Origin of the sequence: Pelatocladus sp. BLCC-F211 (assembly GCF_041928655.1) — a bacterium.
Taxonomy (GTDB): domain Bacteria; phylum Cyanobacteriota; class Cyanobacteriia; order Cyanobacteriales; family Nostocaceae; genus Pelatocladus.
This window is the reverse complement of sequence record NZ_JBHFLM010000216.1, coordinates 1-43,882: the sequence shown is the minus strand read 5'-3', so window position 1 is coordinate 43,882 and position 43,882 is coordinate 1. Positions and strand designations below refer to the sequence as shown.

The 43,882-nt window shown below is 40.3% G+C and carries 38 protein-coding genes and 2 pseudogenes; 27 read left to right on the top strand and 13 right to left on the bottom strand.

Going from position 1 to position 43,882, the window contains the following annotated elements:
• Window positions 1-128: 128 nt before the first annotated feature.
• Window positions 129-1,397: an ATP-binding protein gene (locus tag ACE1AT_RS26020; protein WP_374873676.1), complete on the top strand. Its 1,269-nt coding sequence runs from the start codon at window positions 129-131 to the stop codon at window positions 1,395-1,397.
• A gap of 69 nt (window positions 1,398-1,466) precedes the next feature.
• Here ACE1AT_RS26020 and ACE1AT_RS26015 read toward each other — a convergent pair whose 3' ends face one another.
• Window positions 1,467-1,718 carry an HU family DNA-binding protein gene (locus ACE1AT_RS26015; RefSeq protein WP_374873674.1) on the bottom strand — a complete coding sequence of 84 codons (252 nt, stop codon included), beginning with the start codon at window positions 1,716-1,718 and terminating at the stop codon, window positions 1,467-1,469.
• Window positions 1,719-1,730: 12 nt separating this feature from the next.
• A complete protein-coding gene (locus ACE1AT_RS26010; RefSeq protein ID WP_045874764.1) occupies window positions 1,731-2,396 on the bottom strand; it encodes a hypothetical protein in 666 nt (221 codons plus the stop codon).
• A gap of 209 nt (window positions 2,397-2,605) precedes the next feature.
• Between ACE1AT_RS26010 and ACE1AT_RS26005 the strand changes: the two genes are divergently transcribed.
• Together ACE1AT_RS26005 and ACE1AT_RS26000 are read left to right on the top strand one after the other, a co-directional pair.
• Window positions 2,606-3,484 carry a hypothetical protein gene (locus ACE1AT_RS26005; RefSeq protein ID WP_374873672.1) on the top strand — a complete coding sequence of 293 codons (879 nt, stop codon included), beginning with the start codon at window positions 2,606-2,608 and terminating at the stop codon, window positions 3,482-3,484.
• A 111-nt stretch (window positions 3,485-3,595) separates the two neighbouring features.
• Window positions 3,596-3,847: pseudogene (locus ACE1AT_RS26000) on the top strand (hypothetical protein); the annotation flags it as partial.
• A 103-nt stretch (window positions 3,848-3,950) separates the two neighbouring features.
• Here the strand turns inward: ACE1AT_RS26000 and ACE1AT_RS25995 are convergent.
• Window positions 3,951-4,304 (bottom strand): annotated as a pseudogene (locus ACE1AT_RS25995) (Hsp20/alpha crystallin family protein); the annotation flags it as partial.
• A gap of 148 nt (window positions 4,305-4,452) precedes the next feature.
• On the opposite strand from ACE1AT_RS25995, the gene ACE1AT_RS25990 reads away from it, so the two are divergent.
• Both ACE1AT_RS25990 and ACE1AT_RS25985 read left to right on the top strand, forming a co-directional pair.
• Window positions 4,453-5,007 (top strand): hypothetical protein, encoded by a 555-nt coding sequence (locus tag ACE1AT_RS25990; RefSeq protein ID WP_374873670.1) that lies wholly within the window; start codon window positions 4,453-4,455, stop codon window positions 5,005-5,007.
• 115 nt (window positions 5,008-5,122) lie between these two features.
• Window positions 5,123-6,079 (top strand): tyrosine-type recombinase/integrase, encoded by a 957-nt coding sequence (locus tag ACE1AT_RS25985; protein WP_374873668.1) that lies wholly within the window; start codon window positions 5,123-5,125, stop codon window positions 6,077-6,079.
• 5 nt (window positions 6,080-6,084) lie between these two features.
• On the opposite strand, the gene ACE1AT_RS25980 is transcribed toward ACE1AT_RS25985, so the two are convergent.
• Window positions 6,085-7,503 carry a TIGR03985 family CRISPR-associated protein gene (locus tag ACE1AT_RS25980; RefSeq protein WP_374873666.1) on the bottom strand — a complete coding sequence of 473 codons (1,419 nt, stop codon included), beginning with the start codon at window positions 7,501-7,503 and terminating at the stop codon, window positions 6,085-6,087.
• Between the two features lie 83 nt (window positions 7,504-7,586).
• Here ACE1AT_RS25980 and ACE1AT_RS25975 point away from each other — a divergent pair, with 83 nt between their 5' ends.
• The 9 genes from ACE1AT_RS25975 to ACE1AT_RS25935 all read left to right on the top strand — a co-directional run bounded on the left by ACE1AT_RS25975 (window position 7,587) and on the right by ACE1AT_RS25935 (window position 19,741).
• Window positions 7,587-8,906, top strand: a complete 1,320-nt coding sequence (locus ACE1AT_RS25975) for a Card1-like endonuclease domain-containing protein (protein ID WP_374873664.1) — start codon at window positions 7,587-7,589, stop codon at window positions 8,904-8,906.
• An 8-nt stretch (window positions 8,907-8,914) separates the two neighbouring features.
• The gene (locus ACE1AT_RS25970; protein ID WP_374873662.1) at window positions 8,915-10,597 is read left to right on the top strand and encodes a hypothetical protein; all 1,683 of its coding nucleotides are present in this window, start codon (window positions 8,915-8,917) and stop codon (window positions 10,595-10,597) included.
• On the top strand, window positions 10,560-11,252 hold the full coding sequence (locus ACE1AT_RS25965; RefSeq protein ID WP_374873660.1) for an RAMP superfamily CRISPR-associated protein: 693 nt from the start codon (window positions 10,560-10,562) through the stop codon (window positions 11,250-11,252). The genes ACE1AT_RS25970 and ACE1AT_RS25965 overlap by 38 nt, the downstream gene beginning before the upstream one ends.
• Window positions 11,249-12,919, top strand: a complete 1,671-nt coding sequence (locus ACE1AT_RS25960) for an RAMP superfamily CRISPR-associated protein (protein WP_374873658.1) — start codon at window positions 11,249-11,251, stop codon at window positions 12,917-12,919. Before ACE1AT_RS25965 ends, ACE1AT_RS25960 begins: the two co-directional genes overlap by 4 nt.
• Window positions 12,912-14,462 carry an RAMP superfamily CRISPR-associated protein gene (locus ACE1AT_RS25955; RefSeq protein ID WP_374873656.1) on the top strand — a complete coding sequence of 517 codons (1,551 nt, stop codon included), beginning with the start codon at window positions 12,912-12,914 and terminating at the stop codon, window positions 14,460-14,462. The genes ACE1AT_RS25960 and ACE1AT_RS25955 overlap by 8 nt, the downstream gene beginning before the upstream one ends.
• On the top strand, window positions 14,459-15,067 hold the full coding sequence (csx19, locus tag ACE1AT_RS25950; RefSeq protein WP_374873654.1) for a CRISPR-associated protein Csx19: 609 nt from the start codon (window positions 14,459-14,461) through the stop codon (window positions 15,065-15,067). Before ACE1AT_RS25955 ends, csx19 begins: the two co-directional genes overlap by 4 nt.
• A complete protein-coding gene (locus ACE1AT_RS25945) occupies window positions 15,057-17,549 on the top strand; it encodes a TIGR03986 family CRISPR-associated RAMP protein (RefSeq protein ID WP_374873652.1) in 2,493 nt (830 codons plus the stop codon). The genes csx19 and ACE1AT_RS25945 overlap by 11 nt, the downstream gene beginning before the upstream one ends.
• Before the next feature lie 331 nt (window positions 17,550-17,880).
• Window positions 17,881-18,660 (top strand): ParA family protein, encoded by a 780-nt coding sequence (locus ACE1AT_RS25940; RefSeq protein WP_374873650.1) that lies wholly within the window; start codon window positions 17,881-17,883, stop codon window positions 18,658-18,660.
• A gap of 34 nt (window positions 18,661-18,694) precedes the next feature.
• A complete protein-coding gene (locus ACE1AT_RS25935; RefSeq protein WP_374873648.1) occupies window positions 18,695-19,741 on the top strand; it encodes a ParB/RepB/Spo0J family partition protein in 1,047 nt (348 codons plus the stop codon).
• Window positions 19,742-19,792: 51 nt separating this feature from the next.
• Here ACE1AT_RS25935 and ACE1AT_RS25930 read toward each other — a convergent pair whose 3' ends face one another.
• Complete coding sequence (locus ACE1AT_RS25930) at window positions 19,793-20,344, bottom strand: hypothetical protein (RefSeq protein WP_374873646.1); 552 nt, start codon at window positions 20,342-20,344, stop codon at window positions 19,793-19,795.
• Window positions 20,345-20,387: 43 nt separating this feature from the next.
• Window positions 20,388-20,645 carry a hypothetical protein gene (locus tag ACE1AT_RS25925; RefSeq protein WP_374873644.1) on the bottom strand — a complete coding sequence of 86 codons (258 nt, stop codon included), beginning with the start codon at window positions 20,643-20,645 and terminating at the stop codon, window positions 20,388-20,390.
• A 406-nt stretch (window positions 20,646-21,051) separates the two neighbouring features.
• Between ACE1AT_RS25925 and ACE1AT_RS25920 the strand changes: the two genes are divergently transcribed.
• Genes ACE1AT_RS25920 through ACE1AT_RS25910 form a run of 3 tightly spaced genes read left to right on the top strand, consistent with a single transcriptional unit; the run spans window position 21,052 to window position 28,239 of the window.
• The gene (locus tag ACE1AT_RS25920; RefSeq protein WP_374873642.1) at window positions 21,052-22,302 is read left to right on the top strand and encodes a hypothetical protein; all 1,251 of its coding nucleotides are present in this window, start codon (window positions 21,052-21,054) and stop codon (window positions 22,300-22,302) included.
• Window positions 22,299-25,511, top strand: a complete 3,213-nt coding sequence (locus ACE1AT_RS25915; protein WP_374873640.1) for a hypothetical protein — start codon at window positions 22,299-22,301, stop codon at window positions 25,509-25,511. The genes ACE1AT_RS25920 and ACE1AT_RS25915 overlap by 4 nt, the downstream gene beginning before the upstream one ends.
• A complete protein-coding gene (locus ACE1AT_RS25910) occupies window positions 25,501-28,239 on the top strand; it encodes a pPIWI_RE module domain-containing protein (RefSeq protein WP_374873638.1) in 2,739 nt (912 codons plus the stop codon). The genes ACE1AT_RS25915 and ACE1AT_RS25910 overlap by 11 nt, the downstream gene beginning before the upstream one ends.
• Before the next feature lie 307 nt (window positions 28,240-28,546).
• On the opposite strand, the gene ACE1AT_RS25905 is transcribed toward ACE1AT_RS25910, so the two are convergent.
• Complete coding sequence (locus ACE1AT_RS25905; RefSeq protein ID WP_185566056.1) at window positions 28,547-28,831, bottom strand: hypothetical protein; 285 nt, start codon at window positions 28,829-28,831, stop codon at window positions 28,547-28,549.
• A gap of 555 nt (window positions 28,832-29,386) precedes the next feature.
• On the opposite strand from ACE1AT_RS25905, the gene mobC reads away from it, so the two are divergent.
• The 4 genes from mobC to ACE1AT_RS25885 all read left to right on the top strand — a co-directional run bounded on the left by mobC (window position 29,387) and on the right by ACE1AT_RS25885 (window position 32,660).
• On the top strand, window positions 29,387-29,923 hold the full coding sequence (gene mobC, locus ACE1AT_RS25900; protein ID WP_374873636.1) for a plasmid mobilization relaxosome protein MobC: 537 nt from the start codon (window positions 29,387-29,389) through the stop codon (window positions 29,921-29,923).
• The gene (locus ACE1AT_RS25895) at window positions 29,920-31,437 is read left to right on the top strand and encodes a relaxase/mobilization nuclease domain-containing protein (RefSeq protein WP_374873634.1); all 1,518 of its coding nucleotides are present in this window, start codon (window positions 29,920-29,922) and stop codon (window positions 31,435-31,437) included. Before mobC ends, ACE1AT_RS25895 begins: the two co-directional genes overlap by 4 nt.
• A gap of 264 nt (window positions 31,438-31,701) precedes the next feature.
• Window positions 31,702-32,145, top strand: coding sequence for a hypothetical protein (locus tag ACE1AT_RS25890; RefSeq protein ID WP_374873632.1), 444 nt, complete (start codon window positions 31,702-31,704; stop codon window positions 32,143-32,145).
• The gene (locus ACE1AT_RS25885; RefSeq protein WP_374873630.1) at window positions 32,142-32,660 is read left to right on the top strand and encodes a hypothetical protein; all 519 of its coding nucleotides are present in this window, start codon (window positions 32,142-32,144) and stop codon (window positions 32,658-32,660) included. Before ACE1AT_RS25890 ends, ACE1AT_RS25885 begins: the two co-directional genes overlap by 4 nt.
• A 23-nt stretch (window positions 32,661-32,683) precedes the next feature.
• Here the strand turns inward: ACE1AT_RS25885 and ACE1AT_RS25880 are convergent, their stop codons facing one another.
• From ACE1AT_RS25880 to ACE1AT_RS25855, 6 genes are all read right to left on the bottom strand, one after another.
• Window positions 32,684-33,466, bottom strand: coding sequence for a DUF4058 family protein (locus ACE1AT_RS25880; protein WP_374873628.1), 783 nt, complete (start codon window positions 33,464-33,466; stop codon window positions 32,684-32,686).
• Between the two features lie 377 nt (window positions 33,467-33,843).
• Window positions 33,844-35,442 carry a hypothetical protein gene (locus ACE1AT_RS25875; RefSeq protein WP_374873626.1) on the bottom strand — a complete coding sequence of 533 codons (1,599 nt, stop codon included), beginning with the start codon at window positions 35,440-35,442 and terminating at the stop codon, window positions 33,844-33,846.
• A gap of 377 nt (window positions 35,443-35,819) precedes the next feature.
• Window positions 35,820-38,000, bottom strand: a complete 2,181-nt coding sequence (locus ACE1AT_RS25870) for a hypothetical protein (RefSeq protein ID WP_374873624.1) — start codon at window positions 37,998-38,000, stop codon at window positions 35,820-35,822.
• A gap of 907 nt (window positions 38,001-38,907) precedes the next feature.
• Window positions 38,908-39,816 (bottom strand): hypothetical protein, encoded by a 909-nt coding sequence (locus ACE1AT_RS25865; protein WP_374873622.1) that lies wholly within the window; start codon window positions 39,814-39,816, stop codon window positions 38,908-38,910.
• Window positions 39,813-40,010: a ribbon-helix-helix protein, CopG family gene (locus ACE1AT_RS25860; RefSeq protein ID WP_374873620.1), complete on the bottom strand. Its 198-nt coding sequence runs from the start codon at window positions 40,008-40,010 to the stop codon at window positions 39,813-39,815. Before ACE1AT_RS25860 ends, ACE1AT_RS25865 begins: the two co-directional genes overlap by 4 nt.
• Before the next feature lie 194 nt (window positions 40,011-40,204).
• Window positions 40,205-40,411: a hypothetical protein gene (locus ACE1AT_RS25855; protein ID WP_374873618.1), complete on the bottom strand. Its 207-nt coding sequence runs from the start codon at window positions 40,409-40,411 to the stop codon at window positions 40,205-40,207.
• Between the two features lie 543 nt (window positions 40,412-40,954).
• Between ACE1AT_RS25855 and ACE1AT_RS25850 the strand changes: the two genes are divergently transcribed.
• The 6 genes from ACE1AT_RS25850 to ACE1AT_RS25825 all read left to right on the top strand — a co-directional run bounded on the left by ACE1AT_RS25850 (window position 40,955) and on the right by ACE1AT_RS25825 (window position 43,806).
• Entirely contained in the window at window positions 40,955-41,407 is a 453-nt protein-coding gene (locus tag ACE1AT_RS25850; RefSeq protein ID WP_374873616.1) for a hypothetical protein, read from the top strand.
• 11 nt (window positions 41,408-41,418) lie between these two features.
• A complete protein-coding gene (locus ACE1AT_RS25845; RefSeq protein WP_374873614.1) occupies window positions 41,419-42,216 on the top strand; it encodes a hypothetical protein in 798 nt (265 codons plus the stop codon).
• A 203-nt stretch (window positions 42,217-42,419) separates the two neighbouring features.
• Window positions 42,420-42,650 carry a hypothetical protein gene (locus ACE1AT_RS25840; RefSeq protein WP_374873612.1) on the top strand — a complete coding sequence of 77 codons (231 nt, stop codon included), beginning with the start codon at window positions 42,420-42,422 and terminating at the stop codon, window positions 42,648-42,650.
• Complete coding sequence (locus ACE1AT_RS25835; RefSeq protein WP_374873610.1) at window positions 42,637-43,089, top strand: hypothetical protein; 453 nt, start codon at window positions 42,637-42,639, stop codon at window positions 43,087-43,089. The genes ACE1AT_RS25840 and ACE1AT_RS25835 overlap by 14 nt, the downstream gene beginning before the upstream one ends.
• A gap of 76 nt (window positions 43,090-43,165) precedes the next feature.
• Window positions 43,166-43,447 (top strand): hypothetical protein, encoded by a 282-nt coding sequence (locus tag ACE1AT_RS25830; RefSeq protein ID WP_374873608.1) that lies wholly within the window; start codon window positions 43,166-43,168, stop codon window positions 43,445-43,447.
• Window positions 43,447-43,806 (top strand): hypothetical protein, encoded by a 360-nt coding sequence (locus tag ACE1AT_RS25825; RefSeq protein ID WP_374873606.1) that lies wholly within the window; start codon window positions 43,447-43,449, stop codon window positions 43,804-43,806. The genes ACE1AT_RS25830 and ACE1AT_RS25825 overlap by 1 nt, the downstream gene beginning before the upstream one ends.
• The last annotated feature ends 76 nt before the right edge of the window (window positions 43,807-43,882 follow it).

Here is a 43,882-nt window from a genome sequence, read left to right as displayed (position 1 = left end):
GGCCTTGATCTTGGGATTGAACACAAATAATTCTCTCGAATTCTTGTGTTGATGTACAGCCCCCCATTTATTCGCGAGAGATAATCGCGAATAAATTGGTCTTTTCACTCTCTTTTTGCAAAATTGGGATGCTCCCGTTTGGCTTCGGTTTAGCAGTCCAACAAATACAAGCAGAATTAAAATTAGCAGATGTGGTTTCTAGTTTAGATAGTAATGCACAACTTAGATACTTAAACCACTTCCAACTGCACGGATTGTTAAACCCCAATTTACAAGAGTCACCCCAATATCTCACTCTGGAAGGAACACCACAGGTTGAAAAACTCGAACCACCCAAATTAACAAGTGATATCCAGTGGTTAATAGAATTAGTTTCCGAGCTAGTATTAAGACCACTTGATAAACGCAAGCATCACAATTTTATCATTCATGGTGGTTCACAATCTGGTAAATCTACATTAGTAAGCGCAATTATCCTGCTAGCAGCTCACCTCCTGGGACAAACAGGGTTGAAAGTAAAAATTAATCTCATTGATCCCAAATACCCAGAATCAAACTGGGCTTTTGAACCAAACTATAAAGATTACTCAGAAGTCCTACCAGGGTTACAAGCTAGCTTTCAAGAACTAGAGAAGATAAGAGGTGAAGCAAAAAAGCTAGGTAAAAGTGTTAGTAATAAGTATGGTTTTACCTTCACCATCATCGATGAGCAAGATAATATTTACGGTAATGGTGAGGGATATCCTGGTAAGATTTCCAAACCAGAAGTAGACCAAATATTAAATATAGAGTCAGCACTAATTAAAGAAGGTGCTGCCTACAATTTTTGTACTATAGTAATTGGTCAATCACCTCTAAACCAGGATACAGGCTTTAATCGGCAAATCTATAAAAATGCCACTCATATTGTGTTGGGAGATGCAGGGCTAAGTTGGATTAAAGATAATTCGTTTCCTTACAAAAAGTTTGCGGATGAATTAGAAACTTTATGCTACCGACACCTCAATAATGGGGAGAGATTTGCGTTGGTAATTCCCAAAGGAGGACTCCCTTATATTACTGGGTTATCTCAAGAGATTAAAAAGCTAGTAGTCCAGGGATTTAACCAGACAATTGAAGTAGAAACAACTACAGAAGAAACTCTTGAACAGGAAGACCAATCAATAGACCAGATAAGCAAGCAAGAACCACAGCAAGACAGACAGCAAAATCAACAACCTCAATTTAATCCAGTAGAAAAAGTTAGGGAATGGTGCTGGTTGTGTAAAAACAAGTTTGGCAGTTTTCCAAATAGACAAGAAATTACGGAAGCGTGGAAGAGATTAACTGGACAGCAACTAACACCAGAAGGTTTACAAGTTTTGATTGAAAAACTGAATTTAAATCTAGAAGATTAAGGAGGAAGTTAGTACAGATAAAGACCAATAATTATCTGCCATTGATCTGCTCAAAAAACCTCGCTACCATTACCTCTTGTAAGTAGACGACCAGCCAAACAACTTACGCAACCGTTGGGAGGGATTGAATTTAAAAACCCAACTTTCTCGTTCTACTCTTATGTAAAAAGTTCCAAAGTTCCGTAAGGAAACACTGTCTCCCTGTTTGAGCGATTCATAAATTTCTTCAAGCGTTGCATCAATGACTTCTTCCACAATGCCAGTTTCTTTGCACACTCGTTGGGACACACGGCGTACCAGTTCTTTCTTGTCGATAGACATTTTTACGTCAATTCACTCTTTAATTAAATTTGAGTCTTGATTCATTATCATTAATTTGGGAAACTTCTCTGCCAAATTTTGTCCAAAATAATAATGACACCAAAACTCAGCAATTTCCAGCAGCTTTGGAGCAGATTCAGGAATTAAACCCGAACCATATCGAGGCTCATAAGATTCTGTATATTCTCTAGCTAATTTATAGGCATAGTAGGGAAAATCCCGTTCAACAAAACAGCGAATAGCATAATCTAGTTTGAGCAGATAACCACTCTTGACAAAATGTACAGTAGTCCAATGAACGTTGCGGAAATCATCTCCCTGCAACTCATCAATTTGCCTCAATAACTTCTGTAGAGATTGCTTTCCTTCATAAGTGGGAGTTTCTAGGTAGCGTTCCATCTCTGCAATGGCATCGGCAATTATGGTTTTGTGAATTTCCCATTCAGAGGGACTGAGATTACTGGGACAGGAATCATCTTCTGTTTGCCTTCGTACCACTTTTGCGAGGTAGAGAGCAAATTGTTCGGCTGCAACTTCATCCTGACAAAGGCTTTTGATGCTGGTTAATCGGGTGATAGGTAGCGCAAATATAATATTCTCGGTGCGGAGTTGTTTAGCCGCTTCAACCCACTTTTTAATTTTGGTGGCGATCGCTGCCTGGGTATTTTTCTGTTTCATGGGAATATATAAAACAATATAATTTATTCTCAAAAATCCTCAAAATTCTATTCTAGATAATTCTTGAGTAAGATTATCACATCTCAAGACAATTACTAAGAACGCTGATTAGATATTACAGCATAATAAAAAAAATTAATTATTATGGTTATAAAAACAGATAAAATATTATTAATTATTTCCAATAACTTCCCAAGAAATCAAATTGAATGACTCGATTTATTCATGACCAATTCGCCAAGGATTATCTGGAAGAATTACTAAAACCTTATGGACAGGTACAAGCCCCCAGTCGTGTAGCAGGAGAAGTGCGAGAAATTGATGTTTTCTTTACTCCAGCAGCACAACAAACTACCAATTTAGCAACATTAGGTTTATTAGGAAAGTTTGCGACCAATCCTGCTATCTTTGAACCCTTCCGCAATGCTGCATCTAAAGAAGAAATTTGTGATTGTCTGTTGAAATTCTTAGAAGTGAGGGGTGTATTACAACGAGAAGCTAATAAAAATCAAACCCCAATTCCTGAATTAGAAACTCCTAAATTATGGATTCTCACCCCAACAGCATCCACGACGCTGCTGTCAGGATTTCGTGCAGTTCAAGGTGAAGATTGGTTGCCTGGAGTACATTTTATGGCAGACTATTTACGTGCAGCCATTGTAGCCATCCATCAGTTACCAAAAATTCCAGAAACACTGTGGCTGAGAATCCTGGGTAGAGGAAGGGTACAAGAGCAGGCAATTAATGAGTTAAAAGCACTACCATCAAATCATCCATTCCAGAAAGCGACGCTAGAATTAGTTTACAACCTGCGCCAGAATTTGAGAGTAAATCAAAATTTAGAAGAAGATGATAGGGAGTTAATCATGCGGCTAGAACCACTTTACCAGCAAGACCGGGAACAAGCCAAACTGGAAGGAGAACGCCTTGTAGTGGAAAACTTATTACAAGTTCGTTTTGGTTCATTAGATAACAATCTTCAAGCAATTATTGAACCATTATTAGCCTTACCACCACAAGAGTTTACTCCATTACTCATGCAGTTGTCACGGGAGGAATTAATTGCTAGGTTTGGTAGGCAATCTTGATATTTTATTTATCAGTTATATCCCATTGTCAATTCATAATAAACCATATCGGGGATAATATCTCCGGCTTTTTATGCTAGAAATTAAAGGTTAATTCAACTCCAGCTACATGATGATAGGGAGTTAATTATGCGGCTAGAACCACTGTATCAACAAGACCGAGAACAAGCCAAACAAGAAGGGATTCAACAAGGTGAACGTCTTGTAGTGGAAAACTTATTACAAGTTCGCTTTGGTTCATTAGATAAAGAATTAAGCGCAATTATTGAATTATTATTAGCCTTACCACCACAAGAATTTACCCCATTACTCATGCAATTGTCACGGGAGGAATTGATTGCTAGATTTGGTAGGCAATCTTGATACTTTCTTTGTCAGTTACATCCCATTATCAATTAATAAAAAACCTGGTTGAAATTTATCAACCAGGTTTAACATCATTTCACACTATTAGTTGAATACCTGCTCACTGAGATAGACTTGATGCCGCAGCCTCCCCAAGGTTAATTTTGACGACTTTATTTTTTTCTGGCTCGGTTTTAGGTAGAGTCAAATTCAAAATACCGTCTTTATATTCTGCCTTGACGTTGGTATTTTGAATGCGAGCATTCAGGGGAATTACTCGTTGGAATTTGCCGTAGTAAAATTCGCTTTTTGTTTTACCATTATTGTTGGTTTTAGTTTCTTCTTTACGTTCGGCAACCACCTTAACTGCATTCTCGGTGACTTCGATATCTACATCCTTAGCCTCGATTCCAGGCAGTTCCAGCTTCAGGTGTACGGCTTCTTCAGTTTCGTGCAGTTCGGCTGCTATAGCTCTAGCAACAGCCAGAACCTCAGTTTCATTAACAAATTCATTTTGTCGATATATAACAATCCTGTAAAAATTAGATATAATTGATACTCAGTATATTTCTCACCCACCAAATCTTCTACAATCAGCTTGTCGATATCGAAATGGATATCAAATGGCTGAACAAAAGTCCCCACCCAGCGAGATGATCCGCGTGCCTGTCCCACTAATTGGGATAGTTCGGCAACTATCCAAGCTACATCGGCAAGGGCATACAATTGCCTTGCTGCAAGCATTAGAGGAGTTAGTAGCAACATTTGATAGCAATATTGATATCGATTTAGCTGGCAGCAAACAAGTTTTACAATTGCAGGAGAAGTTGGAGGAATTGGAGTCCCATCTTGCTGATAGAGATAAATCGGTGGAAACCAAACTCGAAGCAATGACCAACAAACTGGAATTAATTGAACGAGCGATCGCATCAAATAGATACAATGCTCAACCTAAACAAAGAAGACAAGCATACCCATACCAACAAATACAAGTTGAACTACAGCCCAGGACAAACGAAAGTCTTGCTGCAAGACTTGGTGTTAGCCCCGAAAGCCTAATTGCAGAAAGAGAAAACAAGAGCGCCAAAGAATTTATCAGTTGGTCTCGTAACCGCGATCCGATGAGTACGGCTTGGGAATGGAACGCTTCGGACGGACTATACCACCCCCAACGGTAGAGAATACATCTACTCAATAATTATAAAGAAATGCAAACAAACACTTGACTTTAAGTAGAAGCGATGGATATTGCGTGGGATGATTGTTTACTAGAAGTTTAGTTCTGATAAATTAATGCGTCCAGGGGTAGTCAAGACACTGGTTTTAACGGAGCCATTACCGCTGACTGCTCATCCAGCAGCGGTGTACTTGGATAGTCTTGCACCTGGGTCAAGACCAACTATGGAACAAGCCCTCAATGCGATCGCGGCTTTGTTGACTAACGACAAATGTGATTACATAACTCTCAACTGGGCATCGCTGCGTTATCAACATACTGCTGCTGTCAGGTCTGCTTTGATGAAAAAATACGCTCCAGCAACTGCAAATAAGATGTTGTGTGCTTTAAGGAGGGTACTCACTGAAGCGTTTAAGTTAGATTTGATGGCTGCAACTGACTACCAGAAGGCAGTAGATTTACCGTCTATTAAGGCAAAAAAAAGACTTAGAGGTAGGGCACTTAAACAAGATGAAATTACGACGCTAATGGGTATTTGTCAAGCTGACAAGTCACCTGTGGGGGTAAGGGATGCGGCGTTAATTGCGATCCTGCGGTGTGGGTTGCGACGGGCTGAGGTAGTTGCCCTGCATTTGAAAGATGTAAATTTAGCTACCGGAGCGTTGGAGATTATTGGTAGTAAGAATGAAACCGACCGTACGGTGTATATGCCGGCCCGTGCTATTGCAGCGGTGGAAAAGTGGTTGAAACTCCGCACACGCAAACCGGGACCGCTACTATTACCCATCCGCAAGGGGGGAGAGTTGCAATGGCGAAGGATGACTCCCCAGGCAATATTGATGATTGTGCGAAAACGGGCGGAGTCGGCTGGGGTTGAGAGGTTTAGCCCCCATGATTTTAGAAGGACGTTTTGTTCTGACTTGTTGGATGCGGGTGTTGATATCGTTACTGTGCAGAAATTAGCCGGACACGCTTCGCCTGTAACCACGGGGAAGTATGACCGACGGGGTGAGGAGACTAAGCGTAAGGCGATGGAGAAATTGGATATTGGTTACACCAAGCATCATGAATGATATTGTTATTTATACAAGTTCCAAGTATTTTGGATTTCCAGAGCCATTTCTTGCCGCAAGTTCCAAGGTAGTAGGACTTCCACATTGGAACCTAAAGCTCGCAACCATCTAAGGACGTAGTAGTCTGTAACTCGGTAATCTACTTGGTAGTAAGCATCGGTGCTTGGGCGAGATTGGAGAATTTCTAAAATAGCCTCTCGACGTTCAGGGTTAAGTGTGTATTGTTGAATTAATTTGACTGTTTGCTCAGAGCTAATTCTAGTAAATGTATCATGAATACTGATGCCATCAATATAAAACTGATGAAAATCTTGCTCAAACCGCAATACCATCCGTGCTTTGTCTTTATAAAAGTCACAGCCCCAAGCTTCTTTTAACTTAGCGTTGACAATTTTTGGGGTTGGCAGGTCATTATCTTCATATTTTTCTCTTAATAATTGAGGAACACGAGGGTTATGCCAATCTAAAGTTTCTAGGCGTTTAGAAATAATCCGGTCTAGGCGATATTTATACCAGTTAATATCACCTTTGGGAGTGTTGCCATAGGCACACAAGTATTTAGCACGTTCCATAAAATAAATGCAAACTGGATAAACAACGCACTCTTTTATTTGATTTTGATGAGCGCTGTGATAGGTCAAAAGTACAGGTGGAATTTCTCCTGAATCCCACAGAGACTGCAATTCACTCTGGATTTCATCCACTGCATCTTGTGTAGGACTAGATTCTGGTACTACATAGTCAACATATAAGAAGACGCGATGAATATCTTCATCAACTTCATCTTCTGAGATTTCTTGAGCCAGCAAAGGTAAACTAGGGTCAAGAAAACTAAACATACCTAAAGTTGTAGTTAAATAAGCTTGTTTTTTAAAATTTAAAGTTGTTTCATAACCAAGATTTTCTGATTTACTGGAAATTGGCAATATTTCTACTCGGCGGTAATATTTGCTTCTACCAGTGACATTGTTTACTCGCTGCAAGCAGTTTCGCTTAACTAATAAATCTAAATCGCTTTGAAGTGATTTGCGAACTTGAGCAAATAACCGTTCTTCCAAGAGATTTTCTAGGTCAGAATTCGATAAAGGTATTTGTTTTTGCAGAGAATTTCGCCATTCATCTATAGGCACTTCCAATTCTAATAACCATTGTCCAGTTGTTTTAATACAAGCACAATCGGGGTCTTGATGGTTGAGGATGTCTGCTTGCTTTTCATCCTTGTGAGTCTCAGTAAAGAAAGCCTGTCGCCAATCAGTGTAGGTGAAACTGTTGGCGAGAGCAGTGTGTCCTTTATCACTATAGAGCCAACATAACAATGCCCAAAGCCGCATGGCGCGAGTGAGATTATGACTTTGGTCTAGAGAGCCATTGGCTAGCTGTTGTAAAAGTTTGGGGTGCGGAGGGTTGGTGAAGAGTGCATTCACGGTCAGTTAAGATGTCTCAGGTGTACTTTCCAAGGTAGCAGTTATTCGGAAGGGGGTATTTCCGATGCTGTGTAATACTGGGTATGGCAATTTTGAAAAACGGATACATCTTCCCTGTGAGTACGTCTGAGTTTGATAAGTATAAAGTAGACCATCTGTTTTTGCTGATTGGTGAAAATCCTCTGCCTAACTATGTTGCAGCCCAAATACTGCTGAAAGAGGATGGTACTGTTTACTTGGTACACAGCACAGATACAACTAGTAAAGCTGCTTGTTTGGAAAGAATGTTAAAGGCTGTAAATGTCAAACCAATTTCATTGGGCAGACATGAGGCTAACTCCTGTGTTATTAAAGACAAAATCCAAACCGAAGTAAAAAATATTTTAAAAAAGTATCCAAAGCATACTTTTGGTTTGAATTATACAGGTGGAACAAAGGCAATGTCTGTTCACGGTTATCGTGCCTTATTCGAGGCTTCAGGAGTTCAGAATCCTGTATTTAGTTATCTGGATGCTCGAAGTTTACAAATGCTAATAGAGCGAGAAAACGATACTCCAAAAGGTGAAATAGTAAAAATTCAAGTCAAATTAGAAGAACTTTTTAATTTGCACGAGTTGCCTTGGAAAAAAAACAAACAGCCTAATCGTCAACCAGTCCTACCTGATGCCGCACAGGAGTTCCTTAACGCATATTTATCAGCTACTCCAAAAAATACAGATAATACAGCAGAACAATGGTGGAAATGGTGTAAAGCTCAACTACATTCTCAAACTAAAGATAAATACGGTTTCTGGTATCCTGAAACAGAACTTATGAAGATATCTGGAATTAGTTTAGATGGAACACCAGAGAATATCAAAAAAATTTTGCATAAGTATCAAATGTTGAATTCAAAAGGCGAACTAGATCTGCAAGCATCTAAAAACCAAGGATTTGGTGAATTAAGCGATGTTTGTGCTTGGTTAAGTGGCGTTTGGCTTGAACATTATGTTCTGCATCAGATAAAAAATCTGTCTATACAATTTCCTGATATTCACGAAAGTGCAATGTCATTTCATATTGACGATCCCAACAACAAAGATGATAGATGGGATAGATTTGAATTTGATGTAGCTTTCATGCGAGACTATCAGCTATTTGCCTTATCCTGTACCACTGCTGGTGATAAATTCACTTGTAAACAAAAGTTATTTGAAGCTCATTTAAGAGCCAGACAACTAGGTGGAGATGAAGCGCGAGTAGGATTAGTTTGTTTTCATAATAATCCTGAGAGAGTAAAGCGTGATTTAGAAGCTACTATAAGAGATAAAAAAATTGTAGTTTTTGGCTCTCCAGACTTGAAACCTGATAAATTTGTCAAAAAAATGCAGCAGTGGATTCATGAGAATAGCCCAATACTTTAAGATATGCCATGAGTAAATACATAGCAACTGTAATTGATACAACAGGAATACAACCATATATTTTTGGCAGTAATCGTTTACGAGAAAATATAGGTGCATCGTATTTAGTAGAACAAGCAACAAATGGTTGGGTTAAGTGCGCTTTACGCCAAATATTTGGAGAAAATGTGTATATTCCTGAACCGGAACAAGAAGAAAAATGTATTGAACACGATAATCTTGATGCTGAATTAGTCTATACCGGAGGTGGTAATGCAGTTATTCTTTTCAAAGACAGAGAAGATAAAGAAAGTGCTATTAAATTTACTAAAAGATTGAGCAAAAGAGTATTGCAAGAAGCACCAGGCTTAAAAATTGTAGTAGCTCACAGTGAACCCTTTGAGTGGGGAAACAAACTATCAGGAATTGTTGATAGTTTGATGAAAGAATTAGAGCGAAAAAAACGCGAATACAATCCTTCTGTCCCTTTGCTAGGTCTGGGAGTTACAGCTAACTGTCTTTCTACTGGATTATCTGCTGTAGATACTAGCGATCTCTACAGTGTACCCACTAGCTATCCAGTCTCCAGAGAAATCGTTGAAAAGCTCCGAGCCGTTGACCCTAAAAATAAAGCTCCAGCCAATCAAGAACTAAAAGATACTATATTTAAAAATTTGCCGCTAGGCAATTATATAGTCCCTTATGATGTTGATGATTTAGGTCGCACTGAGGGTAAAAGTAGTTACATGGCTATAGTTCACGCTGATGGTAACGGGATGGGCGATCGCTTTAAAGAACATGGTAGGAAATGTAAAACAGACCGTGAGTATATTACTGCCATGCGTGAACTATCTAAAACTGTGAATCAGGCTGGTGTTAATGCTTTAAAAAAAGTTGCTGAGAGAGTTATCCAATTAGCAGATGGTAAATTACAGGAGCAGTTTGCAATTACAGAAAGAGATGGGGAAAAGTATCTGCCTTTTCGTCCAATAGTTTATGGCGGTGATGACGTTACATTTGTATGTGATGGACGCTTGGGACTATCGTTAGCAGCACTTTACCTGAAGGAATTTGCAGATCAACAAGTAGCAGATGGAAAAAATTTAACAGCCTGTGCAGGAATAGCAATTGTCAAAACACATTATCCATTTGCCAGAGCATATCAATTAAGTGAATCGCTGTGCATAAAAGCTAAAAACTTTGTGCGTTCTGAAAAAGAACGACTGGGAATATCAGATTTTTCTGCACTTGATTGGCACATTGCTCCTAGCGGTTTGTTAGGTTCAATCAGCGATATCCGTCAACGAGAATATCAAGTTACTGAAGGAAATCTCACCATGCGACCTTTGTACTTGCAATCTGATAGTGATTGGCGCAATTGGGATAATTTTTCTGAGGTAGTGAATCAATTCAACACGCACCCTGACTGGATAGGTCGCCGTAATAAAGTGATAGCTTTGCGAGAACAGTTACGGCAAGGTTCAGATAAAACAAAGCAGTTTTTACAGGTTTACGGTTTGAATGAGAAATATTTACCCCGATTTAGCAAATCAAAATATGACGACTTGTATCAATCTGGTTGGACTGAAGACCCCAGAACAAATACGAGAGTCTGCGGTTATTTTGATGCCATTGAAGCAATGGAATTTCACATTCCTTTAAAGGAGAAAACCGATGGAGATTTATTACCTGAAAATGCTACTTTTGAGTGATACAACTTTTGGGCGTGGTGATGGAGTAGCAGGTTTAATCGACCAAGAAGTAGAGCATGATGCTAACGGATTTCCCTACTTACGTGGACGTACTTTAAAAGGCTTGTTGAGTGAAGAATGCGACAATTTGATTGCTGTGCTTTCTGAACCACCACCTTCCCGTTGGGAACAAGCCGCCGAACATTTATTTGGCATACCTGGTAGTACCCTGGAAACTATCTCCAAGATGCACGTTGGCGATGCTTGTTTACCCCAAGACTTGCGAAAGGCTGTAAAACTTCAACTTGACCAAGAACAGGAAAGAGAACGCAGAGGTCAGGAAAGAAGACTCACAGAAGTAGACGTTCTTGCTTCTCTTACCACTATTCGCCGTCAAACTGCTATTGACCCTGAAGATGGCGCACCCGTGGAACATAGCTTACGCTCTAGTCGGGTTATCTTGCGAGATTTATGCTTCACCGCACCATTGTTATTTGAAAAAAAACCAACACCAGATATGCTAGCACTCTTAGCAGTCAGCACATTAGCACTGCAAAGGGTTGGTAGCGGACGTAACCGTGGTCGGGGTCATGTTCGTTGTACGCTACATGACTCAATTGGTGAAGAAATTACCCAAGAGCATTTTCGTTATTTTGAGCAGGAAACCAGGGGATGAAAGCAATTACTTTTTTACTGCACACTACACAACCATTGTTAGCAACTTCGCTTCAGGGAGACCCGAACAGTGATGTATCTTTTCCTTATATTCCAGGTAGCATGATTCGCGGAGTGTTGATTGGTCGCTATCTCCAACGTCACAATTTAAAAAGTACAGATGATATTTTAGATGAATCAAAATATCCAGATATAAAACGTTTATTTTTTAATGGTAATACCCGATATTTAAATGCTTATTTGTACGATAAACAAAAACAAAAGCGCACTCTACCTGTACCCCGCTCTTGGTTAAAGAAAAAGGGTGATGACATTTCCAATTTAGACGAGATAACTGTTTATGATTTCAGTTACGAAACACCGGAAGAAGATATTTCATACAAATCACTAGATGAGAGCTTTTGCACTGTAGATGATAAAGATATAGTGCTTTACAAAGAAAAGCGACGCATCAACATTCATAATATGCGAAATCGCAAAAAAGGCAGAGGTGATGAAGATAATGGTGCAATATTTCGCTATGAGGCTTTAGATGCCGAACAATATTTCCAGGCTGTAATTCTCTGTGATGATCCTGACGATATAGAAAAAATTAAGCCGTTACTAGAACCACAAGAAATGTGGTTAGGCGGTTCTCAAAGTGCGGGATATGGACATACTCAGATTATTCCTATAGAAGAGGATGAAGAGCATGATTATTGGGACGAAGTGGGAATTGAGCCTGAAGACCGTAACGACAGAGAACTAATCCGTATTACTCTTCTCAGTGATCTAATTTTACGGGATAAATGGGGTCATTATGTTGCCACGCCACCAAACTCAACAGGAGATGAAATTAATCAAAAAGTTGAGTCATTAACTCAGATATTAGAAGAATTACTAGATATAAAGTTAGAACCACAATCTAGTTATACCAGTAGTCTTATTGTTGGGGGATTTAACCGTAAATGGGGATTACCTTTACCGCAAGTACCAGCTTTAGCAGCAGGTAGTGTTTTTGTATTTAAGTGTAATAAAGAAGATGGAGAACTAGATTCAGAAAAAATTCGTTTAGTAGAAAATCAAGGTATTGGTGAAAGGCGGGTTGATGGTTTTGGAAGAATTGCTATCAATTGGCTAGAGGAAGAAGCAATATTTAATGCTTGTTTACCAGAAAGAAAAACTGACTGGTATCAACCACAGCTAGTCCCAAATTCAGAAGATAGCCAACTAGCTCAAAAGATGGCAAAGAGATTATTGGAACAAAACCTAGATAAGCGACTTTTAGAGAAGCTTGATAATTGTAAACTCAGACCAAACAAACTCAGCAATAGCCAACTTTCCCGGTTAATGATTGTAGCAACACAAGCTCTGAGACAAGAAATTAAAAAATCAGGTGTTGAAGAATTAGAAGAAAGAAAAAAAATAGTTATTGATTTTTTGAAAAATCTAACCAAAAATGCCAATAGTCAATTTGAAGACACAAAAGTTTATCGTAAATCTTTCAAAGGTCAGATTTGTGACTGGTTAAAAGACTCAAGTACATGGTTAGATTCAGATAATTTAAAATTTTCTATTGCTGGTGAGTCAGTTCCACCAGACTTAGTTGAAAAACTGAAGCTAGAATACACGCTACGGCTAATTATTGCGGTTGCCAAACAAGCGACAAAGGATAAACAAGATGAATAGAACACGCGAAGGACGACATATTATTAAGCGCATCATTGTACGCGGTGTTTTGGTTCTGGATACGCCAACTTGTTTGGGAAATGGTGATGCTGAAGGTGCTACAGATATGATGCTGTTACTTGACAGTATTAGTCATAACCCTTTACTAACAGGTTCATCAATTGCTGGTGCTTTACGCAATTATTTACATGAATATCAGTGTGATTACACGAAAAGTGAAAGCCGTGATAATATAGCTGCAAAATTGTTTGGTGATTTATTTGCTTACAAGGATGAAAGGAATAAAAATGAAGCAGAAAAAATTGCATTAAGAGAAAAAGATAGTCAAAGTCCTTTAATTATTCATGATGCAATAGGTAGCACTATTCACAATGTTGAAATACGAGATGGAGTCAAAATAGATGGTGCAACTGGTACTGCGTCTGACAAGGCAAAATACGACTTGGAACTCTTGCCAGCAGGGACTAAGTTTCCTTTGAACTTTGAGTTGTTAATTGAAAAAGATAAAGATAAAGATGAGAATGAATTAAAACAAGCACTTGCTTTAGCTTTAGAAGGGTTAAAGAATGGTGAAATTGCTATTGGAATGAAAAAGCGACGGGGTTTTGGTCGCTGTCATGTAGATGAGTGGCAAGTTTGGGAATTTGATTTAACTAAACATAGCGATCTCATTGCTTGGTTAACATTTGAAAGACCTTGGGGTAAACCTTATGCTACTAAATTACCAAGCGACAAGCTATTGAGTAATACACACCTCCAGAAGCTAAAGGTAGATAAGCCAGATAAGCGCGATCGCCTCTTCATCACTGCCAAATTCCAACTAGCCAGCCCCTTACTCATTCGCTCTGGTCAAGATTTAATTCAAAACAAATGTTCTCCCGATGTGGTACATTTGCACTCCTATAGAAAAGACAAACCTGAGCCAGTTGTTTCTGGTACAAGTTTAGCAGGAGTGCTGTGGCATAGAGCCGAGAGAATAGTGAATACTTTAGATAAGAATTTACAAATTGTGTATGACCTATTTGGCTTTGTTAAAGAAGAAAGTAAACAAGCAAAGGCTAGTCGTTTAGTTATTCATGAAAGCTTGATAGAAAATACAGTTGACATTGTACAAAGCCGAATTGCTATTGACCGTTTTACAGGCGGAGCATATAACGGAGCATTGTTTCAGGAACAACCTGTTTTTAGTATCTCTAAAAAAGAGGATAGTCAAAAAATTAATAAAGTTAAAGGTAAATTAAAAAAAAGTAGCAATACAAGTAGTAACACAGCGCATATAAAACTAGAACTGGAACTACGTCAACCAAAGGGATATGAAATTGGGTTACTTCTGCTGCTACTTAAAGATTTATGGACGGGTGATTTACCAATAGGTGGTACTAGCAGTATTGGGAGAGGACGTTTGCAGGGAGTTGAAGCAACTATAGTTTGGCAACAACACAAGTGGGTAATCTCTGAGGAGAATCGGAAACTACTAATCAGCAAACAAGATAAAGATGAAATGGAAGAGTTTGTTAAAAAGTTTTTGGAGCAAGCACCATGAATCAAGATTTGTGTCAGGAAGTTTCAACAGAAACAATTGAACTATCACTAGAGGATTGGTTAAAGCAACAAGCAATTACTAAAGATTATCAGTTACGGTACGTGTTAGCTCATGCAGAGGATGGAGTTGTCTGGGGACATTTTGAAGTAGAAAGCGGCATTTTAGAAACTTCTAAGCAAGCTTTTACTGAGTATGATTTTCCTACATTACGTCTGTCAACATTACAACAATGCCGGATATTTGGAGAAGCTGGTGAGGTCTTACTATGGAATAGTAATGGAAAATGGCGATCGCGGCTAATTTTACAAAGCCAAGTATCAGAATTACTTGAACAAGAAAAAATAGGTTTAATACCAGAATCACAAATTCTCTGGGGTACTCAAGGAAAAGCAAACGGTAACTTTACCTTACTTTCAGATGGTTCTCAGGGGTTTAAATATGCTGCTCCCATCACAGGGATTACTTTTAGCCAGGATAAACAGAAACAGTATCGTCCACTTCGACTAGAAGTACATCACTATTTTTATTATGACCAAGATGGAGTAGCTCGGATTTTTCTCAGTCGTCTTGTATCTCTCACAAAAGAAAAAATTTATGAATCCTAAACATCTAGAAAAAGTGCCTGATGACCGTAAAGCAGTTGCTCCTTATAACTTTGTAGAGATACCAGAAAGAGTAGTTGAAGCAAAATTTGAATGTAATGGTAAATTACGCGATAACAACCGCTACTATTCTGACCGTCACACTGGCAAAATTGTATGTAACTTAAAAACTGAATCACCTTTATATATTCGTTGTGGTTTAACACCTGCTGATTTTGCAGAGTTTGGAGATAAACCGAACGAAGAACTAACACCAGAACAACGCAAAAAAAAGGCTGAATTCTTTCAGTATCCTTCAAAACAGTATCCCGTTTTGCCTGGTAGCAGTTTGCGTGGAATGGTGAGAACTCTAGTTGAAATTGTTAGCTTTGGCAAGATTGAAAGAGTCTCAGATGCTTCAAAATTTTTCTTCCGTGCAGTTGCTGCTGATAAGCAAGATCCTTTGGACGAACTATATAAAGATTTGCTGAAAAGTGTAAAAGCTGGTTATCTAGTCGAAACTCAAGAAGGTTGGTTTATTCGTCCAGTTTCCCAAACAGTTGCGGGAAATAATAATACATCATTTGTCTGGGTTAAAGAGGATAGAAGAGCAAAAAGAGCAGCTGGTGAACAAGATATCCGAACAATTGCTAATCAGTTCACTCCTAGATTTATTACTTTAAATCAAGCAGGTTATCTACCACAATATCAAGAGGTAAGCTTTGAAACTACCTATTCAAAGAATGGACGCACTTTTGCCAAGAATATTAGTGCCAATCCAAACACTTATCAATATAGAGGATGGCTTGTAACTAGCGGAAATATGAAGCAAGAGGGTGACAGCAGTAAATCTCCTCGGCAAAATCACTGCATTGTGCTAGCTGAAGACAAAACCGGAACTCAACTTTTAAAAATTGATGATGCTGCTATCAAGCATTACCGTGACGCACTTACAGATTTTCAAAAGCAGCAACCATTTGATAAAAATATGGGAGTTTTGGAAGCTGGCAGACCTATTTTTTACAGTGAAATGTTCTCATACTGTGAAATCAAGTCCAAACAGGTAGTTAGGTTATTTGGTCAAAGTCCTAACTTTCGTATTCCTTATTCTCCTCAAAATGATGGTAAAGCCGCATCAGCAGTTGATTTTATCCCTGAAGAAGTAGGTGAATCTGACAAAATTGACTTAGCTGATGCTATTTTTGGCTTTGTTAGGCGTAAAAACGAGAACAAAGTACAAGGTTCTGATAAAAATAAAAAAGAAAAACAGGAAAAATCTCGTGCTGGACGTATATTTTTCAGTGATGCTCAATATAAAAGTGAAGAAAATGGTATCTGGCTGACTGATGACACCATTACACCACAAATTCTGGCTACTCCTAAACCAACAACATTTCAGCACTACTTAGTCCAAAAAAGCCACGAAAAGAAAAGCCTGAAGCACTATGCTAGTCAACCCAATCAAGACACAGTAATTCGGGGACATAAACTATATTGGCATAAGGGAAATGTAGGCATAGACAGAATTAAAACCAAAGCAACTGAAGCTGAAATTAAAGATAAACAATCCCAGTACACGGAAATTAAGCCAATTCAATCAGGAGTTTCTTTTGAGTTCACCATTTATTTTGAGAATCTCAGTGATGTAGAACTGGGTGCGCTTTTATGGGTGTTAACCCTATCAGTCGAAGATGTAGAGAAAGTCAAATTACTTGGCCTTGATAGCAAAGAAAAATATCGGCTTTCCCTTGGTATGGGAAAGCCATTAGGTATGGGTGCAGTAATGATTGAAAAATATGAACTTTCCCTTAATGAACGATATCGTAATGAACCTAAGCAGCGATACACACAGCTATTTGATGATAATAACTGGTTAAGTGGCGATCGCCCTGCTACTTATGATGAGCATAAAGAATTTATTCAGAAGTTTGAGGAATATGTAACTACGCACATTAGTGAAGCTGACTTTCCCCAAGATTATCCAGACAAACAAGATTATGAAAAATTGAAGCTAAAGGATGTACCACGTATCAAAATGTTACTAACTATGCTGAGATGGGATATTTTTCCACCTGTAAGTAGAACACGATACATGGAAATAGAACGAGACATAACAACAAATGACTACATCTGTCAGCCTGTTAAGGAAGATGATAAAACAGTTAATGAGTATAAATGCCGTCTGATACTGCCAACTCCATTTCAAGTAATGGATATGTCAGACAATCGAAGACATCAAACCCTAAATTTAGATAATTTAAAGTCATACCGCCAAAATGAAATTACTAAATCTAAACCATCTCAAGAATTTCAAATTGGTCAAATTTTAGATGCTGAGGTTATCAAAATCATTGGGATTAAAGTTACTTATAAAATGTTAGTTGATATTAGGCGAACTACAGATGAACACAAAAAAGCTAAGTATTTACAGGAAGGACAAATGGTTAAAGTCAAAATCACTGCTTTAAGAGATAATGGTGAGATTAAAAATGTCAAATTATGTTGATTAATCTCACATTAATGAGGATTTTTGTTATCTAAGTGATTTTTCCTCACGCAAATTTCAACGAGAAACGATCACTCGCATCCTTTACTGCCAAACATTCTCCTCCGCGCAGCTACAGGATCAGCTAAAACCGAAACTGCGATTTAGTTGTGATGCTGGATTTGATGCCTCACCAATTCCAAGTTAAGATGCAAGAAAATTTTGTATTGATCCCCCCTCGTCGCTACAATCACCTGTATATGGGATTTCATTACATTTTCTCAAGAGCGGATAACGTTATCCGCCTTCTCTAACTCATCCCCAAATAACAAAAAATTCTCAACCAACTATCGTGACTAAAACTCGCATCATTACGTTATTCAACCAGTCAGGGGGCGTTGCCAAAACAACTTTGACCCACAATCTGGGCTACCATCTTGCAGCCAACAAGCACCGCGTCCTACTCGTGGACATGGACCCACAGGCATCTTTAACCAACTTCTTGGGTGTAGACCCTGAAGAACTAGAAAAAACTGTCTATAACGCGATAATTGATGAAGAACCATTATTTGTCTACCCTGAAAAAATCCAGGGTATGGCATTGGCACCCACCAATATCAATTTAAGTGCCGCCGAACTCCTCCTACCAGCTGCCACCGCACGCGAATATCGCCTCCATGAAGCCCTTGCCCCCATCCGCGATGATTACGATTTTATCCTCATTGATTGTCCCCCGTCCCTTGGCATTTTAAGTATCCTCAGCCTAACTGCTGCTACTCATATTCTCATACCTATTCAGTGTCAATTTAAATCTTTCCTGGGTACAGACCTACTACTTGATACTGTCGCCAGGGTTAAAAAAAAGCTCAACAAAGGACTACAAATTGCTGGGTTTATTCCTACAATGCTTGATAGCCGCACCGCACAAGAAACCCGCACTCTCCAAGCTGTGGAAGAACAACTTTCCCAAATTGGTACGATATATCCTCCTATCCCCAAATCTATCGCCTTTGCGGATGCCTCCGAGCGTAGAATGCCGTTGGGAATGTATGATAAGAAACACCCCGCAGTCAAAATCCTAAATAAGATTGCCAAAGAGTTAGATAAATTAAAAGTGGAGTCGTCGGGCTAAACCCACAGGTCTGCCACACTTACTAGGAGGTTCTGTGAGTAAAAAAGACGCAGCGTACACCGCAAAACTCAAACACGCTAACCCAATAGATTTAATGTTTGGCGGTAGCGAAGATGAACCCGCAACGCCATCTAACAAATCAACCAACACGATTCTCATCCAGGAAATTAAATTACCGCCCACCCAACCCAGGCGTTATTTTGACCCCAAAAAGTTGGAAGAACTTTCGCTATCTATTAAAGAGCTAGGCATCCTCGAACCATTAATCGTGCGCTCTCAACCAGATGGAAGTTACGAACTCATTGCGGGCGAGCGTCGTTTCAAAGCAGCTATTATGGCCGGGTTGGAGGAAGTGCCTGTCGTCATCAAGGAAATGGACGACGACACGGTTAAGCAGGTGCAATTAATTGAAAACCTCCAGCGTGAAGATTTGAATGCGTATGAGGAAACAATCGGAATTTTGGAGTTACTGGCACTGCGCCTCAATTCAACCCAGGATGAGGTAATTAGCCTGCTCAACCGCATGGAAAAAGCCAACCGAAAACAAGCGGATAACGTTATCCGCCAAAAAGAAAAGAAGGAAAGCAAAACCCTTGATGATGTTATCCATCCTTCAGATGATAAAAAAGCGGATAACGTTATCCGCCATGAAGAAAATGTTGTAGTAGAAGGTATATTTGCCTCTCTTGGTAGGCTTTCTGCTGAATCCTTCCGTACTAATCGCCTGCCATTACTCAATCTCCCTGAAGATATTAAAGAGGCACTGCAAAAGGGGTCAATTGAGTACACCAAAGCGCGTGCGATCGCTAAAGTGAAGGAGGATGTAAAACGCGCTCCTTTACTGCAAGCAGCAATCAAAGAGAATTTATCACTTACAGAAATCCAACAGAGGATACGAGATATCTTCGCTCAGGAGAAAGCAGACACTACCCCATCACTTAAAACCCAGTACAAGGAATTAAGCAAACAACTTGGTTCATCCAAAGTCTGGGATAACCCGAAGAAAAAGAAAGCGTTGGAGAAATTGCTCAATCAAATTAAAGTACTCTTGGATGAAGAACAAGCCATTACAAAAACTTAAATTTCCGACTCCCATAACTTGTAGTCTTGTCATCTGTATGACAAAGTTCGATTAAGTACCTAACCGTTGCTGCATGATTTGTTGTGCCAGTTCATAGTCACGCCCAACGAGGTAGGAAAAATGATAGTAGGAGGCAACATAGAAGTCACAGTCATGATTCTGATAGCGGTCAGCAACGGCAAGAAACCCGTAGCGGGCATCACTTATATCAGAGAACCAAGTACTGTGGTAGGTATCAAATAAAAATAACGTCAGCGAGTTTTTATCTAAGCTTGCATTCAACCGCAGTAGATGGAGATGGGGATGGTGGGCACGTCCTATTGGCAGGAGTAAGTCATACCCATCAAAGTTAATAAATTCTGCAAGTTCGCCTTCGGTATAATCATCTGTACGCGGATTAGGCAGTAAGTACTCCCAACGGATAAAAAACTCGTGTTTGGCATCAAATCCGGGGTCGATATCGATTCGCCAATATTCGCTTTGGCAAAGTTCCTCAAGCACTGATGCAGGTAAATCTGTAATTTTCATGGCATCACAACCATAACCAAACAAAGTTTCGTAGCTATTGCATGGTAATTTATTCCAATAGCAATCGAGCAACATCCAGCAGCCGTAATATTCCATAATAAATAACAGTTAGCTGGGTTTAATCTCCCCTTTCTAACGATCGCGCCATCAAATAAGCTTTTTCTGCCGTATACCGCTTACCTATACCTCCCACAACATTCACAAAATATTTCTGCTTGCTTGTTCTGCCTAGCAGATCCAGGTCTACAGGCGATTCAGTGTGCCCAAACACCATATAATTTGTCCGAGTTTCTTCAACCATCCATACAGTAATCCCCTGAAACTCATAACTGGCGAACATTTCAGCCGCGTACTTAGCTTTGTCTAAGTCGGTCATCGCCTACTACCTCAATCTCACCTTAATTAATTTACCATCTCTTTTAATACGTATGTACCAATAAACAGCGGTATAGACGGCGTAACAGTCCTTTACAAGTTCAGTTCGCGTGTACTTTGGGTTGCGTCCTAAGAATCACAGCGCATCTAAGAAAGAATATTTTTGACTTGGAAAAAAGCGTGAAACCTTCTCGCGAATGCTCTTAAGAGCTTCAAGAGTTTCCCCACAGTCTCAACATGCATTCTTCATTTTTCACAGCTTATTAATGGTTACAGTCTTGCCGCCTCAAGTAACAGTCTGAACTAAATAGACTGGATAATATTTAAAAAATTTTATATTTTCATATACCCAACCCGTAATTTTAAAGTTACTATTATAAAAATTCTATTTTTTAGGACAGTAACTGGTGGTCAGACTCGATATACCCACACTTGAGCAAATTTCTGCTGGTCTAATCAAGGTTCAAGCGCGTCAGGGCAGGCTTTATCCTTACCCTCAAGACTTGCAACTGGGTTACGACAGGGTAGTTTTGGCATTTCTAGTGGGTGGTAAAGCTCTTGATGTACCAGATAGTATTCCGAAGTTTTACGAACTTTGCGAACAGCCTTTTGAAGAATGGGGAGTGGAAATTGACGACGAAATAGACTCAAGCGACTCTTTGCTTTTTTTGGGAGAACCTACGGAATTAACAATTGAATTAGCAGAAGCATTTGGTGGGAGTGTACTGAGCCAAGAACAAACGAAAATTGCAACAGAATTACTGCAACACTGTCAGTCACACCCACAAGGGGTACAAATTTACACCAAATTCCGGAGGTTTATTATTGAACATCCTGTTTTGTCAAACCAGGAGTTCGTAAAAGCAAAAGGGGATTTTGGACTGGGTATTGGGCTGTCCGATCTGTTAGATGAGTGCTACGAACCTGTTCCAAGCTGCTACGAGTTAGAGGGAAACTTTTATGCCTGCCCTTACTGTCATGCGCTGGCCGGAGTAAATCCGCAAAGGCAAGTGATTGCAAACTCTAGCTGTAACCGTTGTCCACCCGGACGCAGACTCAAGCGCAAAGTAAAACTACCAAGTGACTGCTTAAAACTCAAGCGTGGGATTGAACGCTTTTGGTTTTACCCCGGACGTGCAGAAATTCAACTCTTTAAGAAGTTAGTCGATTTTGGGCTGGAGGTTGAACTTTATCCAGAGTGCGATCGCTATGACTTGAGAATTAAGTTTGCTGATGGTGAAGTATGGGCGCTCGATTTGAAAGATTACTCTAATCCCTATCTATTAGTCAGGAATTTAGGTGATGAACCAATACCTAGTGAACCACCTTGGGATGTTGCATATATTGTCATCCCTGCGGAGCGAAAGAAAGACCGTCCTGCTTATCTTAAAGAATTGAAATCACGATGGCGGTGGGAGAATGTTAAACCCATCTTCGATGATGCAGTTTTTGCCCTAGCCAAGAAAAAAGCGGGTGTGCGCGAAGTAGAGGTGCAAGCGAGCGAAGCTGGGGTGGAGAGCGATACACCTCCTACTAATAGTAAGCAAAGCGACACCAATACAGAAAGCGACACACGTTCTACCAATAGTAAACGGGGTGAGGAGAAAAGTACAAAGCGCGATAAAAGTCCCACTAAAAACAAGGGGAGAAAGACATGAGAGAAACGAGGTCTTGGCGCTACAAAGTTACACAATCCCTACAAAAACAAACAAGCTTACATAAAGACCAGATTGAAGCGTTGCTCGATTTGGAACTATGCCTGTTTGCTATCGAAAAGTTAGGTGTTCAATCAGAACTTGAAACAGCAATTTCTGTATGGCTACTAATATCCAATCGATTTTATCTGTTTCCGCGCTTGGCTTTGTTGGTGGAAACAGTAGAGGCAAAGAGAACACTATTTAATCTCAGGCAGTTAGTTCCGTATTTAACAAACCAAGATGTCACAGAACAGTTGTTAAAGGTATACAGTCAAATTCCCTCGAAATATCGAGCCTACGATGTTGATGATAAGACTTATCGGTTCACTCGGAAATCTATGCCTTCTATCTGGGGCAACCGTTTTGAGCGTTTTGAGGAATTGCTTGGTAACAAATTGAAGTATCGCCAGCGTACTGTTAAATATGCAGAACCCGGTAAAGAATATCGCTTTCGCTCTGGCGAAAACACTTATAGCGTCAGAATTCCAAAGGATTTGCCCTTATGCCAAGGCAGGGTTCTATCAGTACACCGCGAGAATAATAAAGCAATCTCTGTTACACGAGAAGAAATGGAGTCGGCAGCAAATCTTCTAGATGAACACTGCGGTCAAAACCATAAAGGGCGTTTATCAGATATCATCCTTGAGCATTTTCAAGGAATGGGGTTTGTTGAACTCGACACTATAGTGTTCGACGGGGTAAAAAACTTAGTTGGGCTGCTAAATGCAGGTAAATCGACACTAATTGAAATTCTGACTGTAGCAGTAGCAAAAAAAGGACACCGAGTTGGCATTGTCTTTAATGAAGTTGTGACGTGCCTAAGAATGGCCAGTCTACTGAAAAAAGTCGGTTTACGAGTATCAGTAGTAATTGGTCAAAGGAATCGAAAAGTTCATCTTGAGAACTGGCATAGTGTAGATGGTGGGATAGACGGCTTCACACACTTATCTACAGCTTGTCCCTTAAGCCAATACTTTCAACCCTCCAATCCTCCTTCTCCTCCTTGCTTTGATTTAAGAGAAGTAAAAGACTCGGACGACAATAATACTAGTAACGGTAACAGTAATAGTAATAATAATAGCAACGGGGATGGTGTAAGAATTTGTCCCCTGATTGGGCAGTGTCCAAGACACCGAGATGCCAATGAACTGAGTAGCGCAGATGTCATTTTGACAACAGTAGCTGCTGCAATATTCACTCGTCCCCTACCACACGTAAGCCCACAGTCAATTACTTACTATGAATTGATGTATCGGACTTGCAGTGTTGTGTTTTTCGATGAGTGTGACAAGGTGCAATCGAACCTCGACTCAACATTTTTACCTGCTATCAAATTAATTGAGAGGGGAAGTAATGGATTTCTCGATCAAGTAGTAACATGGACGCGAGCTACTAAACTACGTAATTCTAGAAACGATTTACGGCAGCTTACTTTTGGACAATTCAATCATGCTTTGCAAAATGCCGATACGCTTGTTGATAATATTTGCACACAATTGCAACTATCCCCTGATGAAAGCGAGTGGCTGGCAGAGAAATTCTTTACCTGTTCGTCCCTAGCTAGAGATTTTGTATTAGAAATTGCCGAATCTGAAGGTATAGATACTGAGTCATCTACTTTTATTCTTGATAAAAACCCGGTTTATCAGGAGTTAGCTGATTTCCTGCTAGGCGATTGGAAAAACTCCTGGCTTGCTGAGTATGCAATGAGACTTCAGAGTGAAAACTACCAAGAACAGCAGGAAACAATTGCCAAAATACAAACAAAACTCACTGAAAAAGGCTGGTTGAAGGCAATTAAAGATAAGTGGGGATTTTGTAGCAAGTTTGCATTATTCCTCAAATTAGTCCTTTTTGTGTCCTTTTTTCAACAGTCAATCAAAACTGCATACGGGCTTGAGCAGCAAGTAGATGGAGCCGAAGAAATAGTTTTCTTTAATCGCATTCCACGGGACTTTTACGGGTTGATACCCGGACTAGCATCTGGTTTGGTTTGTGGGTTCAAGCTGGAACGGCAAGAGAATCAATTAACACTTTGGTACTTCCAAGCACTGGGACAAGGGCGCTGGCTGTTGGAGAATTTTTCCCATGTCTTTGCTGATGAAGGTACTCAAGGAGCGCACGCTTTGTTACTAAGTGGTACAAGTTGGGCTGGGCAAAGTCCGATTTATCATCTGGAACGCCAAGTCGATTACTTGTTACGTCCAAGGGTTAGGAAAGCTATCGAAGCAATTTCTGAAAGTAGTTTTCACTTTTCTCCTTGTTACTATCCAGATGGCAGCCCTGTCCGGGTTTCAGGGGCAACAAATAAGGAAGAAGCTCTGTTGCAGGTAGTGCGCTCTTTACTTCGTCAAACTGACATCTTGCAACGTGATTTTGATGCACTACCTGAAAGTAGAAAGCGTTTAATTTGGTATGTCAATAGTTACGAGCAAGTGGATTTTGTTTACGATGCCATCAAGAGCATTGATACTAGCTCCTATTGGAAAGAACAGGTGGCGGCTTTGACTTCGCGATCGCCACTGGAGGAAATTGACGAATCTTTGATTTCTCGCAGTAACGTTGAAAATTTTGCTGATACTAATCGAGCAATTTTAATTGCACCAATAGCAGCAATTGGGCGGGGTAAGAATATTTTAAACGAGGAAGGATTAAGTGCATTTGGTGGAGCATACTTTTTAGTTCGTCCGCATCCCGCACCTGATGACCTAGATTATAAATTCCGACTGGCATTGTGGAAAGAAAGAAAAGCGATAGCCCAAGAGAGAGAGGGAAACTTTATTGATGTTTGTGACTCTTGGCGTAGCGAAGGCTATGGTATTTTTCTCAAAAGTCTTGACACCATCTTGCAATATTCCCACAAGGGACTGTCCAAAGAAGTACGCGAAGGACTGATTTGGAGTTTGATGGTGCTTACCTGGCAGGCGATCGCCCGAACAATTCGTGGTAATCAGCCAACTTTAGTTCGTTTTATTGATGCAGCATGGGCCCCTAACCTTGCCCAGAAAAAAGCTGAAACTGAAAAAGATTCCTTACTTAAAGGATTTAAGTACGTTCTGCAACCGTACTTTGCTAAAACCAGAACAGGCTATGACGCTCATGACATCGCACTAGTGCGCTCGCTTTACGAACCTTTTTACCGTGCATTGGAGAAAATAGATGGCATCTAAATCTAATTCAATACAATTGTTCGCTTTACAAGTTCCAACACAGATATCACTGCCGTTTAAATTATATTCATTAACCGTTCCACAAGATTGGAAAAAACTATTTAATAGATTGCAGGAGCGGAAGAATGGTAAAGGTTACATTTCGCTACCAATAGAGAGCCTTAATCATGCACTTCAACTTTTGTTAGATGATGAAATTTTATTCCCTTCAAAAAATGCGTTTAAGCTGAAATCATACGCCAAGTGGTTGTATAGCAAAACTGACAATGTGTCCACTGACTACATTGCAACTGTTGTCAAAACATGGTTACGAATTTGTCTTGAAAATACAAAGTCTCTGACAGAAGCTGATATTGCAGAAATTAATTCTCTATCTGGTGATGATTTGCACTTTGAGGAAGTACAACTTCCGGAAAAAGTGTGGACTATTGAGGATGCTCAGTTAAAAATCAACCCGTTATATTACAATCTCATCCCGTATCTCTTAGCTAGTGCAATAGCATCTGAACCCCTCGAACTCATTGACCCCACGACTGGCAAGGTATTCAAAGAAGTAGTTTTTCGCCCTTGTGCTGTTGATAATGGTGATGTTGCAGAACTTATTAGCTGGACACCAGAATTAGAAATTAAAGAGGTGACAAATAAAGAGACGAATAAAAAGAGCAAGACAACTCATAATTACTCCTACCTGATAAGCTTTGCGCTTCACTATGCCGCAGATGGTAAACCATACATAAGTTGTAATTACGGTATACGGCGTTGGGTAAATTGGGAATTAGGCTTTTTATCTTCGCGTGTAACAGTTTATGTCAGTCCAACAAATTCTACAAGATTTGCACCCTGTCAATTAAAATTCGTGAAAAAGAAAAAGGATACTGATAATAAGAAAAATGGTGACGATAAAAAAAATGATGACAAGAAAAAAAATATTGATTTTGAAGGGCATCTCGCGCGTTTAATCAGCGAACTTAACTTCCGAGATAAGTTTACAGCTTTAGAAGTAATAAATAATCCCTGCAAACAAGATGACCTCGCCTGGGGGATAGTATATAACAATACCATGTCTCATTCGCACAATGCTGGTGCTGGATTATTTCCTCAAGACATTGAAATATTTTATAACTGTTGCAGAGAGAAAATACAAGAAGTTTTTGGTGATGCATTTCCCACTATAGAAACTTACGCACGTTGCGATAACAAGCAAGCAGTCAAAAAAACTAGCTCTGAATATAAAGCATTAGGAAAGTTCATCAAATCACATTTTGCTGTTGAAAGCGAAGATATTCCATTCTATATCCCGCAGGATTTGAGACTCATTTTATTATCACAGACTACTGCTTCCAATAAATTAATTCACGCACTCGCATCAAAATACGGCATCAACGATGTTTTTGTATATGAACTGGGAGCCAATGGAGCAGAATTAATAGGAGAAAATTGGGATTCAAAATGTAAAGAGAGAATCAAAAAAATCCTAAACACATTGGAAACTAATTACGCATCATCCAATCAACAAACAATAACCTTAATTGAAATACTACCCAAAGAACACTTTTGGAGAGATGCTAGCGAAGACCCAAAACCTTGTCTTCGTCCTGCACTAGCAATGCTTGGCAGTGTCACCGACCATTTTGTGGCTAAAGATGATTCAGAAGATGACCGTCAAGATGCTTTAACCGAAGAAGAACTCAACAACGCAATTCATGAAAGAGAAGAAACAATAGAAGCGAATAAACAAGAGGGGAAATTTGAAAAAATTTCTCTCAAAAGTAATTTAGCATATCGTATGGAATCATCGCTTAAAAGTTTGCTATCGATGGCAGGTGCCTATACCATTCCAACAATAGAGGCAGAAAATTTTCCCGCCGATGTCGCAAGCTGTAGTGTTTATCTCATTCCTTACTATATAGGTGACAGCACTAAATATCTTCCTGTTGCAGTGCAGATGGACAAAACAGGTATTACTGCTAAAGCTTTTGGTTGTGATAAGTGGTTTGACTTTCACACCTTCCAAGTAAAAATGGCATCAGGCTTGAAAGAAATTCCTCCCATTGACCTAAATCCCAGCAAAATTCAGTCTTGGGTATTTAATAATTTATTCCAAGAATGTCAACAACCAACACTTTTTTGCTTTGATACAACTAATCTTCGTAAACGCGGTTTAGTCTTTCTGCAAAAACAGTTTTGGCAAAAGCATTGTCTTGCTTTTAGTCCTGATAAAGATAAACCTATTTCTTTTATATCCACATCAGATTATCCACACATTCGGGTAGCCAGTATCATTGCACCTAACAATGAACATGAAGTGCCTCTTTATCGCGTTTGTGATGAAGATGGCGAACTAAAAGGGCATACTGCGGGGGTATTTTACCCTTCATCTCTTGATTCTGAGTGTGGAAACTATTACTTGAGTAACCAGCGTCCTGAAAGCCGTAGTGGAGGTATTTTAAATGAGAGCAAATTAGTTTACTTACCCAAAACTAGAGGTGACAATAAAGGAGAACTAAAAAAACCAAGTCCTCGTGCCCAAGGGTACAACCCCCGTGGCATATTTCTTAACCTTACCTTACAGTCTTCAGACTGCTTTAGCGACTGGGCAAACTATGCTCAATGCCTGCGGCTCTATGGATTAATTCAATATCTTGACGCTACAATTTTTCCTGCTCCGCTCCACCTTGCTGCTGGACTTGATGCGTATCGACCAATCCAAGCTATTCGCGAGCCATAGTCGTGAAATATCTTTGTTAAGCCCACAGCATCATCATAAATTTAGCAACACTGAAACAGGTGGCATACTGTTCTTTGTTGCTAAACATTACCAAAATTGACCAATACGGCGATTGCAGTCGTCTGCCCTTGCCGTTTCACATATCGCGTCTACGATTCTCTTAGCTTCCACCTTCCACCTGAAGCCGACTCCGCCACGGCGCTGTGCTAATCACACAGATTATTGAAGGGCAGTACCTCTAGAAGTGGATTCCCCAACTGCGATCGCCCTTTGAGAGCATCACCTACAGTGGGCGGAACACCATCGCCTACTTATCCAACTCAAAATGTCGTACCATCCGCCAGATATGATTCTGCAATTGTTGGATACACCAAATCGCACATTCCCTTGCCCCAGAGCGATCGCCAAGAGCCTCCAAAACATAGGGCATAAAAAACAGCCGCAGCGTTTTCAGTGCAAGCTTAGTCGCATTATCCCCAGCAGGATTAACCGCTTGGTTCGCTTCATAATCCATTAAAAATTTAATTAACTTGCCAGCATCTGAATTCTGATTTCTACGTATGCGAAGTTCTACAACATCAGTGGATTTCATCTAAAAACTTTTTTCAGTATAAATAAGTGACTATTATTACTATTTTACTCGGAGGGACAAAAAAGGGGAGTAAGTAGGGAGTAAATGGGGGAGAATTACCATTTATTCCCCTTAAAAGTGGACAATTATGTCTACAAATAAAAATTATTATTTTCTCCAGCAAAAGAATTGTCCATATTTTTGGTGAGAACTGGGTGAGAACTGGGGGAAAGTAGGGGAAGAATGGGAGGAAGCGAACACCTGCCTCTAATTCCAGCCCTCGCGCTCAAACCCCCACTGTACAAGACTTACCCTGTTTGCTATACTTTTCGTATACCGTAGTCGCATTTTGGGTAGCGAGCAATGGCGGCGTATTACATTTCTTCATATAAATCCTAGTTTTTCGCGCCGCCAAGCTCGCCAAAGTGGGTCTCACCCCCTTTGGAAACCCCCAAAACTCGATAAAAAACAGTGGATTTATGCCATCAATATTAAGGGTGATGATTATTAATTGCTGATAAGTTTATCAATTTACCGTAGATTCAAAGACTTCTTTGAAAAACCTCATTTATATAGATGAATAGTAAGACCACTACAGCCAAAAAAGTTTTTCAAGCTGGACGCAAGTCAAAACCCAAACCAAAACGCACAACACTAGTCAGCCTCAGACTAACTGAATCAGAAAAAGAAGATTGGGAAGCCAAAGCCGAAGCTGCTGGTATGGGGAAGAATCTCTCCAAATTTATCCGCTACTGTGTTGAGCGCGATAAGCCGAAGGCTTTAAGCTCCGCTTATCGCATCTACATTGCTCCCCCAGTACCCGCCATCAACGAAGCGACATACGTAGAACTGGGTCGAATTGGCAATAACATCAACCAAATTGCCTATGCCATCAACCGAGCTGTAAAAATGGGAGAGGCAATCGCAGTTGACCCTCGCCCTGAAATTGAAGCCCTCAAACCATTACTGCTAGAAATAAAGCAGATATTACTGGGAATGCCGGAAAACCCTGAACTACCATCCTCCTCAGAACAATCTGCACCTGTGGCTAACCAACCCGAACAACCGGAACAACCCGACCAAGTAGTTGCTTTCCCCCTGGAGAACAAGTGATTGGCAACATCACCAAGGGAAATGGCTTTTACGGTTGTGTGGCCTACGTCCTCGGCAAAACTTCGGCGCGGCTGATCAATACTAATATGGCAGGAGAAACACCCGCCCAACTTGCTTGGGAGTTTCGCTCCTTTGCCAATAAAAACCCCAGAGTCCAAAAACCTGTACTGCACCTATCGTTTAGTCCGGCCCCCGGTGATAGAAGCCTGGATGATTGGGAATTATGCCAAATAGCGGAAGATTTACGGGAGGGGTTGAAACTGTCGAACAACCAATTTATTTTGGTGCAGCATAATGATGCGGAATATGACGGGCAAGTTCGACCCCACGCACATATGGTAATTAACCGGGTATCCTACGATGGCGAGTGCAATGACGATTATTTAGATTATTACCGTACAGAAAAAATCTTGCGTCAAATAGAAAAAAATTACGATTTAATTATTCAACCGTCCAGTTGGGAAGTCGATAAGAAAAAGGCTTACCCTAAACACGTACAACAAGCTGAAGAATCTGGAACCCAAAATATAGTTGAACGGTTGCAAAAGCAGATTGAACAAGCCGCAGTAGATAATCCTGCAATGCCAGTATTTGTGGCCCGATTGTTAAAAGAAAATATCCAAGTTGTTTGCAAGTTTACCCGTACTGGTAAGCTCAAGGGGATAAGCTACTGCTTGGATGGACAGCCGTTTAAAGGTGGAGATTTGGGGAAATTATATACTCATGTTGGCATCCGGGAACATTTAAAAGTTAGCTATCAAGAAGAATATCGATATCCAACTGAGTCACTAATTGAGAGTTTTAAGCGAGGGCGAACAATTGACGATAAGCGGATTAATTATCTGGAAAGTTGGATTGAGTGGAATTTTAAACAAGATTCTTCATCCGATGGAGCATTAGAAAAAACAGCAACTATCGAAGTATTAAGTACACAATATCATTCAACAGCAAACTTGGAGCCAGCACTGGAAGAAGTTCCAACAATAGCAAATGAACCGTTCGCTAAAAAACAAACTGTGGTATTGTCGCCACCCTCATCCCCTACAACAGTTGAAACGATGCAAAACCAAGAATTTAATGAATTACCAGCACTTATAACTGTTACGGACGGTAACAAAATTCTTCTTGGCGTTGCAGCAGAACCATCCGCACTATCACAGGATAAACCAACTGTAGTATCACAGGATAAACCAACTGAGCAACAGCCCGATATCGCAGAACAAATTGCTCGGATGCGAGAAATTGCCCCCATCGTTGCGGAATATCTCTTAGTACTTAATAGTACAGCATTTAAAGGTAATAGATACTCGGCGACAATTGAAAATAACCAACTAACCCTGATACGTAACAGTGATGGTATTCAGGTGATGAAAACTTTCTATAACTCAGAGGAATGGCAACCCATAGAACCACCACAACTGGGTGATGAAGATATAACACAGTTACAAAAACTAATACCTGTAATTCAACAATTGAAAAATAAACATCAGGAAGTCTCTTTACCAGAGATATAGGAATCCCACTTGAATCTTGCTAAGTATTCTGAGAAAGAAACCTTTGTATGGCAAGCTTACAGTCACCTTGGTTTTTCCCAAATCAAATAGGAGTTTTCTAGAACTGGAATATATATTGAAACAATCCTAAATGCTAATTTTTTAATTTAACCAATAGAGCCAAAAATCACAATATAAATCCGCTATAATCTGTGAGTTGTGTATTATCTATTTACTTCAGTGGTATGATTTTAAAATCAGTAAGATTGGTGCTATTTATTAAGAATGATTCCTGAGTTTTATGAAAACGGTAATCTACCACCAGGGGTACATTTTGGCGAGTGGCAGGAGTTTAAAGAGAGGTTTGGGTACACACCTAAAAGAGCCAAAATGATTTCAGGTTTAGAAGAGTTAATGAAACAACTAAAAGCAGCAGAATGCCGTACAATTTACATCAATGGCAGTTTTGTCACAAATAAAATAGACCCAGGAGATTTTGATTGTTGCTGGGACAGAGACGATGTAAATATAGATTACCTCAGACAAAATGCACCACTAATATTAAAATATTATGACAGTGCAGCACAGAAAGCTAAGTATAAAGGGGAAATTTATCCATCCGACCAACCCGTGGATGAGTCTACAATATCAATAGAGTTTTTTCAGCGCGATAGAAAACAAAATCGTAAGGGTATTGTAGCTATTAATTTATTGGAGTGGGAGCCATGATTAAAGATGATAAACAACTGGCATATTCCCAGGAATGGGCAGAAAAGTTTGCTGAAGCCAACCGGAAATTAAGGGCGAATGAAGAAAAGCGATTAAAAGACCCGGATGGCTGGCAGTTAATTCAAGATTCTAACGATGCGTTGCGGCAGAAACTTGTGGATGAAATTGTTGAGTATGAAATGTTAGCTGCCCATAATCCCAACGAACCTATCACTCTACAAGTGGAGTGCATGAATAAAATATCCGATTTATTAATTAAAGCCAGAATTGCTTTTAAAATCACGCCAAAAGAACTGGCAGCGTTATGCGGACACACGGAAGAACAAATTAAATTATTTGAAGATAAAGACTATCAAAATGCAACATTCTTGGATTTTTTAGCAGTTTCTGATGCCTTGGGTGTTGAAATTATTGATGGTAAATTTATTGCCAAAATGGATGAATTTTACCTCAAACGTTTAGAGGCAATACGGCAAGCAGCAAGTATTAATGCTAAATTACAAACTGCATCTTAAATATTGAAGCAACTCCACACCTGCTACAAAGAAGATTTACCCAGCCGTTTGTACATCCACTCAATATCCGCATCACTCAATACTGGTGGGGGTGGAGGTTGGGTGTAGTCTATCGATAAATCATACCCAGCTTCGTCATAGATAGCATTCAGCACGGCTTGCAACTCCAGTACTGCATCGGGGTCGCCTTCGCGCAGGGGAACGGGTATCGTCGGGAGAGTATCTTGCAACGTCACAGGCCACACGTCAATTACTCCAGACCCAGCCCGCGTTAAGGTTATTAAGTAGGGAACATCTGGAAGGCGGGGGTGGTTAAATGGTCGATTTCCCCGACGCAGCAAGTCTATTTCAATTAGATGGACGTTGGCATTATATAAACGCTGGCGTTTCTTACGGTAGTCAGTAATACCTGGTTCGCGTTTGTTTACGGGGGAAAGGATTTCGATACAGCTTACCAGTACGTTATTGGCAGTATCCCGAATTTCGACTGTGGGGATGCGGACTTCGACTGGTTGGATAACTGGAAGCGTTAGTGGTACAGGGGTTGTGGCAATATTCGATGTGGGGGTAGTCGGAGTTACGTCGCGGCGTTGTCTTATCTGCAATACCTCGACATCTGGGTACAAAATACCAATTTCACTTGCAGGGGAAATATCTTCCACAACATATACTTCCAGTCGTGCGGCATATTTGGGTCGCAGTTGTGGAGCGAGGAAGGCACGAATTTTGCTGGCAAGGGCGTTGTGTACGTCACTCCATAGGTAGCCTTCAAGATATGGGTCCATACTGGGGAACGGGGAAGGCATTTTACAAGCTCGCTTGACTGCACTTTTATTCTAGAACTTGGTGTTGGACATTTCCCAGGGGGTAAATGAGCAATCGAACAGAAACTTACGCTAAGGAATTGATGAGCCGCTTTTAATACTGCGATCGCCACGGATAAAACTGTACCAATTGAAGTCTCTGAAATTTAGGAGCTTCAAACCCTTGCTGTACCGTATTAAATTGTTGCACCAAATAATCTATAGGTTATTTGGTACATTGAGAATTGCGAAAAATATCGAATTGCAGAATGCTTATCCAGCAAGGGTTACAGTCTTAGCGTAAGTTTCTGCACGGATGCTCATTTGACCCCTTCCCCGCTTCTTCAGGAGTTTCAATACTGTCTCGGCTCAACCTCTACTTAATTTGTAACAGGTTCAACGACGCGAGGAGTGTCCAACAATTTTTGATACCAACTAATGTAAGCAGATTCATATCCTAGTTCTGCTGCTTTTTTTGCATCTTGAATAGCTTGATGGAGCAACTCTGGTTCATTAACAAAGTCTAATAAATGCCATTGCGCTTTAGATTTTTCGTATATTGCCCTTGCTTGGTAAGCAACATCTCGATGTTGTGCAGCTTTTTCAAGTAAATCAACAGCACGTTTCATTTCTGAAATTTGTTTTTCTTTATCATTTCCAAGTTCTAGTTGTCGAGTTGCAGTACGCCACAGTGCTGCACCATGTTTAGACATTGCAACATCATTGTAGGATTGTGGAAATTCACTAAGTTTATCAAAATATTTTACTGCCAAGGGGTAGTTATACTGTTTAAATGCTTTTTCCGCTTCACTTCGTAATTGATATGGTGTTAGAGGTTGCAATTGTTCTGGGTCAGATTGTAATGCTTCTAGTTGTTGATTTTCGGCAGTAGTAGCATTTTCACTTATCTGATAACTGTCTACTAAACCAGATTCTTCAAAACTTGAAGATGTATTTACTCTAAGCCAAGGAGAAATAGTTTCTTGAGAAATCATGCGGACTTGAACTGGCTCTACCTCAGCTGCAAAACGATAATATTCTCCTGGAAGGTCTTTTTCATCATCCAAGCGCTGTAGCCTAAAAAGTAAAGATACTTTTAGTTCATCATCAAAGTGTATAAAAGGAGATGCCGACCATTGAATAGGCTCTGCATTATTTGATTGACACCATTTAAAATACACAAAAATATCACTGTTATTATTACATTCCGTAGGTTGTCCAAAATCGCTACCTGTAACGCAAGCATATTGGTTACCAATCTCACCACAAAGAGGAGAATGCCAGCCAGAAGTGAATCTTAAATCAGATGTTGCATGATTTCTTTGCCAATTTGTATTTGCATTGAGTAATGAAATTACTTCTTGGCGTAATCCAGTGTGTAATTCTTCAAGAATTCTCCCTGAAATTGGCACATGCGCCAGCTTATTACGAAGTGTATTAATGGCATTAAAACGTCCAATCCGGGAGACATTTCTGTCTAAGAATGTATTGGGTACAGGAGCAATACGCCGCCATGCAGGTAGAAAAGCTAGTGGTTCTCCCGATTGACTGATACCATTATTCGAGGTATTGTCAGGTACTTCTTCTAGGTAAGTTTTGACAGCAGTAATAAATGGACATGGAGGTTGTATTTCAGAACGTCCAAAACGGTTTAGTAAATCTATCCATGTACCAATATTTCCTCCAAGGCAACCTCTATTAGCCGACTCGTTAGAGCTATCATTGTCATCTTGTTTTCTCCCTGTAACTAGTTCTTGCAGAGACTTCAATTCATGACTTGCATCATTTTGCTCTTTCCAAATAGATAGAAGCCGTGTAGCCAATGCTGTACCAAGAGTCACTATAAGAGACTCATGAATATGAACTAATCGCCATGTATGCTCGTAAAAAGCTTTAGGTTCTGTAATTAATCGGCGACGATAAGCTTCAAATGCATTGGCAATAGGTGTCCAAAGTCGATACTGGTTTACTCGGCTCATTAATCTACCTCATTTGCTATCACTGCTAAATCTTCCATTGCCCTGTTAAACCGACTCAGTATAGCTTCTCTGGGGGAGAAAGTACGAAAATTTCCCCCACCCTGCTTTAGCCTTGCTTGCAGTATTACTGGAGTTGCTATGGGCAAGGTGAAGTTGGAAATAAATATCAGCTAGTTCTTGCCTAAGAAGCTTCAATTTAAATCCCAACAACTGATGTTCTTCTAATAACAAACCAATATTCTTTTTGGCATACAATACGCCATTAATTAAAAGAAGTAGTCCGAGCAACTCAAAAGCTTAGTTTAACCTCGGCAGACCCCAACTTCGGAGGCCTGCCGAGATACCCAAGTTAAACGGGAGTTCGTAGAACGCAACTATCACTCATTGGCAGGTTCCGTAAAAGCTGACTCTAAGCTAAACGGCAGACAACCTGGATTCACGGCTGCCCACGCTTCGGCTTCTGCTACCAGCACAGAGCATCCCGAATCGAGGTAAAATTGCATTTTGGCAATCATCTCCAGGCTCGCGCGTTCTTGAGCGCTGAGAATATGTCCCGTGATTACGCAGTATTGGCGCACCTTAGCCCTAGCTTGGGTTAAAGCCATTAGCCGTAGTTTTGTCACTCGCTTGAGTTCCTCAATGCGGTAGGAAACATCAGCAGTCTCTTCACCAACAGATGCACCCTGCAAGCCGTTGTTGGCGTTTTGGAGTGGTTGTTCTAGTGGAACCGTAGCAGGTATCGAAACTACACCCAGCCCGTTATCCTCCCTGTTAGATAAGTTTTGATTATCAACTTTTGACAACGTGCCGGAGCTACAGAAGTATATAAAATCCTGATGAGAACTGAATTCATTTGGTTGTAAAATATTTGTATGAACCGAATTCTCTAATTGATTGCTGGTTTTATTTGAATTAATTTCAGCAGTATTAGAAGAATTTATGAATGCAACATTTTCCGCAGGCTGGATTACAGCTGGTTCAACTACCTCTGCTGACTCCAGCCCTTGGGGGGCTGTAGCAGCAGGAGGTAAACAAAAAACCTTCATATAGGGAAAATGCCCGTTGATCTCCGTCTGGTAAGGGTTTTGGGCTGTTTGATTTTTTTCAGGGGTATGCGGTTTGTCAAAATGACCGTCTTTGCTTATCTGGCAAGGGTTTGAGCTATTTTCTGCCCAAGGGTCAGTTATGTACCATTTGGGATGCCACAGATGTAGATGTTTCCGCAGTGTCTCTTGAGAGAGGGTTTTGTGAAAACGTTGCTTATATTCGTTGCTTATGGCTTTTGTACGGTCGGTTATGCCCTCTGGTAAGCCTGTACCCCATTCCAAGGCATTTACTGCCCACCGAATCCTTCTTTGGGCTTCTAGGCTGCGTTGCTGGTTTAAAGCTTGGCGACGATCAAAGGGGATGATGTTGTCTTTGGGTTTGATTATGCCCCTTATACCTGAGATCGCTTCGGCAAAGGTGTTGGCAAAGGTCCCCAACAGGCGTTCTGGATAGCTGGCATAGGGGGTATACCACTGATGTCGAATTGTACATTCTATCCAATGCCGCACTCTGGCTTCGATTTCATGCTGGTGGCGACAATATTGGATATAGCCAGGGGCGTTTGTAGCGGTCTTGAGGGCATAGTTAACTAAGTTTTCACCCTTTAAGTCAAGAAATACGATGCCGTAGCCTACGAAGATTTGTAATAAATTATTAGTCTGTCCTGGCCCTGTCCATCCTGTGGCGATGATTTCTTCCCAGTCGGCACGCCATGCTTCAACGTCGGAGGACATTTGCTTGCGATATCTTTCGCGGTTGTGGCGCTTTCTAGCTTTTTTGATGGCGCGTTTGAGTCGGGTTAAATCTTGACGTACTGCGGCGCGAGCGCAATAATCCAGAAAGACACAAACTGAGTCGCTGATTGGTTGCAGGTCATCATCTAACAATAACGCACCGCTTCCTGGTTGCATGGGGCAACGGATGGCATTGTAGTTGATTATGCAGTTTTCACCCCAAGGTTTGGCATTGGGGAAGATTTCTAAATGCCCTTTGCGGGGGATAAATCCTGCGTCTCTTAGGGTGTATTCTAGGGCGCAGGCTAGGTTGAAGGTGGGCTGGAGGGTGGTAAAGGTTATTATCAGGTGGTAGCCACCGCTAAAGCTGGACTGGATAGGGATGATATCGACTATGCCGATGTCTTCGAGGGCGGACTTGATGCGGTTGATAGATTCTAGGTTATGGTAGTCGCCGCCTGCATCGAGGTCGATTATGGCGTAACGGGTATTGGAACCAAAACGAACGCCAACTAGCTGCTGGCTGTTTTGATGCAATTTCCATAACTGGGATGGCTGGAGGTAATAGTCGATGGTACGCCACGCTGGTTTGGAGACGAAGGCGGGTACTGGGGCGACTATGGCACTCCAAGGATGCCAGAAATATTTTACATAGCGTTGCCCCACTGGGTCTTTTGGCTGGTGGGGCTTGATTTTGGTTTGGGAACGCTGTGGTTGCTCTAAGCTTGATAAATAGGGGATTTGAGGAAATTCTTCTTGATTATCTGGAACAAACATGAGGCTACCTTGATACAAAAAGTGGACATCAAGTAGCCGCTAGTTGTTTTGGTTAAAGAGAGACTTAATCACCTAGAATGAAAACAAAATTGATTTTAAATGTTTAAATGTTTGTTTTGGATAGCTTGGCTACCCAGCGTGCTGAGACGACTGGTAATCGTCTCACGGTTAAGCAGAAAGGCTGACATTCTAGGAAACTGCTTTCTCAGGCAGCGTTGTTCTAGGCTTTTTAGTCTTTTCTCTTCGACCAAGTACCTAGCAAGCTACCAAACTTTTTTTTTGGGAGTTCTTACACTCCCCTGGCATATAAAAAGTAGTGAAGTCTTAATTACGCACATATTTCCTCCAATTATTGGTTTTTGACACGTTTGGAGGAGTTTTCCGCGCTTTTGGGCAGCTAGTTTAGCTAATCTTCAAAAAAACTTGAATTGTGTGATTTTTGAAAATTATGTCAATTTTGACAAAAAAAAGCTGCACGTCTGCACACAACTTGTTATAAGATGTGTGTAGCACAAAGCGGAGATCCTTCGAGATCCCGTTTAGGAAAAACTCCTAACCTTTTCACGGAACTGTGTCTTGCTAAAACTTAAACAGTGAGCCGCCTGCAAGCTAACTGCACTGGTTACGTTTGTAAAGACTCAACCCCTCCGTAAAACCTTCAATTTATCCTAGGACAAAGAACGCTTTATTTAGGCGTTTTTTGCCTTTTTAGGGCTTCTTACTGGTCTAACCTCCCATAAATGCAATTGAAGTAAGTAATCATTACCAAGAGCTAATTTTACAACGGAGCTGCAATTTACCCCGCAGCCAATTTTGTTCTGGGTAAGCAAAAAGTAATGCCAATATCATAGATCGGATAGAGGCAAATAGCGCACAAGAGCTTAGAATAATTACATTTTTCTCGCCACTACAAAACCCCCGCCTCAGTTAACGCCATTATCAATGCATCAACTAATCCCAACCGCTCCGCCCACTCGGTAAGGTAGCCATAGTCGAGATTTTCAGCTTGTAGTTTCAGTATCCCCAAAACGTCACGCCACTGTTTTTCCGATTGGCTTCCCCTTCCCCACAACAACTTTTGCAGCACCAAGTCTTCAGGTGAGATTACCCAAAAGGCAGGCATCCCCTCAACATCAAGTAACTGCCGGCGCGCTATTTGCGATGCTGCAAATGGTGTATTATCCGTCACATATAGGTCAGCGTTGGCGATCGCTTCCGTGTGCGTGATATTGAGCATTCTTTCTCGCCCCAGTTTTAAATTCTCCACCGCTCCGGCGGGACAGTAGTAACCTGCTGCTTCCAGTGTTGTCACCAACAAATCGATTTGATCCGCTTGGACAGAAATGACTAAATCTAAATCACGGGTTGAACGCGGTTCGCCATGAATCGAACTGGCAACGCCACCACTAACGTAATAGGGGATATTAACCGACTCCAGTATTTGATGAAGTTCGCCAGCTAAGGCGATAGAATCTTGAATCCAAATTGTTTCATCACCTCCTGTTGGTTGGAAACTGGGATGATATTTCTCCCCCAGCAACGCACGGGCAAATAAAGAGCGGATTAGAGCCATCGGTGCATCCCGATGCCGCATTTTTACCCCCGCAAGGCAGAGTTTCTTTACACCCCGTTCGTGGGCAGCGAACATTTCTACCCTTTGTTTGAGCGATAATTGGCGCAATCGGGCAAACAGGTAGATATCTGCGTCGATGCTGGTGTCAGGAGCCTGCGGTTGATAACCAGGCTTGACGGTAATTGTCGTTGTGTTGCTAGAAGGTATTTTTTTAATACCTTCTATTTTTTGTTCTGCCGTCATGTAGCTACCTCATCCCCTTTGTCTTTGGCAGAAGAGGGTTTCTTTTTCTTTGATTCTCTAACTTCAATCGCTTCTATAATCAGTCTGCCGACGATATAACTGACAGACCTGTCTTCTTCTTTAGCCCATACCTCAAGCTTCTCTTTGATGTCTTGAGGGACATATACGCTCACTAGTGCTTTATCTGTTGGCATTAATAGACTTGAACTATATAAAATCACCCCCTTCATTATCATTTCTTAAACTTACCTCAACAAAAAGTCAGGTAATGTACTTTTCATTATTGTACTTTACTGTTATCCTATCAGCATAAATATAAAACGCCCAAAATCTTTACACTGACTGAGTTTCAGCTAAGTTTGGGCATAGATTCATATTGCCTAAAAGCCTATGTCTCCTCTTTACCCTTTTCCGTAAGTGAAGAAGTTTTGGACTCTGATCGCGTCCATCCCTCTCTGTCTCTAACAGCTAATTCCAACAAAACCGCAGCCAAGTTACTAACCGACCTTCTTTCATCAGTAGCCCATTTCTCTAGAAAGTCATATACCCCATCCGGTAAATACACAGCTAATCTTTTAGTCATTTCATTAAACATAGTGCTTTCACCTGAATTATCTCTATCCATGCTGTTATGTGTCTATCAAAATAATTTCTAGCACTTTTATATGCCTTAATGTGCTGTATACGTGCTAGTATAGCATCAATAAATTAAGACAGCCCAAAATCTTTACACTGACTGAGTTTCAGCCAAGTTTGGGCATAGATTCGTATTGCCTAAAAGCCTATGAACAAAATCCTCAAAAAGCGGGAACACCAAACCCCAAAATTCTTATTAAGCAAGCGGTTAGGATGCCCATTTTGTAGGGGTCGTAGTGGGACAGTGCATCACTACCCAAAGCGTGGCATAAATTCCAAAATCCTTATGTGGAATCAGTTGCAGTCTTTACGGTGCTTATTTCTGAAGGCAGTTAATACCCGATTTCTGCTTCCCTAACTGTCATCTAATTGCACCGTTGCACGGTTGCCAAATTTCTGTCCGAGCCAAAAATATTAGTTTTCCGTTGCTTGGCTTGCAGTGCAATGCCAAAGTGTGCGTAGTAACGGCAGTACAGTTGAGCGTCAGTTTCTATCCACAAAAATGAACAATAAACAAGCAAAAACCTACTTTGAAATTCACTACGAATCCGAAATTAGTGATAGAGCTTGGTACAGAATTAAGCGTGCCTTACGCGAATCCGCTCTGGAAATTAATAGAGAGAATCTTCAATTAATTGCTGATTTAAAAAGGAGAACACAATACACAAGGCTGTCTTTAAAACAACTTATTTATTGCCACCAGCAAGCACTTCAAATAGCCGCCAAAAGAGTAGTAGTTAAAGGTGATGTAGTCTACAGAGAACTTCAAAAACTTAGCAGTAATAAGGCACACCGTACAACTATTATCAGATGGTTTCAATCAGTTCCCCAGAAAGAAGGGAAATATTTTGATAAAAACAGGGACTATAAGGCGGAGGAATTAGTACCAGTATTTGCTGCTGCTTGTCTGTACTTTCAAAAGAAACTATCACAAAAATTGCCATTATCTAAGTAGGAGTAAACGTAATGATTTCACGTAACCACATAGAAAACATTCGTAAATCTGTCAAACAACAAGGTGACTATAAACCTAGCACCGAACAAATTAGAGCAGCAATTTTGAAAGTATGTCCTGACGGTGAAAACATACTTCAGCACAAAAGGGAAATTGTGCAGGAAGTAATCAAAATGCAAGGGACTAGCAATGAAATAGTTCCTCTAAATATAGAAGAAACTGTTGTGCCTAACCGTGAAACACAAATACAAACTATGGGCGACAAACAAAATCAAATTCAGCCTGCGTCAGTTGAACCACAAGCTGAATCTGAAAGCATCAGGTTTGTTAACAATTCTACTCCTAAAGCCACAGCACCAGCTAACCCATCAGTCGCAAAAGAAGACTATCTCGCACTACTTGATGAATCCCAAAAAACTACCACAATTACCCAATCACAGAAAGGAGAAATTGTTCAAAAAGCTTTCTCTAAATTAGGTTTTACAGCCACAGAGGAAGAAGTATTTGAAATAGTCAAAGCCTTTGAAACCACCACTACAGCAGAGGAAGAATTTTTCGCCTTAGTGTTACCCCTGGTGAAGGAGTGGATTAAGAAGAAAACAGAAGAGAGGGTGCATAAGTATGAAAGTGCGTATCAGGAAATTGCCAGCGACGTATGCGAATCTCTACAGGAAATTGTGGATGCTAAAGAGAAGTTTGAAACCAATTTATTTACATTTAGACAGACTCTGGAGTCAGTTACAGACAACTTTCGAGAAAATTCCAGAAAGAGTATCCGTACCATCCAAGAGTTCTTGGCAGCAAGGTAACAAACTAATCGGTTGGTTATCCAATCTAGATAAGCAGCAAATAGTGAATGGTTTGATTTATGGACTTATCGCATTTCCACTAATATTCTTCACTGTCATATTCTCAACTCATGCAACAAGAGACGGAGAAAAACCAGTTCAAAGAATTCCCCCAAGTGAAAGTGAGGTTATCCAAATCAGGGGAACTGAACTTTGAGGGGGAATTGAATTCTGAATCCCAAAAACTACTAGAACAATGCCTGCAACAAGCAGAATACTATCGCCAGAAATATTCTGAAACTGAAACCAAAGGGCTGGATTTAAAAAACCAGATAGATTCTGTAATCATAGTATTTTTTGCTTGCCTATTATCTCTAGTTAGTTTTGGTAGCTATATTGTGGTTTCCAAGTTAACAAATTGGTTTAGAGAGGCAACAGAAAATGTTCAACGATAACCCACTTGGACTAAATAACACTTCAGGAGTTACAGACCAAAATAGTACTCTCAAAAGTGGATACGACCCCACTGTAATTAAAGGTGCCGCCGGGTTAAGAAAAGATTTTGTAGAAGCATTGGAACTTAACCCTACAGAAGTTACAGAAGAAAAAATACTAGTTGCTGCCAAAAAAGGAGGAGAACTTAAAGGGTTAAACGAAATGGTAAAACGCTGGTCTAAAGAGAAAATAAATGTAGGGCGACAAGCACTTAATGTTTATGGAACCGTCTTAAGCCACGCCAATCAATCTGCTGGATTAGAACTCCAGTGGGAACGAACAACCCAACGAAATTTAGAATCACTAAGCACCAAACTTCTAGATATGGGGATTACTCAAAACCAGCATCAAGGGTTTGCAACTTACTGCAACCAGGCAGACAAACTGCTCAAATTCTAAATCCAACAACCAATATAAGAGACTTGCTTAGTAATAGCTAAGTCTCTTTCTATTATATTAGGATAAATAATGATTAATGATTTACAGAGTTTCAATTAAATATACAGTCTATTGTGGCTTAAGTTTTCTAAGTTGCATCGCTACAGTATTTCCCATTACCCGTGTTGGGATATATCTAATTCTTGTAGGTTGGACAGCTTGGCTAATAGCAGACACCGGAATAAACTTTGTCAGAATCGAACAAGAAAGACTGGAAAGAGATAAGAAAGCTTTATTGTGGGCTGTTCTTTGGAACTTACCACACTTTATCCTAACTATCTTAGCAATTACAGTTGGATTTTATTTAGGGAATAACTAATGCTGGGGATCAAACTGTTCGACTCAGAAATATCTGAACTACAGCAAGAGGTATGGCAGAAAAGATTAATGCAACTAGGTATAAGTCTAACTGCAATCACCCTACCTCTAACAGCAGTAGTTGTCCCCAACCAAGCAGTTGAGTTAAAACTGTGGCAGTTAGGATTAGGAACCTTATTTGGTGGGGCATCTGCGTATATAGCAAAACAACGAGAAGATTTAGAAAATCGCTACCAAAGCTTCTTAAACTTAAGAAGGGAAGCAACCAAACAGAAGATTAAAAACGAGTTTGGCTGGGAGCATCCCAATTTTGTAAAAATACAGAAAGAAACATTATTCGCGATAAATAATCGCGAATAACAAGGGGAATCAATCTTGTGGATCTTCCTCCTCTTGTTCAGCTCCAGAACTAATATCTAGTAGACAATCATCAAGG

What these genes read in the sequence shown, in the direction of transcription:
- ACE1AT_RS25825 (WP_374873606.1), top strand. Translation starts at nt 43,447, where the DNA reads ATGCTGGGGATCAAACTGTTCGACTCAGAAATATCTGAACTACAGCAA.
- ACE1AT_RS26010 (WP_045874764.1), bottom strand. Translation starts at nt 2,396, where the DNA reads ATGAAACAGAAAAATACCCAGGCAGCGATCGCCACCAAAATTAAAAAG.
- ACE1AT_RS25835 (WP_374873610.1), top strand. Translation starts at nt 42,637, where the DNA reads ATGTTCAACGATAACCCACTTGGACTAAATAACACTTCAGGAGTTACA.
- ACE1AT_RS25845 (WP_374873614.1), top strand. Translation starts at nt 41,419, where the DNA reads ATGATTTCACGTAACCACATAGAAAACATTCGTAAATCTGTCAAACAA.
- ACE1AT_RS25925 (WP_374873644.1), bottom strand. Translation starts at nt 20,645, where the DNA reads ATGACCGACTTAGACAAAGCTAAGTACGCGGCTGAAATGTTCGCCAGT.
- ACE1AT_RS25880 (WP_374873628.1), bottom strand. Translation starts at nt 33,466, where the DNA reads ATGCCTTCCCCGTTCCCCAGTATGGACCCATATCTTGAAGGCTACCTA.
- ACE1AT_RS25850 (WP_374873616.1), top strand. Translation starts at nt 40,955, where the DNA reads ATGAACAATAAACAAGCAAAAACCTACTTTGAAATTCACTACGAATCC.
- ACE1AT_RS25885 (WP_374873630.1), top strand. Translation starts at nt 32,142, where the DNA reads ATGATTAAAGATGATAAACAACTGGCATATTCCCAGGAATGGGCAGAA.
- ACE1AT_RS25930 (WP_374873646.1), bottom strand. Translation starts at nt 20,344, where the DNA reads ATGTTGCTCGATTGCTATTGGAATAAATTACCATGCAATAGCTACGAA.
- mobC (WP_374873636.1), top strand. Translation starts at nt 29,387, where the DNA reads ATGAATAGTAAGACCACTACAGCCAAAAAAGTTTTTCAAGCTGGACGC.
- ACE1AT_RS26020 (WP_374873676.1), top strand. Translation starts at nt 129, where the DNA reads ATGCTCCCGTTTGGCTTCGGTTTAGCAGTCCAACAAATACAAGCAGAA.
- ACE1AT_RS25945 (WP_374873652.1), top strand. Translation starts at nt 15,057, where the DNA reads ATGAATCCTAAACATCTAGAAAAAGTGCCTGATGACCGTAAAGCAGTT.
- ACE1AT_RS25955 (WP_374873656.1), top strand. Translation starts at nt 12,912, where the DNA reads ATGAATAGAACACGCGAAGGACGACATATTATTAAGCGCATCATTGTA.
- ACE1AT_RS25970 (WP_374873662.1), top strand. Translation starts at nt 8,915, where the DNA reads ATGAGTAAATACATAGCAACTGTAATTGATACAACAGGAATACAACCA.
- ACE1AT_RS25915 (WP_374873640.1), top strand. Translation starts at nt 22,299, where the DNA reads ATGAGAGAAACGAGGTCTTGGCGCTACAAAGTTACACAATCCCTACAA.
- ACE1AT_RS25960 (WP_374873658.1), top strand. Translation starts at nt 11,249, where the DNA reads ATGAAAGCAATTACTTTTTTACTGCACACTACACAACCATTGTTAGCA.
- ACE1AT_RS25905 (WP_185566056.1), bottom strand. Translation starts at nt 28,831, where the DNA reads ATGAAATCCACTGATGTTGTAGAACTTCGCATACGTAGAAATCAGAAT.
- ACE1AT_RS25855 (WP_374873618.1), bottom strand. Translation starts at nt 40,411, where the DNA reads ATGTTTAATGAAATGACTAAAAGATTAGCTGTGTATTTACCGGATGGG.
- ACE1AT_RS25990 (WP_374873670.1), top strand. Translation starts at nt 4,453, where the DNA reads ATGGCTGAACAAAAGTCCCCACCCAGCGAGATGATCCGCGTGCCTGTC.
- ACE1AT_RS25890 (WP_374873632.1), top strand. Translation starts at nt 31,702, where the DNA reads ATGATTCCTGAGTTTTATGAAAACGGTAATCTACCACCAGGGGTACAT.
- ACE1AT_RS25860 (WP_374873620.1), bottom strand. Translation starts at nt 40,010, where the DNA reads ATGCCAACAGATAAAGCACTAGTGAGCGTATATGTCCCTCAAGACATC.
- ACE1AT_RS25985 (WP_374873668.1), top strand. Translation starts at nt 5,123, where the DNA reads ATGCGTCCAGGGGTAGTCAAGACACTGGTTTTAACGGAGCCATTACCG.
- ACE1AT_RS26015 (WP_374873674.1), bottom strand. Translation starts at nt 1,718, where the DNA reads ATGTCTATCGACAAGAAAGAACTGGTACGCCGTGTGTCCCAACGAGTG.
- ACE1AT_RS26005 (WP_374873672.1), top strand. Translation starts at nt 2,606, where the DNA reads ATGACTCGATTTATTCATGACCAATTCGCCAAGGATTATCTGGAAGAA.
- ACE1AT_RS25870 (WP_374873624.1), bottom strand. Translation starts at nt 38,000, where the DNA reads ATGTTTGTTCCAGATAATCAAGAAGAATTTCCTCAAATCCCCTATTTA.
- csx19 (WP_374873654.1), top strand. Translation starts at nt 14,459, where the DNA reads ATGAATCAAGATTTGTGTCAGGAAGTTTCAACAGAAACAATTGAACTA.
- ACE1AT_RS25830 (WP_374873608.1), top strand. Translation starts at nt 43,166, where the DNA reads ATGATTTACAGAGTTTCAATTAAATATACAGTCTATTGTGGCTTAAGT.
- ACE1AT_RS25965 (WP_374873660.1), top strand. Translation starts at nt 10,560, where the DNA reads ATGGAGATTTATTACCTGAAAATGCTACTTTTGAGTGATACAACTTTT.
- ACE1AT_RS25910 (WP_374873638.1), top strand. Translation starts at nt 25,501, where the DNA reads ATGGCATCTAAATCTAATTCAATACAATTGTTCGCTTTACAAGTTCCA.
- ACE1AT_RS25865 (WP_374873622.1), bottom strand. Translation starts at nt 39,816, where the DNA reads ATGACGGCAGAACAAAAAATAGAAGGTATTAAAAAAATACCTTCTAGC.
- ACE1AT_RS25975 (WP_374873664.1), top strand. Translation starts at nt 7,587, where the DNA reads ATGGCAATTTTGAAAAACGGATACATCTTCCCTGTGAGTACGTCTGAG.
- ACE1AT_RS25875 (WP_374873626.1), bottom strand. Translation starts at nt 35,442, where the DNA reads ATGAGCCGAGTAAACCAGTATCGACTTTGGACACCTATTGCCAATGCA.